The 57671-nt window shown below is 69.4% G+C and carries 52 protein-coding genes (1 of these 52 cut by a window edge); 38 read left to right on the top strand and 14 right to left on the bottom strand.

The features are described 5' to 3' along the window. Positions 1–125 precede the first annotated feature (125 nt). Positions 126–947, top strand: a complete 822-nt coding sequence (locus ACGFNP_RS19025; RefSeq protein ID WP_393320087.1) for a helix-turn-helix domain-containing protein — start codon at positions 126–128, stop codon at positions 945–947. After that, complete coding sequence (locus tag ACGFNP_RS19020) at positions 938–1150, top strand: DUF397 domain-containing protein (RefSeq protein WP_214639044.1); 213 nt, start codon at positions 938–940, stop codon at positions 1148–1150. Before ACGFNP_RS19025 ends, ACGFNP_RS19020 begins: the two co-directional genes overlap by 10 nt. Here ACGFNP_RS19020 and ACGFNP_RS19015 read toward each other — a convergent pair. Beyond that, entirely contained in the window at positions 1147–2082 is a 936-nt protein-coding gene (locus ACGFNP_RS19015; protein ID WP_393320084.1) for a zinc-binding dehydrogenase, read from the bottom strand. The genes ACGFNP_RS19020 and ACGFNP_RS19015 overlap by 4 nt on opposite strands. Positions 2083–2167: 85 nt before the next feature. On the opposite strand from ACGFNP_RS19015, the gene ACGFNP_RS19010 reads away from it, so the two are divergent. Next, positions 2168–2803: a TetR family transcriptional regulator gene (locus tag ACGFNP_RS19010; protein ID WP_358317052.1), complete on the top strand. Its 636-nt coding sequence runs from the start codon at positions 2168–2170 to the stop codon at positions 2801–2803. Positions 2804–2810: 7 nt separating this feature from the next. On the opposite strand, the gene ACGFNP_RS19005 is transcribed toward ACGFNP_RS19010, so the two are convergent. Continuing rightward, positions 2811–6152, bottom strand: coding sequence for a WD40 repeat domain-containing serine/threonine protein kinase (locus ACGFNP_RS19005; protein WP_393320080.1), 3342 nt, complete (start codon positions 6150–6152; stop codon positions 2811–2813). 116 nt (positions 6153–6268) lie between these two features. On the opposite strand from ACGFNP_RS19005, the gene ACGFNP_RS19000 reads away from it, so the two are divergent. Continuing rightward, on the top strand, positions 6269–6727 hold the full coding sequence (locus ACGFNP_RS19000) for a nitroreductase family deazaflavin-dependent oxidoreductase (protein WP_358317057.1): 459 nt from the start codon (positions 6269–6271) through the stop codon (positions 6725–6727). On the opposite strand, the gene ACGFNP_RS18995 is transcribed toward ACGFNP_RS19000, so the two are convergent. From ACGFNP_RS18995 to ACGFNP_RS18975, 5 genes are read right to left on the bottom strand one after another with little or no spacing between them, the layout of a single operon-like run. After that, on the bottom strand, positions 6702–7445 hold the full coding sequence (locus ACGFNP_RS18995; RefSeq protein ID WP_358317060.1) for a hypothetical protein: 744 nt from the start codon (positions 7443–7445) through the stop codon (positions 6702–6704). The genes ACGFNP_RS19000 and ACGFNP_RS18995 overlap by 26 nt on opposite strands. 57 nt (positions 7446–7502) lie before the next feature. Further along, positions 7503–9179, bottom strand: a complete 1677-nt coding sequence (locus ACGFNP_RS18990) for a glycosyltransferase (RefSeq protein WP_393320076.1) — start codon at positions 9177–9179, stop codon at positions 7503–7505. Next, positions 9176–11086, bottom strand: a complete 1911-nt coding sequence (locus tag ACGFNP_RS18985) for a glycosyltransferase (RefSeq protein WP_393320073.1) — start codon at positions 11084–11086, stop codon at positions 9176–9178. The genes ACGFNP_RS18990 and ACGFNP_RS18985 overlap by 4 nt, the downstream gene beginning before the upstream one ends. After that, on the bottom strand, positions 11083–12576 hold the full coding sequence (locus ACGFNP_RS18980; protein WP_393320070.1) for a glycosyltransferase: 1494 nt from the start codon (positions 12574–12576) through the stop codon (positions 11083–11085). The genes ACGFNP_RS18985 and ACGFNP_RS18980 overlap by 4 nt, the downstream gene beginning before the upstream one ends. Further along, positions 12573–13010 (bottom strand): hypothetical protein, encoded by a 438-nt coding sequence (locus tag ACGFNP_RS18975; protein ID WP_358317071.1) that lies wholly within the window; start codon positions 13008–13010, stop codon positions 12573–12575. Before ACGFNP_RS18975 ends, ACGFNP_RS18980 begins: the two co-directional genes overlap by 4 nt. Positions 13011–13247: 237 nt before the next feature. Between ACGFNP_RS18975 and ACGFNP_RS18970 the strand changes: the two genes are divergently transcribed. Together ACGFNP_RS18970 and ACGFNP_RS18965 are read left to right on the top strand one after the other, a co-directional pair. After that, entirely contained in the window at positions 13248–14357 is a 1110-nt protein-coding gene (locus ACGFNP_RS18970) for a glycosyltransferase (protein ID WP_358317074.1), read from the top strand. Then, the gene (locus ACGFNP_RS18965; protein ID WP_358317075.1) at positions 14354–15976 is read left to right on the top strand and encodes a glycosyltransferase; all 1623 of its coding nucleotides are present in this window, start codon (positions 14354–14356) and stop codon (positions 15974–15976) included. Before ACGFNP_RS18970 ends, ACGFNP_RS18965 begins: the two co-directional genes overlap by 4 nt. Here the strand turns inward: ACGFNP_RS18965 and ACGFNP_RS18960 are convergent. Continuing rightward, positions 15973–17490, bottom strand: a complete 1518-nt coding sequence (locus ACGFNP_RS18960; RefSeq protein WP_393320066.1) for a glycosyltransferase — start codon at positions 17488–17490, stop codon at positions 15973–15975. The genes ACGFNP_RS18965 and ACGFNP_RS18960 overlap by 4 nt on opposite strands. Before the next feature lie 147 nt (positions 17491–17637). On the opposite strand from ACGFNP_RS18960, the gene thrC reads away from it, so the two are divergent. From thrC to ACGFNP_RS18935, 5 genes are all read left to right on the top strand, one after another. Next, positions 17638–18696: a threonine synthase gene (gene thrC / locus ACGFNP_RS18955; RefSeq protein WP_358317079.1), complete on the top strand. Its 1059-nt coding sequence runs from the start codon at positions 17638–17640 to the stop codon at positions 18694–18696. 481 nt (positions 18697–19177) lie between these two features. Then, on the top strand, positions 19178–20224 hold the full coding sequence (locus ACGFNP_RS18950) for a homoserine kinase (RefSeq protein WP_393320063.1): 1047 nt from the start codon (positions 19178–19180) through the stop codon (positions 20222–20224). A gap of 457 nt (positions 20225–20681) precedes the next feature. Next, entirely contained in the window at positions 20682–22808 is a 2127-nt protein-coding gene (gene rho / locus ACGFNP_RS18945; protein ID WP_393320060.1) for a transcription termination factor Rho, read from the top strand. Between the two features lie 274 nt (positions 22809–23082). Continuing rightward, on the top strand, positions 23083–24324 hold the full coding sequence (locus ACGFNP_RS18940; protein ID WP_358317084.1) for a sensor domain-containing protein: 1242 nt from the start codon (positions 23083–23085) through the stop codon (positions 24322–24324). 9 nt (positions 24325–24333) lie between these two features. Continuing rightward, entirely contained in the window at positions 24334–24969 is a 636-nt protein-coding gene (locus tag ACGFNP_RS18935) for a response regulator transcription factor (RefSeq protein WP_358317086.1), read from the top strand. 17 nt (positions 24970–24986) lie between these two features. On the opposite strand, the gene ACGFNP_RS18930 is transcribed toward ACGFNP_RS18935, so the two are convergent. Then, positions 24987–26024 carry a hypothetical protein gene (locus tag ACGFNP_RS18930; protein ID WP_393320056.1) on the bottom strand — a complete coding sequence of 346 codons (1038 nt, stop codon included), beginning with the start codon at positions 26022–26024 and terminating at the stop codon, positions 24987–24989. A gap of 215 nt (positions 26025–26239) precedes the next feature. Between ACGFNP_RS18930 and rpmE the strand changes: the two genes are divergently transcribed. The 19 genes from rpmE (at position 26240) to ACGFNP_RS18835 (ending at position 43273) form a co-directional block, all read left to right on the top strand. Then, positions 26240–26461 carry a 50S ribosomal protein L31 gene (rpmE, locus tag ACGFNP_RS18925; protein WP_358033467.1) on the top strand — a complete coding sequence of 74 codons (222 nt, stop codon included), beginning with the start codon at positions 26240–26242 and terminating at the stop codon, positions 26459–26461. A gap of 89 nt (positions 26462–26550) precedes the next feature. Continuing rightward, entirely contained in the window at positions 26551–27603 is a 1053-nt protein-coding gene (gene prfA / locus ACGFNP_RS18920; RefSeq protein ID WP_358317090.1) for a peptide chain release factor 1, read from the top strand. Further along, complete coding sequence (gene prmC / locus ACGFNP_RS18915; protein ID WP_214641709.1) at positions 27600–28454, top strand: peptide chain release factor N(5)-glutamine methyltransferase; 855 nt, start codon at positions 27600–27602, stop codon at positions 28452–28454. Before prfA ends, prmC begins: the two co-directional genes overlap by 4 nt. Before the next feature lie 94 nt (positions 28455–28548). Further along, positions 28549–29196 (top strand): L-threonylcarbamoyladenylate synthase, encoded by a 648-nt coding sequence (locus tag ACGFNP_RS18910; protein WP_358317092.1) that lies wholly within the window; start codon positions 28549–28551, stop codon positions 29194–29196. A gap of 418 nt (positions 29197–29614) precedes the next feature. Then, positions 29615–31666: a hypothetical protein gene (locus ACGFNP_RS18905; protein ID WP_393320051.1), complete on the top strand. Its 2052-nt coding sequence runs from the start codon at positions 29615–29617 to the stop codon at positions 31664–31666. Beyond that, a complete protein-coding gene (locus tag ACGFNP_RS18900) occupies positions 31666–32043 on the top strand; it encodes a hypothetical protein (RefSeq protein WP_393320047.1) in 378 nt (125 codons plus the stop codon). The genes ACGFNP_RS18905 and ACGFNP_RS18900 overlap by 1 nt, the downstream gene beginning before the upstream one ends. 296 nt (positions 32044–32339) lie before the next feature. Then, the gene (gene glyA / locus ACGFNP_RS18895; RefSeq protein ID WP_393320044.1) at positions 32340–33605 is read left to right on the top strand and encodes a serine hydroxymethyltransferase; all 1266 of its coding nucleotides are present in this window, start codon (positions 32340–32342) and stop codon (positions 33603–33605) included. A 70-nt stretch (positions 33606–33675) separates the two neighbouring features. Further along, positions 33676–34953, top strand: coding sequence for an undecaprenyl/decaprenyl-phosphate alpha-N-acetylglucosaminyl 1-phosphate transferase (locus ACGFNP_RS18890; protein ID WP_358317100.1), 1278 nt, complete (start codon positions 33676–33678; stop codon positions 34951–34953). Between the two features lie 131 nt (positions 34954–35084). Beyond that, the gene (locus tag ACGFNP_RS18885) at positions 35085–35507 is read left to right on the top strand and encodes a hypothetical protein (RefSeq protein ID WP_358317102.1); all 423 of its coding nucleotides are present in this window, start codon (positions 35085–35087) and stop codon (positions 35505–35507) included. A 65-nt stretch (positions 35508–35572) separates the two neighbouring features. Then, the gene (locus ACGFNP_RS18880) at positions 35573–35788 is read left to right on the top strand and encodes an AtpZ/AtpI family protein (protein WP_214641702.1); all 216 of its coding nucleotides are present in this window, start codon (positions 35573–35575) and stop codon (positions 35786–35788) included. Between the two features lie 154 nt (positions 35789–35942). Further along, entirely contained in the window at positions 35943–36647 is a 705-nt protein-coding gene (gene atpB / locus ACGFNP_RS18875) for a F0F1 ATP synthase subunit A (RefSeq protein WP_358317104.1), read from the top strand. Between the two features lie 74 nt (positions 36648–36721). Next, entirely contained in the window at positions 36722–36952 is a 231-nt protein-coding gene (gene atpE, locus ACGFNP_RS18870) for an ATP synthase F0 subunit C (RefSeq protein WP_225290366.1), read from the top strand. Between the two features lie 34 nt (positions 36953–36986). After that, on the top strand, positions 36987–37538 hold the full coding sequence (locus tag ACGFNP_RS18865; protein WP_358317106.1) for a F0F1 ATP synthase subunit B: 552 nt from the start codon (positions 36987–36989) through the stop codon (positions 37536–37538). 8 nt (positions 37539–37546) lie between these two features. Further along, positions 37547–38356: a F0F1 ATP synthase subunit delta gene (locus ACGFNP_RS18860; protein WP_358317108.1), complete on the top strand. Its 810-nt coding sequence runs from the start codon at positions 37547–37549 to the stop codon at positions 38354–38356. A gap of 24 nt (positions 38357–38380) precedes the next feature. After that, positions 38381–40030, top strand: coding sequence for a F0F1 ATP synthase subunit alpha (atpA, locus tag ACGFNP_RS18855; RefSeq protein ID WP_358317110.1), 1650 nt, complete (start codon positions 38381–38383; stop codon positions 40028–40030). A 3-nt stretch (positions 40031–40033) separates the two neighbouring features. Beyond that, on the top strand, positions 40034–40936 hold the full coding sequence (locus tag ACGFNP_RS18850) for a F0F1 ATP synthase subunit gamma (protein ID WP_214641697.1): 903 nt from the start codon (positions 40034–40036) through the stop codon (positions 40934–40936). 1 nt (position 40937) lies between these two features. Further along, positions 40938–42383, top strand: a complete 1446-nt coding sequence (gene atpD, locus ACGFNP_RS18845; protein WP_214641696.1) for a F0F1 ATP synthase subunit beta — start codon at positions 40938–40940, stop codon at positions 42381–42383. A 60-nt stretch (positions 42384–42443) separates the two neighbouring features. After that, positions 42444–42845 carry a F0F1 ATP synthase subunit epsilon gene (locus tag ACGFNP_RS18840; protein ID WP_219526789.1) on the top strand — a complete coding sequence of 134 codons (402 nt, stop codon included), beginning with the start codon at positions 42444–42446 and terminating at the stop codon, positions 42843–42845. Between the two features lie 50 nt (positions 42846–42895). Then, complete coding sequence (locus ACGFNP_RS18835) at positions 42896–43273, top strand: DUF2550 domain-containing protein (protein ID WP_358317113.1); 378 nt, start codon at positions 42896–42898, stop codon at positions 43271–43273. Here the strand turns inward: ACGFNP_RS18835 and ACGFNP_RS18830 are convergent. Then, on the bottom strand, positions 43270–43860 hold the full coding sequence (locus ACGFNP_RS18830; protein ID WP_358317115.1) for a cob(I)yrinic acid a,c-diamide adenosyltransferase: 591 nt from the start codon (positions 43858–43860) through the stop codon (positions 43270–43272). The two genes, ACGFNP_RS18835 and ACGFNP_RS18830, sit on opposite strands and share 4 nt — an antisense overlap. Positions 43861–43986: 126 nt before the next feature. Between ACGFNP_RS18830 and ACGFNP_RS18825 the strand changes: the two genes are divergently transcribed. The 4 genes from ACGFNP_RS18825 to ACGFNP_RS18810 all read left to right on the top strand — a co-directional run bounded on the left by ACGFNP_RS18825 (position 43987) and on the right by ACGFNP_RS18810 (position 47567). Next, positions 43987–44883: an ATP-binding cassette domain-containing protein gene (locus tag ACGFNP_RS18825; RefSeq protein WP_358317117.1), complete on the top strand. Its 897-nt coding sequence runs from the start codon at positions 43987–43989 to the stop codon at positions 44881–44883. After that, positions 44880–46001, top strand: a complete 1122-nt coding sequence (locus tag ACGFNP_RS18820) for an ABC transporter permease (RefSeq protein ID WP_358317119.1) — start codon at positions 44880–44882, stop codon at positions 45999–46001. Before ACGFNP_RS18825 ends, ACGFNP_RS18820 begins: the two co-directional genes overlap by 4 nt. Further along, a complete protein-coding gene (locus ACGFNP_RS18815) occupies positions 46002–47159 on the top strand; it encodes a sensor histidine kinase (protein WP_393320033.1) in 1158 nt (385 codons plus the stop codon). It abuts the gene before it with no gap. 90 nt (positions 47160–47249) lie between these two features. Further along, a complete protein-coding gene (locus ACGFNP_RS18810) occupies positions 47250–47567 on the top strand; it encodes an STAS domain-containing protein (RefSeq protein WP_358317123.1) in 318 nt (105 codons plus the stop codon). Between the two features lie 198 nt (positions 47568–47765). On the opposite strand, the gene ACGFNP_RS18805 is transcribed toward ACGFNP_RS18810, so the two are convergent. From ACGFNP_RS18805 to nucS, 4 genes are all read right to left on the bottom strand, one after another. Continuing rightward, positions 47766–48308, bottom strand: a complete 543-nt coding sequence (locus tag ACGFNP_RS18805) for a TetR/AcrR family transcriptional regulator (protein ID WP_358317125.1) — start codon at positions 48306–48308, stop codon at positions 47766–47768. Positions 48309–48452: 144 nt separating this feature from the next. Continuing rightward, entirely contained in the window at positions 48453–49925 is a 1473-nt protein-coding gene (locus ACGFNP_RS18800) for an aldehyde dehydrogenase family protein (RefSeq protein ID WP_393320029.1), read from the bottom strand. A gap of 32 nt (positions 49926–49957) precedes the next feature. After that, positions 49958–51271 carry a carotenoid oxygenase family protein gene (locus ACGFNP_RS18795; protein WP_393320026.1) on the bottom strand — a complete coding sequence of 438 codons (1314 nt, stop codon included), beginning with the start codon at positions 51269–51271 and terminating at the stop codon, positions 49958–49960. A gap of 76 nt (positions 51272–51347) precedes the next feature. Further along, the gene (gene nucS / locus ACGFNP_RS18790) at positions 51348–52010 is read right to left on the bottom strand and encodes an endonuclease NucS (protein WP_358317131.1); all 663 of its coding nucleotides are present in this window, start codon (positions 52008–52010) and stop codon (positions 51348–51350) included. Positions 52011–52126: 116 nt separating this feature from the next. On the opposite strand from nucS, the gene ACGFNP_RS18785 reads away from it, so the two are divergent. The 4 genes from ACGFNP_RS18785 to ACGFNP_RS18770 all read left to right on the top strand — a co-directional run. Beyond that, entirely contained in the window at positions 52127–52417 is a 291-nt protein-coding gene (locus tag ACGFNP_RS18785; RefSeq protein ID WP_393320023.1) for an ATP/GTP-binding protein, read from the top strand. A gap of 91 nt (positions 52418–52508) precedes the next feature. After that, positions 52509–53213, top strand: coding sequence for an alpha/beta hydrolase (locus ACGFNP_RS18780; protein ID WP_393320020.1), 705 nt, complete (start codon positions 52509–52511; stop codon positions 53211–53213). A gap of 164 nt (positions 53214–53377) precedes the next feature. Beyond that, positions 53378–56689 carry a LamG-like jellyroll fold domain-containing protein gene (locus ACGFNP_RS18775; RefSeq protein WP_358317137.1) on the top strand — a complete coding sequence of 1104 codons (3312 nt, stop codon included), beginning with the start codon at positions 53378–53380 and terminating at the stop codon, positions 56687–56689. Positions 56690–56831: 142 nt separating this feature from the next. Next, positions 56832–57671: the beginning of an RHS repeat-associated core domain-containing protein gene (locus ACGFNP_RS18770; RefSeq protein ID WP_358317139.1), read on the top strand. The gene runs 5295 nt beyond the window's last position; 840 of the gene's 6135 nt are visible here — the first part of the coding sequence; the start codon lies at positions 56832–56834; the stop codon falls past the right edge of the window.

The following is a 57671-nucleotide window of genomic DNA, read 5'->3' as shown; positions in this document are numbered from 1 at the left end:
CTCACAGTGCCAGCGAACGACTACGTTAAGTGAGAGGTCCGCAGGACAATCGCCGCACAGATTAGGCACGTGTTGTGTGTGTCGGCGTGTGTGGTTCCGTGGCGACAGAACGGCGGAGGTGCTGAATGAGCGTCAAGGATTTGGACCCGGACGCTGGACCACTGGCTCGTTTCGGATGCGAGTTGCGGAAACTCCGTATCGACAAAGGGCTCACCCTCGAACAGCTCGCGGACAGAGTCGGTTTCAGTCCGAGCCTCGTCGGCAGCGTCGAGCGGGCCGCCAGAAACCCGAGCAAGGACTTCACCGAACGTTGCGAGGAGGCGCTGGGCCTATCCGGCGAGCTTCTCGCCCGGTGGCCGAGCATCAGCCGGGAGCGCAGCCCGAAGTGGTTCCGGCCCTGGCTGGAGATCGAGCAGAGCGCCACGGTCTTGCGGACGTGGCAACCGCTCATCGTCCCGGGACTGCTTCAAACCACCGACTATGCTCGCGCGATTTTCAACGGCAAGCCAGGTACGACAAAGGAGCAGGCGGAGGAGGCGCTGACGGCTCGGATGGAGAGGCAGGCCATCTTCGCCCGCTCGAACCCGCCGATGTTCTGGGCTGTTTTGGATGAAGGAATCCTGTACCGTCCGATTGGAGGCGAGGCCGTGACTCGTCATCAATTCGAACATCTTATCGCGTTGGCCGAAAGCACTCGAATCACCATCCAGGTGCTGTCCTACTCAGCCCTCTCCACTACCGGCCTCCTCGGCGGATTCGTCCTGGCACAAGCCAACGGAATGCCGGACGCTGCCTATCTGGAGTCGGCGGGGCAAGGCCAGGTGCGGGATGCGCCGGATGAGGTTGCCGACCTGAGTGTTAGATACGAGGCGATACGTGCGGAGGCCCTTCCCCAGCACGTATCGCTGAAGCTGATCAAAGAGAGGTTGATGGCGGCATGGAATTGAGTGAGGAACTGAGGACGGCGGCATGGCGTAAGTCGTCGTTCTCGGGCGATAACGGCGGAGACTGCATCGAGGTCGCCCCGTTGAGCGGTGGGCGGGTCGCGATGCGGGACACCGAGCGTCCCGAGATGGAGCCGTGGGTGGTCAGTGGTTCGGTCTGGGCCGCGTTCGGCAAGGGCTGGCGAAACGGCGAATTCGACTTCTAGCGGGCTTCGATCTCGAGTACCGCCTTGCCGTGCAGGCGGCGGCCAAGGAGGGCCGCGGTCGCCTGGGCGGCCTCCTGCCAGGAACCCCGCCACGAGATCTGCGGGTCCAACCGACCGGCGGCGAGGCGGCCGGCCAGCCAGGTCAGGTCAGGCGCCAATCCCTGGCAGCCGAGCAGGAAGAACGTGACGATCGAGCGATCGTGCCGTCCCTGGTCGCCGAAGAAGGCGCCGAAGGGGAAGTTCTCGCCGTTGTTCGCCGAGTGACCGACGGCGACCAGGATGCCGCCCTCGGCCAGCCGGTCGTATGCGGACACCAGTTGGTCACCGCCCACCAGGTCCACCACACCGTCCACGGGCTTGGTGATCTCGTGCGGCCCGGACACCACCTCGTCCGCGCCGAGCGCTCGCAGGCTTTCGTCGTGCGCGGCCGGGTCGCCGGTGGAGGCCACCACCTGGGCCCCGCCGAGGTGAGCCAGCTGTACGGCGTACCGCCCGACCCCGCCGGTGGCGCCCGTGACCAGCACGCGCCTGCCGAGGATCGGGCCGATCCGGTGGAGTGCACGGAGCGCGCTGGCGCCCGCGACCGGGACGGTGCTGATCGCACCGAGGTCGGCATCCTGTGGCACGGTGCCGATGAGGTCCGTGTCGACGGCGCGAAGCTCGGCCCAGGCGCCGTCGCCGGCGAGCGTGACCACTCGCGTGCCGGCGGCCGGGCCGGATCCGTCGGCGGCGGCGCGTTCCACGATCCCCGCCGCGTCCCAGCCGAGAACGGTCCCCTCTGGGGCGTTCTGGATGCCGAACGCGACCTCGCCGTAGTTGAGGGAGGCCGCCGTCACCCGTACCAGCGCCTGGTTCTGGGCGGGTACGGGATCGGGCGCTTCACCGAGCCTCAGGCCGCCGGGCGCGGAACGGTCGACGAGCAGAGCGCGCATGGGTTCTCACCTTCACTGAGAGGTTTATGCCACTGAGTGGCACAAGACTATAGGAGGCGTTCGCGCACGAGATACGCTAGGGGTGATGAGCACCGAGATCCTCAGCGGACTGCCGCTACGCGAGCGCAAGAAGCTCCGCACCCGCCTGGCGCTGATCGACACCGCGCTGGAGCAGTTCACCGAGCGGGGTTTCGACGGCACGACGCTCGATGAGCTCTGCACCGCCGTCGAGGTGTCCAAGCGCACCTTCTTCCGCTACTTCGACAGCAAAGAAGACGTCGCGATGGCGCCCACTCAGGATCTGTGGGCCGCCTTTCTGGACGATCTCCAGACCCGGCAGCCGACCGACGGCACGCTCCTGGTGCTGCTGCGGGACACGTTGCTCACGGCGCTGGACCGGATGCCCGCCGAGGGCTGGGCGGAGCGTGTTCAGCTCTCCCGCCGGCTGGCCGCCGAGACGCCGTCGATGAACGCGCACGGGCTGCAGTTCTGCGACCGCACCACCCGTACCGCGATCACGATCCTGCGGGAGCGCTTCGGTCCGGCCGACCCGCACGACCTGCGGCTCCGGCTGGCCCTCGACATGATGATCTCGGCTTTCCACTGTGCGCTGGAGGAGTGGACGTTTCAGTCCGGACCCGCGAGCCGTGACGACCTCTCCGCTCGCCTTCGCGATGCGTTCGCCGCGATCCCGGGCAGTGTCACGATGACGCTCTCCTGAACAAGTCCTAACACCCTTTCCGGAACGGCTGGCCTGGCAGATACCGGGTCCATTCGGCCTCGGTCAGTGCCCGGCCGGCCCGCGCGCACGCCGCCTTCACCAGCGGTTTGATCGCCAACGGAACCCTGGTCAGCCGCCCCATCCTCCCCATGGCCAGCAGCTCGGCGGAGTCGGCGGAGAAGGCGATCGACCGCGCGCTGTCCCAGAGCCGGATCGTGGGTCCGACCGGCCGGCCTTGCCGTACGTCCCAGACGATCAGCGACTTCTCCTGGGACGCGAACGCGAACAGCCGGTCGTCGGCCGAGAAGGCGGCGGTCCACGACACCCCGCCCACCCGCAGCCAGTCGCCGACCTGCGCGCCCGTGCTGGTGTCCCAGATGCCCACCTTGCCGGCGAAGTTCGCCGCGACCAGCTTCAGATCGGCACTGAACCAGACCTCCTCCGCGTTGCCGGAGAACGGCAGTCGCGGTCCGAACCGGCGCCCGGTCTCGAGGTCCACCAGGCGTAGCAGGCTCGCGTCCAGGCCGATGAGGCGCCCGTCCGCGGCGACCGTCCAGCCGAGCAGGCGCGGCCTGGTCACCTGCTTGAGCCGCTTGCCGCCGGGGACCTGCCAGAGCGTGAAGGTCTTCTGGTCGGTCGTCCAGAGTCCGGCCGGGGCCGGAAGCGCGCCGTCCGAGTCGGGAGTGGCCGGGACCTTGGCCAGTTCGTGCCAGGTGGCGGTGTCCCGGACGGTGACATCGTCGCTCCGTCTGATCGCCAGCCGCCTGCCGTCCCGGCTGAAGGAGAGCTCGCTGTCGTAGTCCTGGAGCGTCCCCGCCTCGAACGCCTTGCCGTTCAGCGTGATCTTGGTTGAGCCCAGGGCGTGCGTGGCGAGCAGCCGGCCGTCGGCGCTGAACTCCATCTCGTCCACGGTCTCGTCCGCGGCGACGTACGGCTGGAGCGTGATGACCGTGTCCTCGCTCAGGTAGCGCAGTCCGGTCGGGCCGAAGGCGACCGCGGACACCGGGTCCGCTATGGCGCGTTCGAGCATCAGCGGTTCGTCGGCGTTCAGCCGGTAGAGCCTGATCGTCGAGCCGATCCCCGCGAGGACCTTGCCGTCCGGACTGAACACCGGCGTCGCCATGGGTTCCCAGTCCGCGATCGTGGTGATCTCCTTGCGGGTACGGGCGTCGAAGACGACCAGGCCGCCGTTGTCGGAGATGGCCAGGAGCCGCCCGTCGCGGCTGAACGCCGAGACCGGGCTGCAGTCGCCGCAGATGCCGGGAAAACCGCGTTGTGCCTTGCCCGACGGCAGCGCCCAGCGCTCGCGTCCGGCCACGGCGTAGTCGCCGCCCGGATGGATCGCGGCCTTGACGAGCGTGGGCAGCGCGGTCGTCTTTCCGGTACGCGGGTTGTAGGCGCTTTTGCCCTGTCCGATGTCGACGATGAGCAGGCCGCCGCTGAAGCCGATGTTCAGGTCGAGCATCTCGGTGGCGGGCAGGCGCCGGCCCGTCCGCTTGCCGGTGGCCAGTTCCCAGAGGCCGACACCCTCGCTGTCGGCGACGGCCAGCAGCCGCCCGTCCTCGCTGACCGCGGCCTGGCGCAGGCGCCTGTCGGTCAGGCCGAGCCCGGTGAAGCCGCCCGTCCGCCTGCCGGTCGTCAGGTCCCATACCCTGACCTCGTCGGGACTGACGCTGATCAGCGAGCGGCCGTCGGCGCTGAGCGCGCGCACCACGTCGGGCCCGGTGTCGGGGTCGTGAAAGGCCGCGCCGCCCTGGTCGACGACCGAGGCCAACAGGCTCGACCTGGCCTCGGCCGTGGGGGACAGCCGCGCGGCCGCCGTGCTGAGCAGCATGCCCAGGACGGGGTCCTTGCCTCTCACCGTGTCGGCCACCCCGGCCAGCCGGGCGGACTCGGCCACGTCGCGTTGGTCGGCGAGCATGATGCTCTGCCGTACGGCCAGACCTCCCGCGACCAGGGCCAGCACCAGGAGCACGGCGAGCCCGACGGACAGGAGCCTGGTCCTGCGGGATCGGCGCCTGTTGAGCGCGGCGGCCGCGGACAGGAAGTCCCGCTCGCCGGGGGTGAGTGTGATGTTCCTGCGGTCGGCCGCGGCCCAGCTCAGCGCGTCGTCCAGCGAACTGCCGTGGAACAGGTCGGCGTCCTTCCGCCCGTGCTCCTCCCAGCGCTCCGCCGCCGTCCAGATCTGCCGGTGCACGACCAATCCGTCCCGGTTCGCGGCGATCCAGGCGCGCAGCCGGGGCCAGGCCAGCGGTAGGGCGGGGCGCAGCAGCCGTACCGGATCTCCCTTGGAGACCAGGTACGTGAACGCGTCCAGCACTCGCTCGATACCGTCGGGGAGCTCGGACCTGCGGAGTTCGCGCAGCGCCAGCTCGTCCTCGGCGTTCACCGTGAGCAGCCGCAGGAACAGCTCGGGGACCAGCTCCTTCTCGGCGGGGCCGAGAGCGGAGTAGGCGTCCTCGGCGATGACGCCGAGCGAGGGGTCGTCGGCGGTGATCCCGATCCGCTCGCCGTCGCCGGCGCCCTGCTCGAGCAGCCGCGCGGTGTCGAGCCTTCCGTCGCTGTTGACCAGCCCGAGCAGCAGCTCGCGCGCGGTCGGGCGGCGTGCTGGTTCCTTGGCCAGCGCCGCGCGCACCAGGCGGCGCAGCGGGTCGGGCAGCGCGGCCAGGTCGGGTTCGTGGGAGAGCACGCGGTGCATGACCGCGCCGAGCGCCTCCGCGGTGAACGGATCCTCGCCGGTGGCGGCGTACAGGATGATCGCGCCCCAGGCGAACACGTCCGCGGGCGGCCCGGCCCGCTCGCCCGAGAACACCTCCGGCGCCATGTAACTGGGCGTGCCCGCCACCTCTCCTGTGGCGGTGAGCGACATCTCCAGCGTGCGGGCCACGCCGAAGTCGATCACCCGGGGCCCGTCGGGGCCGAGCAGCACGTTGTCGGGCTTGAGGTCACGGTGCACGACGCCCGCGTCATGGATGGCGGTCAGCGCCGTGGCGATCGCCGTGGCCAGCCGGTGCAGGTCGTCGCCGCGGAACACCCGCCCAGCCGCGCGCAGGCTCGGGCCTTCGACGTACTCGCTGACGATGTACGGCCTGGACCCCTCCAGATGGACGCCGAGCACTCTGGCCGTACAGAACGAGGCCACCCGCTGCGCCGCGACCGCCTCCTTGGCCAGGCGATCGCGCAGCTCGGGCCGGCTGACCGGGTCGCCGCGGAGCACCTTGACCGCGACCCTGGCGCCCGCCGGGTCGTAGGCCTCGTACACGACGCCTTGCCCGCCCGCCCCGATCCGGCCGGCCAGCCAGTATTCCCCGAGCCGCTGCGGGTCGCCGTCGATGAGTGTGCTGCGCATGACGGATTGGACTATCGGCGCGACCAGATGGTTGCGTGGCGTTACTCCGTATCTCGCCCGCTTGACTTAAACCCCTGTTCATGTACGAGCCTGTTCGCGTCCCCAACGGAGGAACGATGACAGAACACAGCGAAGAAGTGCTGGACAGCCCGACGGACTGGGTGGCCGACCACATCCGCCGATACGTGGAGACGGACGGCCAGGACGGCCACCTCTACCAGGAATGGCCGACGTTGCTGCTCAGCACGCGCGGCCGGAAGTCCGGCAAGCTGCGCCGCACGGCCTTGATCTACGGCCAGGACGGTGACCGGTACCTTCTGGTGGCGTCCAACGGCGGGGCCGACAGCCATCCGGCCTGGTACCTCAACCTCGTCGAGCATCCGGAGGTGACGGTGCAGGTTCTGGCGGACGTGTTCAGCGCGCGAGCCCGTACCGCCACCGATGCGGAGAGAGAGCCGCTGTGGCGGAACATGGCGTCGGTCTTTCCTCTCTACGACGAGTACCAGCGCAAAGCCGAGCGGCAGATTCCGTTGGTGATTCTGGAGCGTGTCACTGCTGAGCAGGGACGAAGTTGACCCGCGCCAGGTGCGGCTCGTAGTCGGCGGGACCGGCAACGAGCTTCTCCTTGATCAGATCGAGGTCGGCGACGCCGGAGAAGCCGACGCGCTGGAAAGTAACGGTCTTGCCGCGCACCCGCTTCAAGATGACGTGCTCGTCGTCGTACCACCCGGCGAAGGCCTGGATGTCCCGGCCGCCGACCCGGTGAAGGATCTTCCCGGTCGACGCCTCGACGATGCCGATGTCACGCGCGTTGTCGTCCTTACGCACCAAGGTGGCGAAGAAGCGTCCCGAAGGTGAGGAGACCGTCCCGGCGCTCCATTCATCGAAGACGCCGACGCCCGTGTAGAACCTGCGCCGCTTTCCGTCCAGCCCATAGACGGCGATGCGGCTCTTGGCCGATGGGGGCTCGGCCGCCTCGTGCGTGGCCAGCACCCCGTCGGCCCGGCCGGCGAAGTAGAAGCGGAAGGCGCGCCCGATGGCCCAGTCGGTGACGCGATGGCGGGGTCCCGTTCTGACCAGGTGGGGAACGCGGTCGGTGACGTTCAGGGTGATGAAGCCGATGATGGTCAGGCGACCAGCGCCTCCTGGTAGGGCGTCTTGCCGAAGGTGCCGCCCGTGCGCAGGTAGCCGTAGTAGCCCTGGCCGGCGTCGAAGATGAGGGAGTACGAGGCCAGACGGACCGCTTCCCGCTGCTCGTTGAGCTCGCCCGACGTCCCGGCGAGCTTGATCCATTGTCGCGATGCGATGGACTGCGCGGAGTTTGGTTCGGCGCCGCGAGCGGCTGGCGGGTCAGGTGTCCGGGAAGGCCAGGTTGCGGACGCGGCGGACGGCGCGTTTGAGTACCGTGCGGTCCTGGTCGCGGGACAGGCGGACGGCCTCGCGGCGCCACGACTCGGCCTTCTCGCGCCACCGTTCCGAGTCCCTGCGGCCCTTGCCCGCCTCCCTGCGCAGCTGGGCGAGTTCGGCCTGCATCAGGGCGGTGCGCTTGCGGAGACGGGTGACCTCCTTCTCGTACTGGGCGGTGATCCGGTCCAGCTCGGGGACCGGGCGGCGGCGAGGCGGGTAGATCGGGGGGCGGCGGGTGAAGCCCCAGGTGTCGCCGTCCAGCCATTCCAGGCCGAAGACCTCGTCCAGGACGGTGTCCAGGTGCTCGCCGGGGCGGGACACCAGGGCCGCGCGGGACAGGGCGGCGGTGCGTTCGAGTCTGGCCACGGTGACGCCCTGGTCGGTCTCGTCGAGGGCGACGCACAGGGCGCCGCCGTCGTGCTCCTCCAGGTGGTTGACGAGGCGTTGCAGGGTGTCGCGCGCGGGAACCCAGCCAGGAGGCACGAGGAGACGGAACGGCGGCACGACCCCGGGGGATCCCGAGGTGTCGGCCAGCCGTACCCGGGGATCGTGTTCGAAGGTGGCGTGGATGAGGCGGAGGTCCAGGTCGGGGTCGCGGAGCGGGGAGCGGCGGCTGTTCCCCAGCGCGGACCAGGGGCCGGTGATGGTGATCGCGACGTCCGGCAGCGAGCTCGCCAGCAGGCCGTCGACCGTCGCGCGGACGTCCTCGTAGCCCGCCGCGGGGACGGTCGCGTCCACGTACGGGACGAGCCACTGCCGGCCCGGGTCCGTGCGCAGGTAGCGCCGGTACGGCACGCGGTCCGCCACGTAAGGGTCGTTGTACCGCTTCAACGAGAGAAAGTCGCGCATGGCGGTCGGCAGCCCGATGTGCCACGCGCGCGCGTCGGGGTCCGGTACGTACACGGCGCCCGCCTGGGTGAGCCGGTAGCCGAGTTCGGTGTCCTCCGCCAGCACCAGGGAGGTGTCGAGGCCGCCGATCGAGCGCAGCAGCGAGGCGGGGTAGGAGGCGGTGGCGCCCACGTGGATGCGGGTGGCCAGGGAGTTCGGGGCGGTACGCAGGCCCTCGTGGTCGAGGATGATCTTCTCGGCCCAGTCGTGGCGGTGCGGGGAGAGGGGGAACAGCTTGTCCTCGTGGCCGTCCTTAAGCGCCTGGCGCACCTCACGGGGGGTGGGCAGCACCTCGCCGGCGGTGAAGTCGATCCAGCCCAGCACGACCAGGTATGGAGCCAGGTGGTGCCAGCGGAGCTGGGCCTCGACGTGGCGGTGATGGGGGACCATGTCCGCGTCCAGCACGAAGATGATCTCACCGGTGGCGGCGTCGATGCCGGCCTGTACGGCCCAGGCACGGCCCCAGCCGCCGGGCGGGCTGGTGATGAGGCGGGTACGGGCCGGGGTGAGTTCGGGCAGGCGTACCGGCACCGCGCTGCCGTCGTCCACGACGATCACGTCGAGCAGCTCGGCCGGGTAGCTCTGCGCGGACAGGGCGGCCAGCGTGAGGTCCAGCGTCTCCTGGCGGTCGTGGGCCGGGACGACGACGGTGACGGTCAGCTCGGGCGTCCACTGGCCGAGGAGGGGCGGGGTGAGCACGCCGTAGTCGTTGCAGCGGATACGAGGGGTCACGGCTGCGCGCTCCCTTCGAGCTCCATGAGGAAACTGGGGCGGAAGCCGCGCCACTGGTTCCTGTTGCGCTGCAGGAACGTGCCGATCGGCTCCTGCCAGGTGTGGTTGGCGGCGGGGCCGCGGCGCAGGATGTACCCGAGGCCGTGCGTACGGTAGATCTGCCCGCCGGCCGCCTGCAGCGCCTCCTGGAACTGGGTGTCGACCGACCGGCGCAGCGGCCGGAAACCGCCCACCGCCTGGAACGCCGAGCGCTCCACGAGGATCGTGCCGCCCGCGACGAAGCTGGTGATCTGCTCGGTGATCTGCTTGCGGTGCACGGTGACGTCGATCGACGACAGGTAGACGAACTCCGGCACGGTGCCCACCACCTGGGCCCCCGAATAGGAATGCGCGAGCAGCAGGTCGGCCAGGAAGTCGGGGCCGTACCAGTCGTCGTCGTCCATCTTCAGCAGGAACGACCCCGAGGCCCGCGTCGCCGCCTCGTTGAGCACCTCACCGAACACCGCCCGGTGGTCGGCCTCCAGAACGGTCAGCGGGCCGTCGAAGGCGGCGATGGCCGCGGCCACGTCCGGATGGCCCGGGGGTACGCCGTGCAGGGCGAGGATCACTTCGAGCTGGACACCGCGCTGCCGGCCGACCTGGTCGAGCGCGAACCCGACCATGTCGGCCCGCCGCGTCGCCAGCAGGACCGAGGTCAGCGGGGGAGCGGGGGCGGGGGCGCCGAGCTGCTCCCAGCGGGCGGCGACGCCATGGGTGCGCAGCGCCTCGCGGCGTAGCCGGATGCTGTGCTCCTCGCGGCGGAGCTCGTCGGAGAGGTCAGGATCGCGGAGCAGCAGGCCGGCGAGCTCGTGGCCGAGGGCGCCGGCCCAGCGCGGCACCGTGTGCGCGATCAGCGGTACGCCGGCCGCGGCCAGGCCCGTCAGCACGCGGACGGCGGCGAGCGGGCCGCTGTGGGCGTGGTGCCAGTCGATCTCCACGCCGCGGATCTGCCGGAGCCGGCCAACGTCGGCGTCCGTCACGCCGCCCGACTCGGCGAACGCCGTCACCGCCTTCCCGTCGAGCACGACCGACCAGCGGCCGTCGCGCTCCACCAGGGACGCCAGGCCGCGTGAGGGGGTGGTGACGAAGCCCTGCGGGTTGACCAGCCGCTCGTCGACCGGCGGGATCATCGACGGCTCGCCGAGCACGTCGGGATCGACCAGCGACAGCCCGGCGCCGCCGGGCCGGCCGAGCCGCTCCCAGCTCGCGGACCGCGAGGTGGGCCGCTCGATCGGCGTCTGCGACCCGGACCAGTCGGCCGGGTCGTCAACGCCCTCCTCGCGGCCACTTTCAGCGGCGTCGAGCGTGCGGAGCACGACGTCGCTGCCCGGGGCGCCGACCCGTTCCGGCACCGGACCGGTCACCTCGGCGGGCGTCGCGTTCGGGTCGCCTGGACGCCAGGCCGCCGCGCCGACGCCGGCGATCGCCGCCGCGGGCGCCGTGATCACGTCGAGCCGGTGCCCGGCGAACGCCCGAGCCGTGGCGGCCACCGTACGGCCGGCCGGGGTGGGCGCCGAGAACCGCGCGTCCACCACCCACACCCGGTCCTTCGGCTGGTAGACCCGCAGATCCGTGAGCGAGCGCCAGCGGTGCGCGGGCGTCGGAGTGGGCACGGGCGCCGGATGGGAGGCGGGCGTGTCGAGCACGGCCACGACCACCCGCCGGGCGTCCGGCAGCAGCTTGTGCAGCGTGGCGGCCCGGCGCAGGTCGGCAGGGGTACGGGCGAGGATGAGCACCTCGTGCACCTTTTCCGGCTCCGTGAACGGTTCCAGCAGGTCCCGGTCCAGGTCCACGGCCTCGACGTCGTGCTCGACCCCGGCCAGGAAGATGCGGGCCTTGGGCAGCTCGGCCAGCAGTTCGCGGATCATCCGGCGCTCCGCAGGTGCCTGATGAGCGAGGTCAGCGGCCCGGCCGCGGCGTCGGGGACGGGATCGGCGGACAGCCGGTCCACCTCGGCCGTCAGCCGCGCGATCTCCGCCTTCAGCTCCTTCACCTCGTCCTGCCGCTTGCCCGCCAGCGCCCGCCACTTGGCCGGGTCTCCGGCCAGCGGCTCGGCCTGGTCCTCCGGGGCGAAGCCGTACTCGGCCCCGCTCACCCAGAGCGATCCGAACATCTCGTCCACCAGGTCGTCGGTTCCGCCGTGGAACAGGGCCGCGCGGGAGAAGGCCGCGGTGCGCTCCAGCCTGGCGGCCACGACTCCGGTCTCGCCCTCGTCGAGCACGGCGCAGACGAGTCCCAGCGTGTCCTGGTCGGCCAGTCGTACGAGCCGGGAGAGCGTGTCGGCGCCCAGCACCCAGCCGGACGGGAGCGTGAGCAGGAACGGGGCGGGGGTCGCGGAGTCGGGCGCGGACGTCACGAACGTGACGCGCGGTTCGTTCCGGTAGAGGTTGTGGATGAGGCGCAGGTCGAGCAGCGGGTCGTCGAGGCTGTCGCGGCGCTCGTCCGTCAGCTTGTCCCAGGGGCCGACGATCGCCACGGCCGTGTCGGTGATCGTCCCGGCGAGCGCGGAGTCGGCACTGGCGCGCGTCCGCTCGTAGCCGGTCGCCTCCACGACGACCTGGACGTACGGCACCAGCCAGCGGCGTCGCGGATGGCCGCGCAGCCAGCGCAGCTCGGGGAGCAGATCGCCGAGGAAGGACCAGTTGTGCCGGTGCACGTCCTTCTCACGGCGCATGACGGTGGACTCACCGACATGCCAGGCGCGAGCCTGCTCGTCGGGGATGAACACCGCCCCGGCCTGCGCCAGCCGGTAGCCGAGCTCGGTGTCCTCGGCCATGTTCAGGCTGGTGTCGACGCCGCCCGCCTCGCGCAGCAGGTCGGCGCGCACCGAGGTGGAGGCACCGGTATGCAGCAGGTACGCGCTCGAACCCGCGTCCTTGAGCATCCTGGTGGACTCCAGGGTCATGCGCGTGTACTCGGTCCGGGTGCCCTCCTCGCCCAGGGCCGCCACGAACCGGGTGTCGCTGATCACGACGGCGTGGTCGATGAGGTGGTGCCAGCGCATGTGCGCTTCCAGGTGATCCGGGGCCAGGACCATGTCCGAGTCGAGCCAATGGATCACGTCGCCGGTCGCGGCGAGCCGGCCGGTCTCCCTGGCCGCGCCGCGTCCCCAGCCCTCGCGTACCCGGACCACCCGGACGCCGGGCAGGTCGATGGGCGGTTCGCTGCCGTCGTCGGCGACGACGACCTCGACCAGCGCGGCGGGATAGGTCTGCTCCGCCAGCGCGGCCACGGTCCGGGCGAGCGCCGGTGCGCAGTTGTAGGCGGGAATCACCACCGAAACGGTCAGAGCGGGCTGCCAGGCGCCGATGGCCGGCGGCTTGAGCGTTCCCCAGTCGTTGTGCCTGACCCGCGTCATGCCGGGTCCTTGGCCAGCGCGCGGATCTCCTCGCGCAGCTCCTCCACCTCTCGCGCCCGCGTCATCGCGTTGACCCGGTCCTCGCCCAGCGAGGCCAGGATCGCGCTGAGATCATCCTCGCGCCGCGCGGCCGACCGCTCGACGGCCTCGGTCAGGCGGTCCAGCCGCGACTCGATGCGCTTGAGCGCGGTGGCGGTCTTGGCCAGCTCGGCCTCGTGCTTCTTGGCTCGCAGGTCGATGCGCTGGGCCTTGCCGTCGATGCGCCGTACGGTCAGCACGAGAACAGCGAGCCCGGCCAGCGTGAGGGCGAACGCCCCCGAAGCGGCGGCGGCGCCGAGCGTGAGCAGACCGGCGAGGACGAGCACCACGAGCACGGCTACGGCCAGAACTCCGAGGATTGCGGCGGTCGCTGCCAGTCGGCGGGGCGAGAACATCCGCGCATACCTTTCGTAGTCATGACATTTCAGGCGTCAATGAGGTATTGACACCTTAATAAACATGCGCCACTACCGTGCCACAGGTTCCTGGACAAAAACTGGGAGAATCCTGCTGGTTCGGCCTACGTTACCTCCACAGTGGCCATCCACCCCAAGGTGAACTCAACGTCTCAAGGGGTGTCAGACCGGCGTAAGGTGGGCGCCTGACTGAGTCCCCGTCGGTCGAGGAGCACCATGCCCGTCACCCCCTGTGGCTTCGCGCGTACGCCGGAGAAGGGGCTCGCCCGCCTGCACTGGAGCGATGGCCGCCCCGCCGAGCTGCCCGGCGCCTTCTCCGGGTGGGCGGTCGACGGCCATGAGCCCGACGTGTCCGCGCTGCGCCCGCTGCGCGGCCTGGAGATCGAGTGGCCCGAGCGCGAGGTGCCGCTGGCCGGGCTGGTCCGGCTCGCGGCGGCGGGCGTGCCGCTGACCGCGCACGACGCCCCCGCCTGGGTCCCCGCCGAGCTGGCGGCGCTGCTCACCGACCGCGACTGGCTCGGCCACACCGGGACCGGCCCCCGGTCGCTGGCCGACCTGCGCCGCGAGGAGCACAGCGTGCGGCTGCGCCGCCTGACCCACCGCCTGCCGCCTTCGCGTACGCCGCGGATCAGCGTGGTCATGTCCACCAGGCGCCCGGCGATGGTGGCCGGCGCGCTCGCCCAGATGGCCCGCCAGCGCGACACCGACATCGAGGTGCTGCTCGGCCTGCACGGCGTCCCCTTCGAGGAAGTACGGCAGGCGGTCGAGAGCTGCCCTCTGCCCGTGACCTGGGTCGAGGCCCGGGCCGAGACGGTGTTCGGCGAGGTGCTGAACGAGGCCGCGGCCCTGGCGTCCGGCGACTACGTGGCCAAGTGGGACGACGACGACTGGTACGGCCCCGACCACCTGGCCGACCTGGTCATGGCGGCGTCCTATTCGGGGGCCGACATCGTGGGCACCACGGCCGAATTCTTTTACCTTGAGCCGTTGCACGCCACGATCAGGCGCACGACATTCGCCAGTGGCGCCGCCTATCCGAGCGAGGTCTCCAGCGATCACGTAGCGGGCGGCACGATTCTCGCCACAAAAACGATATTTCAGGACGTGGGGGGATTTCCTGCTCAGCCGCGGGCGGTGGACCGGGACTTCCTCAAGGCCGCCCACGAGGCCGGGGCGAGCATCTACCGCACCCACGGCCTCGGGTACGTGCTCCGGCGCACGCTGAGCGACCAGCACACCTGGCAGCTTCCGCTCGCCCACTTCCTCAAGGTCGCCACCAACCAGTGGCGCGGCTTCCGCCCGAGCCTGCTTCTGGAATCGGCATGAGCAGGATCCGCGGCAACGACTACCGGATGCTCGAACCGCCGGAGACGTACCAGCCGACGTTGCGGGTCAGTGTGGTCGTGCCCGCGTACGGCGGCCAGGACAAGCTCGACCTGGTGCTGGCCGCGCTCGCCCGGCAGACCTACCCCGCAGGGTTGATCGAGGTCATCGTCGTCGACAACGGCAGCTCTCCGCCGCTGCGGCTGCCGGCGGAACGCCCGGAAGGCACCCGGCTGATCGTCTGCCCGGAGCCGGGCCGGGCCGGCGCCCGCAACGCCGGGCTCGCCGCGGCCACCGGCGACGTGATCCACTGGCTCGACTCCGACGTCTTGCTCACCCCCGGCTCGATCGAGGCGCACATGCGCTGGCATCACGCCGCCCCCTACCTGGCCGTGACCAGCTACATCAGGTTCACCGAGTCGCCGGTGCCCGCCGAGCTGCCCGACGACCTGGAGAAGGCCTTCGAACCCGCCGAGCCGCACGCCTGGATCGTCGACCTGATCGAGCGGACGAACGGCCTCACCGACAACACCCAGCGCCCCTTCAGCCTGCACGTCGGCGGCGCGACCTCGGTCAACGCCCGGCTGATCGCCGCCGCCGGGACGATGGACGACGACCTGATACTCGGCCAGGACACGGAGATGGGTTACCGGCTCTACCAGGCCGGGGCCGTGTTCGTGCCAGAGCCCAGGGCCCGCGCCTACCATCTCGGGCCGACCATGAGGATGCGCGACCAGCAGCCCATCGACCGCGTGAGCTACGCGTTCGTCGCCGACCGCATCCCCGCCTATCGGTGGCTCCGCTCGCATCCCTCCCGCCAGTGGAAGGTCCCGTACGTCGCGGTCGTCGTCGACGGCACCGCCGGTTACGAGCAGGTTCGCGCCACGGTCGACGCCCTGCTGGCGGGCACCATGCTGGACCTGTCCATCGTCGTGGTCGGCCCCTGGGACACCCTGGAGCGCGAGCGCCGGGCCCCGCTGAAGGACCCCGCCCTCGACCTGGTGCTGGTCCACGGCCACTACCTGCACGAAGGCCGGGTACGGCTGGCGGTCTCCGGCGAGGTCGACCCGGCCGCGCCGTACGTGCTGCGGCTGCCCGCCGGCTGGGTGCCGGGGGAGGACAGCCTGGCCAGGTTGCTCGACCTGGCCCGCGGCGAAGGGCTCGGGCTGGTGAACGTGCTGCTCCGCGAGTCGCCGGACGGCGTCGTGGCCGCGCGGCTGGAGCGCGCCTCCGCCTTCGGCCGGGCGAGGATCGTGGTACGCCCCGGCGAGGACCTCGACGACGCGGTGGACGACGTGTCCGGCGTCTCGTGGGTGGAGGGCGAGACGTACGGGTTCGCGACGGAGGCGGCGGAGCTGCTCGGCCGCCGCAGCGCCTACCGGGCCAGGCTCAAGGCGGAGGCGGACGCGGCACGGCTGACCAAGGAGGCCGAACGCCTGCGCGCGCAGGTGACCAAGTGGCGCGACGAGGCCGGGCGCTGGCGCAAGAGCGCCGTGGAGCTGCGGCGCGACGTCAGCACGCTGCGCCGCCAGCTGGCCGCCGCCAACCGCGCCCAGCAGAGCATGCGCGTGCTGCTGGCCACCACGGTCAAGCGCGCCCTGGGCAAGCGGCTGCGCGGCTAGTTGGGGCGGAGGGCTGACTTCAGGCGGCCCAGCAGGGTCCGTTCCTCGGCGGCCGAAGTGGGAATCGTGACGATCGGCTGCTTCGGCGCGGCGGGGCCGTCCAGGGGCTTTTGGACTGCGGGCTTCTGGACCGCGGGCTTGGGCGGTGTGGCCGGGGGCCAGTAGCGGTCCGGGGCCTCGTGGCGTACGCCGTGCGTGGTCTCGATGATCTTGTCGAGATCATCGCCCGGGGCGCTGAGCAGCAGGGCCCGGCCCATGGCGGAGGTGCGTTCGAGGCGGGCCGTGCGGCCGTCGGGCAGGTCCACGACGAGCACGCCCGTCAGGTCCTTCTGCACCGTCTCGATCATCCGCTCCAGCGTCGCCTTGTGCAGCGGCACGTCCACCGGTCCCCGATAGCGGAACGGCGTGGGCGCCGGCGTCGGGGCCGCCTCGTCGATCAGCCGGATCCGGTCGTCGTGCGCGAACAGGTCGCGCATCAGCCGCATCTCGAAGCTCGGGTCGCTGAGCACGGCCCGCCGCCCGTCGTGCAGCCGCGCCCACGGTCCCACCAGCGTCACCACGACGTCCTGCAGCTTGCCGTCGAGCGCCGCCGCCACCGCCTGCCGTACGACCGCTTCGGAGGTGTCCGTGACGTCCAGAACGATCTCGACATACGGTACGAGCCAGCGGCGCCCCTGGTCCTTGCGCAGGTCGCGGCGGAGCGGGATGCGGTGCGCGAGGTACGGTTCGACGGCCCGCACGGCGCGTTCCCGGTCACGGTGCTGCGCGGGCAGCCCGAGGTGCACCGCCTGCGCTTCCAGGTCCGGGATGAACACGACACCGTGCATGGCCAGCCGGTAGGCGAACTCGGTGTCCTCGCCGCGCACGACGTTCGGGTCGAGACCGCCCACGGCGTGGAAGACCTCCCGGGGAAGGGCGAAGGTCGGTCCTGTGCACACGTGATAGGGATTGCGGCTCTTGCGCAGCCCGTCGGTCTTGGCGATCGTCGCCTCGGTGGAACTCGACACACCCGACGCCAGGTCGAACACGTCTCCCAGGTGTCCCGCCCGGAAGACCTGCTCGGCGGTGAGCGCCGGCACCTCGACGAACTTCTTCATCCCGATCGTGACCAGATAGTCGGTCTCGTGGTGCCAGCGGGCCAGGGCCTCGATGTGCTCGCGGCAGGCCACCATGTCGGCGTCGAGCCGCTGGATGATCTCGCCGTCGGCGGCCTTGGCGCCGGTGTTGACGGCGTTCGAGATGCCCCAGCCGATCTTCACCGGGACGATCCGGGTGTTGACCGGCCGGATCTCCGGCAGCCGGATCGGCGGCTCGCTGCCGTCGTCCACGACCAGGACCTCCATGAGGTGGTCCGGGTACGTCTGAGCGGCCAGCGCGGCCAGCGTCAGCTCCAGGTGCGGCCCACCGTGCGCGGGTATCACCACGCTCACGGACAGGGCCGGTGACCAGGCGCCGAGCTCCGGCGGCGTCAGCGGAGAATAGTCGTTCTGCGTCATGGCAGGACGCGCGTTCATGGTGATGACCCCCCTGCCGGGGACCATACCGGGAGATGCTGAGAATTTCCCGAATTGTTGGTTGTTGCGGCCACCGGGACTCGGCTCGGCGCACACTGCCAGGACCCCGGTACACTCGGTGGCCAAGACCGCAGGTAGGGAGTCAATATGAGCAGGTCGTGGCGTGGCCTCATCGAGGAGTACCGAGAGCGCCTTCCGGTCACCACGAAGACGCCCGTCATCACACTGCTGGAGGGCGGCACGCCGCTGGTGCCCGCGCACCGTGTCTCCGCGCTGACCGGGTGTGACGTCTACCTCAAGGTGGAAGGCGCCAACCCGACGGGCAGCTTCAAGGACCGCGGCATGACGATGGCCATCAGCAAGGCCGTCGAAGAGGGGGCCAAGGCGGTCATCTGCGCCTCGACCGGCAACACCTCCGCCTCGGCCGCCGCCTACGCCGTACGGGCCGGGCTCACCTGCGCCGTGCTGGTGCCGCGCGGCAAGATCGCGATGGGCAAGCTGGCCCAGGCGCTCGTCCACGGCGCCACGCTGCTCCAGGTCGAGGGCTCGTTCGACGACTGCCTGGAGATGACCCGCAAGCTGTCGTCCAGCTACCCGATCGCGCTGGTCAACTCGGTCAACCCGTTCCGGCTGCAGGGCCAGAAGACGGCCGCCTTCGAGATCGTCGACACGCTGGGCGACGCGCCCGACATCCACTGCATCCCGGTGGGCAACGCGGGCAACATCTCGGCCTACTGGATGGGCTACCAGGAATACGCCGCGGACAAGATCGCCACCAAGGCGCCGCGGATGTTCGGCTTCCAGGCCAGCGGCGCGGCACCGATCGTCAACGGCGCGCCCGTCGCCCACCCGCACACGATCGCCACCGCCATCCGCATCGGCAACCCCGCCTCCTGGCAACTGGCCACGGCGGCCCGCGACGAGTCCGGTGGCGCCATCGAGTCGGTCACGGACCGGCAGATCGCGACCGCGTACAAGCTGCTGGCCCAGGAGGAGGGCGTCTTCGTCGAGCTCGCCTCGGCGGCCAGCGTCGCCGGCCTCCTGCAGGCACACGCGCAGGGGCTCATCGCACCCGGGCAGCGCATCGTCTGCACGGTCACGGGCAACGGCCTCAAGGACCCCGACTGGGCGATCGCCGGCGCCCCGGCTCCGGTCACCATCCCCATCGACGTCCACGCAGCCGCCGCCGCCCTCAACCTGGCCTAGGAACGCCACCCGCGCCCGTATGAGCGGGAGAGTGGGATTCGCCACAGACCCGGCCCCGCGGACCCTGTCTCGCGGACCGAGCCTCGCGGACCGTGTGGTGCGTGCGGGACCTTGTGGCCGGGACCGCAGATCCGGTCTCACGGACCCGGTCTCACGGACCTGGCCTCACGGGCTTGGCCTCGCTGGGCAGTCCGGCGCGCTGGACGGCCCGGTGCGTGCCAGGTCCTGCGGTGCGCGCCAGGTGGTGCCGGAACGGCCGGTGCGTGCGGTCGGGATGGTTCGGCGCTCTCTTGGAACCCGGCGCCGGGTCGGCGGGATGTGGTGAGCCGCGGAGCGGCGCCATGCGCACGGAGCCCGAACTGGGCCACGGCAGGCGGCCAAGCGGCACACGATCCGGCCGGCCCCGCCGTACGAGAAGACAGCCTTGCGGTCACGAGAAGAACAGCCTCGCCGGCACTGACGGCGGGAGAGAGACAGGCGAATGAGCACCGTTGACATCCGCGTGCCGGCCACCTCGGCGAACCTGGGCCCCGGCTTCGACTCCCTGGGCCTGGCGCTGGACCTGTACGACGAGGTCCGGGCCACGCTGACCGGCGAGCGGGGCGTCCACGTCACCGTCGAAGGAGAGGGCGCGGGCCAGGGCGAGCTCGATCTCGGCGAAGGACACCTGATCATCAAGGCCATGCGCAGGACGTTCGACCGCATGGGGGTCCCTCAGCCCGAAGGCATCCGGCTGCACTGCCGCAACCGCATCCCGCACGCCCGCGGCCTCGGCTCGTCCTCGGCCGCCGTATGCGCGGGCATTCTCGCCGCCCGCGCCCTGGCGGGTGCCGGGTCAGGTACCGAAACACATACCGAATCGCGAACGAAAACTGACTCGCGTCCGGAATCCGTACCAGGCACCTTCGGAGCACGCGCGAAATCGAGCGACGGCGGACCGCACGCGGGCGGATTCGCCGACGGCGTAGGACTTTCTGACGACGAGGTGTTCGCGCTGGCCACCGAGATGGAGGGGCATCCGGACAACGTGGCGCCGTGCCTGGCCGGAGGGCTGACGATTGCCTGGACTGACCACTCCGGATCACCGCGTATGGTGAAACTGCTCCCGGATGTGCGCATCCGGCCTGTCGTGTTCGTTCCGGCGACACGGTTGGCCACGGAGACCGCACGGGGGTTGCTGCCGAAAGACGTGCCCCACAAGGACGCCTCTTTCAACGCCGGCAGGGCTGCGTTGCTGATCGCGGCGCTGACCCAGCGGCCGGAGCGCGGGTTGCTGTTCGCCGCCACCGAAGACCGTCTTCACCAGGATTACCGTGCGCCTGCGATGCGGGCCAGTGCGGATCTGGTAGAACGTCTCCGTGCAGTGGGCGTGCCCGCGGTCGTTTCGGGAGCGGGTCCCACAGTTCTTGCGTTTTCTACACCGGATTCGCAGGATTTGATCGCGCCAGAAGTGGGTAATGACTGGCACATCCAGCTTATGGACGTCGACCCAGTTGGTGCGAACGTTCAGTTCCCCGAGACACGCTGATGCCTCTTTAGACCTTCAGGGAATAGCCGTGTGCGCTGGTGATGTTAGGCTGATAGCCGCACCAGATGCCCCCTTGGTGGGTGCGTGCTTGTCAGCCACACATCGCTGCATCATGCTGCACGTCGCGAGGCGTGTGCAGCGCGGCTGTCTCCCCGGAATCCGTTGCCTCCGGTTGGCCCACACCCGGTTGGCCCAACGTGAGGTGGCGACGACGGGGGTCTGCGCGTTCGAATCACCTCGACATCTGGCTGGCGACAGCAATCTGAGGGGTGTCATCCACGCGTCACTGTCCTGTGGTCGCTTGGACGCGCCTCTTTCAAGAGTGGCGGCCGTCCCCAGCGGCGGCCGAAGTTCGCAACGTGCACCCCGACCCGGTCTGTCCCGCCGGATCGCAAGCACCTCCGGGACGCCCGGCAGAACAAAAAACCGGCGCCCGACCCCTGGGAAGGACCTTTAGTTGAGCGACACCACCGAACTCCTCTCCGACGCACCAGGCTCACCTGCGCAGCCCGCGTCCGGCGACACCCCCACCCGCGCCGCGGCCAAGCCCCGTGCGCGTCGCTCCGGCACCGGCCTGTCCGCCAAGGTGCTGCCCGAGCTGCAGAAAATGGCCGCTGAGCTGGGCATCAGCGGCACCGGGCGCATGCGGAAGAGCCAGCTCATCGCGGCCATCCAGGAGAAGCAGGGTGGCGGCACCGGAGAAGCCGCGCCCGCTGCCGTAGCCGAGGCTCCGGTCGCCGCCGAGGTGGCGCCCGCCGCGGAGCGGCCCACCAGGACACGCCGGGAACGTTCCCGCCCCAAGACCGTTGAAGAGCCCGTCGCGCAGGCCCCCGAGCCGGTGGCCGTGGCCCCCGAGCCCGTGGTCGCCCCGGCCGAGCCGGTCGTGGAGCAGGCCCAGCCCGCCGAAGGCCAGCTCGACTCGCGTGCCGACCGTGGCGAGAGCCGCCGTGAGCGGCGCACCAGGGGCGAGCGCCGCGACCGCGGTGACCGTGGCGGCAGTGACCGTTCCGGCAGCGACCGCGGCGAGAGCAGCCGTGATGGCCGCGACAGCCGTGGCGAGAGCAGCCGTGACGTCCGTGACAGTCGTGGCGAGAGCAGCCGCGACATTCGTGACAGCCGTGACAGCCGTGACAGCCGTGACGGTCGCGACAACCGCGACAACGGTCGTGACAACCGTGACAACGGCCGTGACAGCGGCCGCGCCGACCAGCGTGAGCGTGTCGCCGACGGCGGCCGCGGCGGTGACCCGCGTGGCGGCAGCGACCAGCGCGGTGACCAGCGCAATGACCCCCGCAACGATCAGCGGGGCGACTCGCGCAACGATCCGCGCGGCGGCAGCGACGACGACGACCGCGGCGGTCGTGGCAGGCGGGGCCGGTTCCGCGAGCGCAACCGCGGCCGTGGCCGTGAGCGCTTCGAGAGCAACGAGCCCGTGATCGGCGACGACGACGTGCTCATCCCGATCGCCGGCATCCTCGACATCCTCGACAACTACGCGTTCGTCAGGACGAGCGGCTACCTGCCGGGCAGCAACGACGTCTACGTCTCGCTCGCCCAGATCCGCCGCAACGGCCTGCGCAAGGGCGACGTCATCACCGGTGCCGTCCGGCAGCCGCGCGACGGCGAGCGCCGCGAGAAGTTCAACGCCCTGGTCCGCCTCGACACCGTCAACGGCATGGACCCGGAGCAGGCCCGCAACCGGCCCGACTTCAACAAGCTCACGCCGCTCTACCCGCAGGACCGCCTGCGCCTCGAGACCGAGCCGAACATCCTCACCACGAGGATCATCGACCTCGTCTCGCCGATCGGCAAGGGCCAGCGTGGCCTCATCGTCTCGCCGCCCAAGGCCGGTAAGACGATGGTCCTCCAGGCGATCGCCAACGCGATCACCCGCAACAACACCGAGTGCCACCTGATGGTCGTACTCGTGGACGAGCGGCCTGAAGAGGTCACCGACATGCAGCGGTCGGTCAAGGGCGAGGTCATCCACTCGACCTTCGACCGTCCCGCCGAGGACCACACCACGGTTGCCGAGCTCGCCATCGAGCGGGCCAAGCGCCTGGTGGAGCTGGGCCACGACGTGGTCGTCCTGCTCGACTCGATCACCCGGCTCGGGCGCGCCTACAACCTCGCGGCTCCCGCGAGCGGGCGCATCCTGTCCGGTGGTGTCGACTCGACCGCGCTCTACCCGCCCAAGCGCTTCTTCGGCGCCGCCCGCAACATCGAGAACGGCGGCTCGCTGACGATCCTCGCCACGGCCCTGGTCGAGACCGGGTCCAAGATGGACGAGGTCATCTTCGAGGAGTTCAAGGGCACCGGCAACATGGAGCTCAAGCTCAGCCGTTCCCTGGCCGACAAGCGCATCTTCCCCGCGGTGGACGTCGACGCGTCCAGCACCCGTAAGGAAGAGATCCTCATGGCCAAGGACGAGCTCCAGATCGTCTGGAAGCTGCGTCGCGTGCTCCACGCGCTCGACATGCAGCAGGCGCTCGAACTCCTCCTGGAGAAGATGAAGGAGACCAAGTCCAACGCCGAGTTCCTCCTGCAGGTCCAGAAGACCACAGTGAGCAACGACCGCGACTAGGCGCCTTGATGAGGGGTGGTGGGGGTTTCTCCCTGCCGCCCCTTTTCGTTTTCCGGCTCTTGTACGGCACAGCCTGGCCTGTGCCAGACGCCGACCGGGGCTGAGGGCATCCAGGGACACGGCCGCTGAGCCCGCACGGGGCCGGCCGCCGTGACGTGACGGTGAGACCGGCTACGGGGGATAACCCCACCCCAGGACGGAAGTCCACCGCATTCTCCGTGGCCGGTGGACAGGGCACTCTGGTGGCATGGTTGCTGTGCCGTTGAGAGAGCGCGTGCCGTTGGGACCCCGGGGGCCTGTCGGCGTTGTCACCGATCCGGCCACCTGGCGGGCCGTGCCCTACATGCTGGTCAGTTTGGCCTTCGGGGTGGGCTGGTTCGTCGTGCTGGTCGTGGCGGTGCCGTTCTCCCTGATGCTGGTGATCTTCTGGGTGGGCATCCCGCTGGTGCTGCTGACCATGGTCGTGTGGCGTGGAGCGGCGATGCTGGAGCGGCGGGTGCTGCGAGCCGCGCTTGGCGTGCGGATCGCCGATCCCTACCGTGAGCGGCCTCAGCGAGGCATCGCAGCCCATATGGGCTGGTTGTTCAAGGACCCGGCCACCTGGAAGGACCTGGGCTATCTGTTATTGCTGTTCCCGTTGAGCCTGGTGGAGTTCGTCGTGTCCGTCGTGTCATGGGCGACGACTCTCATTCTGATCACCTCATCCTTCTGGTACGCGCAGGGTGAGGTGCTGCAGTTCGACGGTGTCCTGGTCATCGACAGTTGGCCGGGGGCCGTGCTCGGCACGATCTTCGGCTTCGGCATGCTGGCCGTGACCGCCTACGCCGTGCGCGGGATGGCCTGGCTGCACGGCACGCTGGCCGTGGTGCTGCTCAGTGGGAGCGAGGAGGAGCGGCTGCGGGCCAGCAGGGCCAGGGGCATCGACGCGGCCGAGGCGGAGCGGCGCAGGATCGAGCGCGACCTGCACGACGGCGCCCAGCAGCGGCTGCTGTCCGTCGCGGTGGACCTCGGGCGGGCGCAGGCCAAGCTCGACCACGCCCCGGAAGAGGCCAGGATGCTGATCGCCCAGGCACATTCCGGCACGAAGGCCGCGATCGCCGAGCTGCGCGACCTGGCCAGGGGCATCCATCCGGCGATCCTGAGCGACCGTGGGCTCGACGCGGCGCTGTCGGGGCTGGCCGCGAGGGCGCCGGTGCACGTGGACGTGTCGGTGGAGCTCGGCGCCACCCGGCCGCCCGCCGCGGTGGAGAGCATCGCCTACTTCATCGTGGCCGAGGCCCTGGCCAACATGGCCAAGCACTCGGCCGCCACCGAGGCGTCGGTACGCGTGGCCAGGGAGGACAGGCGGGTACTCGTCGACGTGTGGGACAACGGCATAGGCGGCGCCCTCGTCAACGCGGGAGGCGGCCTGTCCGGGCTGGCCGACCGGGCGGCCACGATAGACGGCGTGCTCATCCTGCACAGCCCGGTCGGCGGTCCCACGCTCGTGCGCGCGGAGTTGCCTTGCGAGTGGTAGTCATTGCACATGCGTGTCGTCATCGCCGAGGATTCCGTACTGCTCCGCGAGGGGCTGGCCCGGCTGCTCGCCGACGGAGGCATCGAGACCGTCGCGACGGTCTCCGACGGGCCCTCCCTGGTGGACGCGGTCACGGAGCACGTCCCCGACCTGGCGATCGTCGATGTCCGGATGCCGCCGAGCCACACCGACGAGGGCCTGCGCGCCGCGCTGAAGGTCCGGAAGGCCCGGCCGGACTTCCCGATCCTGGTGCTGTCGCAGTACGTCGAGGAACGCTACGCGGGCGAGCTCATCGGCCCGGCCGTCGGCTACCTGCTGAAGGAGCGGGTGGCCGACGTGGCGGATTTCCTGGAGGCCGTGCGCCAGGTGGCGGCGGGCGGCACTGTCATCGACCCTGAGGTGGTGATGCAGCTCCTCAGCAGGCAGCGGCGTGGCGCGCCGCTGGACACGCTCTCCCGCCGCGAGCGCGAGGTGCTCGCGCTGATGGCCGAGGGCCGCTCCAACACCGCCATCGCCGCCCGGCTGGTCGTCACCGAAGGGGCCGTGGAAAAGCACATCTCCGGCATCTTCGCCAAGCTGGCCCTCGGGCCGGCGCCCGAGGACCATCGGCGGGTGCTCGCCGTGCTCACCTATTTAGGACGTTGATTACCTGACACCGACGACTACCTGACGTCCACGAACTCCTGCGGCGACAGGGCGCTGCGGGTCTTGCTCGTGCCGGGCGCCTTGACGCGGAAGTAGCCGTCCTTCTTGATGGTGAAGGACTTGGCGTACTTGCCGGTCGAGTCCGTCTTGGCGAAGCGCAGGAGCTTGTACGTACTGGTGCCCTTGACCTTGAAGTAGACCTCTACCTTCTTCTTCGGATAGGCCTTGGAGCCTCTGTACACCTTGCCGGAGACCTTGACGGACGCGCCCTTCCGCACCTTGGCCGGGGCCTTGATCGTGACCCTGACCTTGGCCTTCTTCGAGGCGCCGCCGACCGGGGCGACGACCGTGAAGGAGCTGACGCCCTTGACCGTCTGGCCGCCGCGGTTGGCGTAGACCTCCAGCGTCCAGTCGCCGGGAGGCGTGTCGTCGCTGAAGAAGGTGCTGCCGCGGTAGTAGCCGTCGGAGCCGCGGTCCAGGTCGCCCAGATCGAAGGACTCGTTGGACTCCTCGCTGACGAGCTTGGCGGAAACCGAGTCCGCGTCGCTCACCGAGGCCTTCACCGAGACCTTGACGTCCTTGCCCTTGAGCAGGTGCACCGGGTTCGGCGTGACGCCGCCGCTGGTGATGCCCTGTTTGCCGGAGACCGGGAGCACGAAGTCGTTGCTCCCGGTGCCGCCGACGCGCGGGACCCTGACGTTCAGCCGCCAGTCGCCGGCGGGATCGTCCTTGCCGATGCTGAAGCTGCCGGTGATCACGGTCTCCGTGTCCTTGCTCGCCGAAGACGGCCTGAAGTCGAAGGACACGTCACGTCCCGCCCTGCCGGGCGGCGTGATGCTGCCGGTGATGGTCGCCGTGACGGCCGCCGGGTCCTTCAGCCTGAGGGTGACGCTGACGTCGATGTCCCTGTCGACCGGGATGAACGCGTCCGACGTGGCAGCCCCGTTGAAATCGCTGCCGGCACTGGCCGCATGCGCGGCCGAGAGGTTCACGCATCCGAGGAGAAGCGCGGCCCCCGTGGCGGTCGCGAGTAGCGACCGCAGCCTCTTCTTCATCTGATCGCAGTCCTTATGGTGATGAAAGTAATGGTTTGTGCGCCGGAGCCTAATGTGACCTGAGTGATGGCGCTATAAGGATCCGGGAATGCCTGGTGGCCTGGGACGGTTACAGCATCTGGCACACTGGTAGCTGACCCGCAGCGGTTCCGGCTCCCGCCCGCGTTTGATCGCGACTTCTGGCGACCCGGCGACCGCACCTCGAAAGGACAGCAATGAAGCCCGACATCCACCCCGCGTACAACGTGACCCAGGTGACCTGCACCTGTGGCAACACGTTCACCACCCGGAGCACTGCCAAGAACGGCAGCATCCACGCTGATGTGTGCTCGGCCTGTCACCCGTTCTACACGGGCAAGCAGAAGATCCTCGACACCGGCGGCCGGGTCGCGCGCTTCGAGAAGCGCTTCGGCAAGAAGTCCTCGGGCAACAACTAGCTTCACCGACGCCGACTCGGACGCACGCACGTGCGCCGGGTCGGCGTTCTTGGTGAAGAGACCGTTACACCCCAGAAGAAGGACGCACGGTGAATCTCGACGAGTTGCTCAAGGAGTATTCCGAGCTGGAGCTGCAGCTCGCCGACCCCGCCGTGCACGCAGACCAGAACAAGGCCCGTACGCTCGGCAGGCGCTACCGGCAGCTGACCCCGATCGTGGGCACCTACCGGGAGCTCGTGTCGGCTCGCGACGACCTGTCCGCCGCCAAGGAGCTGGCGAGCGAGGACGAGGCGTTCGCCGCGGAGGCGGCCGAGATCGAGGAGCGCATCCCGCGCCTCGAAGAGCGGCTGCAGCACCTGCTGATCCCGCGTGATCCCAACGATGACAAAGACATCATCATGGAGATCAAGGCGGGCGAGGGCGGCGAGGAGTCCGCGCTGTTCGCCGGCGACCTGCTCCGCATGTACCTGCGGTACGCCGAGCGGATCGGCTGGAAGACCGAGATCATCGACACCCAGCACTCCGACCTGGGCGGCTACAAGGACGTCACGGTCGCGATCAAGGCCAAGGGTGACGAGGGCGTGTGGTCCAGGCTCAAGTTCGAGGGCGGCGTACACCGTGTGCAGCGGGTGCCCGTCACCGAGTCGCAGGGCCGCATCCACACCAGCGCCGCGGGCGTGCTCATCTACCCCGAGGCGGAGGACGTCGAGGTCCAGATCGACCCCAACGACCTGCGCATCGACGTCTACCGCTCCAGCGGCCCCGGCGGCCAGAGCGTCAACACCACCGACTCCGCGGTCCGCATCACCCACCTGCCCACGGGCACCGTGGTCTCCTGCCAGAACGAGAAGAGCCAGCTCCAGAACAAGGAGTCGGCGCTGCGCATCCTGCGCGCCCGGCTGCTGGCCATCGCCCAGGAGCAGGCCGAGGCCGCCGCGCAGGCCGAACGCAAGTCGCAGGTCCGCACCGTCGACCGTTCCGAGCGGATCCGCACCTACAACTTCCCGGAAAACCGCATCTCGGATCACCGCGTAGGCTTCAAGGCGTATAACCTCGACCAAGTTCTCGACGGCGAGCTCACCGCCGTCACCCAGGCCCTCATTGACGCCGAGATGGCGGAGAAGCTCGCACAACACTCATGACATTTCTGCTGGACGAAATCGCCCTCGCCACCGCACGGCTGGCCGAGGCAGGTGTGCCCTCACCTCGTACGGACGCGGAGGAGATCGCGGCATTCGTCCACGCCGTGCGCAGGAGCGAGCTGCACACGGTCAAGGACGCCGACTTCGACGCCCTCTTCTGGGAGGGCGTCGCCAGGCGCGAGGCCCGCGAGCCGCTGCAGCACATCACCGGCCACGCCTACTTCCGCTACCTGGAGCTCGCGGTCGGGCCCGGCGTGTTCGTGCCACGCCCCGAGACCGAGGTCATGGCGGGCTGGGCCATCGAGACGCTGCGCGCGATGGATGTCACCGCGCCCCTGGTCGTCGATCTCGGCACCGGTTCCGGCGCGATCGCGCTGTCGATCGCCCAGGAGGTCGCGCTCTCCGAGGTGCACGCGGTCGAGGTCGACCCCGACGCGTACGGCTGGGCCAAGCGCAACATCTCCGAACACGGTCAGGGCCGCACCCACCTGCACCCCGACGACCTGGCCGAAGCCCTGCCCGAGCTCAACGGCAAGGTAGACCTGGTCATCTCCAACCCGCCCTACATCCCTCCCGGCGCGATCCCGCGCGACCCCGAGGTGCGCGACTACGACCCCACGCGGGCCCTCTACGGCACCGGAGACGATGGGCTCGGCGAGGTACGCGCGGTCGAACGTACCGCGCGCCGCCTGTTGCGCCCTGGTGGCTGGGTGTCCGTCGAACACGCCGACGAGCAGGGCAGGGCCGTCTACCTGACGTTCCCCGAAGACAACGGCTGGCGCGACGTACGCCTGCGGCAGGATCTGACGCGCAGGGACCGCTTTGTCACGGCCAGACTCGGCCAGGACTAGGATGCACGCGAGCGGCGCGGCCTTCTCCTGACCGAAGCATGGGGGAGGCCTCGAGAGCGGCGCTCGCCACCGAGCGGAGTGAGGCGATAAGACCGTGGGACGACGCTTTGACTGCACGGACCTGGAGCAGCGGGCCGAGGGTCTGACGGAGGCCGCCTCCGCCGTACGCCGCGGCGAGCTGGTGGTGCTGCCGACCGACACGGTGTACGGGATAGGCGCCGACGCCTTCACACCCGCGGCGATCACCGCCCTGCTCGAGGCCAAGGGCCGCGGCCGTGACATGCCGCCGCCGGTCCTGGTCGGCACCGTCCGAGCGGCCAACGCTCTGGTCGACGACCTGGGCCCGTACGGTCAGGACCTCATCGACGCGTTCTGGCCCGGGCCGCTCACGCTGGTCTGCAAGGCCAACCGGGCGCTGTCCTGGGACCTGGGCGACACCAAGGGCACGGTCGCGCTCCGCATGCCGCTCCACCCGGTCGCGCTCGACCTGCTGAAGGAGACGGGGCCGATGGCCGTCTCGAGCGCCAACCGCTCGGGCGCGCCGGCCGCCATGACGGCGGCGGAGGCCGAGGAGCAGCTCGGCGACTCGGTCGCGGTCTACCTCGACGGCGGCAAGACCACCGACAACACACCCTCCACGATCCTCGACCTGACCACGGCCGTGCCGCGGATGCTGAGGCGGGGGGCGATCCCGGTGCAGAAACTACGCGGCATCATCGGTTACGTCGCCACCGACGACTGACCGCCTGACCCGTCTGCTCGCCCGGCCTGGCTGACCGCCTGGGCTGGCTGACGTGTTTGCCCACCTGGCCCATCTTGGTCTGCCCGCTTGGTCTGGCTGGTCCACCCGCTCGATCCGACTGGCACTGTCGACCGGCTCTGTCCGCCCTGGCTGCCTGTCCGCCCGGTTCGTCTGTTTGGTCGGTCTGCCGACCGGCTCGCGCGGCTGGTCTGACTCGCGCCGTCCATCCGCCGGGTTTGTCCTGTCGGGCCTTCCCGCCCGCCCGGTCTGCCCGTACGGTCCGTGCATCCGGTCGTACGTCCGGTGTGTTCGGCCTGGGTGGAACGGATGACCAATACCGTCTGCTTATCCCGGCTGCGGCGACGCCGGCAGGCCCTTACGGTGAAGTCCGGAGCGGCGCGACGTCCGGGAGTGACCCATGGGCAAGTTCGACGGGATGGATCCCAAGCTGGTCCGTGACCTGCTGGCCGAGGTGAAGCACGCGGTCACGCAGATGCGGTCGGTTGAGGGGCGTGTCGGGCAGGTCATGAGCGGGGCCGGTCTGGCCACCCAGACCACCCACCGGCCGGTCCAGGTGGCCGATGCGGCTGAGGTCATGGTTCGCGACGTGACGGCCCGGCTCGGACTTCTGGAGAAGAAGGCCGACCATCCGCGGGTGGGGGATCAGAGCAAGGACGCCGCGCCTACGGTGGGCGGTGACGCGAAGGACGACGACCAGCCCAAGGAGGACCGCGGGGACGAGCGGTCCAAGTACGAGAACCCGCGGGCCGACGACGGCACCCCTTCCGACGACTCCAAGCCGGACGCCAAGACGGGTGAGGACAAGCCCGATGCGAAGACGGGCGACGATAAGCCGGACGCGAAGACGGGCGATAAGCCGGACGCCAAGACGGGCGATGATAAACCGGACGCGAAGACCGACGACAAGCCGGACGCGAAGACCGACGACAAGCCCGATGTGAAGACGGGTGACGACAAGCCGGACGCGAAGACCGACGACAAGCCCGATGCCAAGACTGGCGACGACAAGCCGGACGCCAAGAGCTGCGACGACGACAAACCGGACGCGAAGACCGGGGAAGACAAGCCCGACGCGAAGACGGGTGATGACAAGCCGGACGTCGAGAACATCACGCCTGGCACCGACAGCGGCGACGAGCCCAAGGACGACGACATCGCCAGTAGGCGCGATCGCGGGGCCGACTCCGACGGTGGGATCATCGACACTCCGGCCAAGGACCACCCCGACGACTCCGACCCGCACAAACCGCAGGTCGTCGTGGTTGACGGCGTCAAGGTGCTCCAGGTGCCCATCGATCCGCCCACGGCCGAGGCGTTGCGGGACCTGCTCGACAACCTCGACAAGGTCCAGCCCGCCGACATGCCCTCGCCGACTGACGCCGCGTCCACGAACGGTGCGGATGCCCCGTCCACGAACGGTACGGACGTCAACGCCTGGGCCAATGACGGCAGCGACGTGGTGTCCGTCGATGCCAAGCCGCTGAACCCGGACGCGCTGTCGACGGTGGTGGACCATGCGCGCGACATCAAGCCGATCGACATGCCGACCGTGGAGGTACCGGCGGGCGAGTACGACAAAGGCGAGTGGGCGGCCATGCACATCAGTCCCGACGGCCAGCCGGGAACGATCGACTCTGGCAGCATCTCCTCCGCCCACACCCCGTCCACCGGGGACTCCGCGACCGTCGCCCCGTCCGTACACGACATCTCAGGCTCGACAGCCGACACGGTCGCGACGGCGGACACGCCGTCGACCGTGACCGACACGCCGTCGGGCACGACCGAAACCGGGGATTGCCAGGCGACGGACACAGGGACGCGCTCAACCGGCGACGCGGCGGCGGTCAAGCCGACGGATCCGCCGGTACATCAGGTTCCGGATGATGGGACGGGTCGTGTGGCGCCGACAGACCCGCCTGGGCAGCAGGTCCCCGACAATGGGACGGGGCGTGTAGCGCCGACGGATCCGCCGATACAGCAGGTTCCCGACAACGGAACGGGTCACGTCACCCCGACCGAGCCATCTGGGCAGCGGGCTGCGGACGCCTCGGCGCCCACCGTGGGTGAGCCGGTGGTGGTGGGGCCCACTCAGCCGTCGGTGGACCAGAGTGGGGCGGTCACGCCGCCTGCCACCGATGCGGCGGCGCCCCCGGTTGCCGACACCTCCGCCCGGCCGACCCACGCTTCGACTGTCTACGCGGCGGCCGGGGTTGATGCCGCTGCGTGGGGCGGTGATGGTCGTGACGTCGTCTCCGTTGAGGCCAGGTCCATGGACTCCGACGCGCTCAGAGCCCTGGTCCAACACCACCGTGACGTTCAGCCGCTCGACATGCCGGGTGTGGAGGTCCCGCCGGGTGAGTACGGCGAGGGTCAATGGGCGCTCAGAGACATCCAGCCTGATGGGCCACCTGGCACGATCGAGCCGGGGGCCCGCGAGAGGAGCGTGTGATGTACGTGGACCCGCCCGCCCCTCAACCCCGTCAACCGGGCGAGAACCCGCCTCTCAACGGCAGCGGAAACCCCCTGGAAGCCCAGCCAAGGGCCTGGGAGTTCAATCCCGAGTACCAGCGCCTGGTCACCGCCTGGCAGACCGTCCTACCCCTGCTGGAGGGCCTCACAACGGCCCTTGACAAGGCGTACCAGCTGGCTAGGAGCCCCCAGACCTGGGACGCGCCTGTGGGGACGCGCTACGTCGAGGACATCGGGGCGTGGCGGTCCAGGCTCGCCCTGTACCGCCAGGCTGTGCTGACGTCGATCAGTGAGCAGGCCGCCGACACGCCGCGCTGGGTGCCCAGCGCGATCGGCGCCCCCCACGCGTTCTCCTGACGTCCGCCAGCGAGGGTGGCCAGGGACGGGCGCCAGCGTGTGACACCAGGGACGGACGCCAGAGACGGACGCCAGGGACGGGCCGCCAACGAGGGCGCCAGCGACGGACGCGAGCACGGGCCGCCAGCGAAGGGCGCCAGCGCGTGATGACAGCGAAGGATGGCAGGGACGGACGGCGGCGAACGGTGACGGAGCGTACGAGACGTACGGGTCTCCCGCCTCGCGGACGCGCGCCTGAAAGCTCGAGAGACCCGAGGAAGATGGGAAAAACGGACAAATAGCCGTACAGTGGAGCAATGGGTGTACCGCCCTACTATGGCCCCGACTTCGGCCAGCTCCAGCGGCAAGATCCCGAGCTGGCTCAAGTGCTGCTCGACGAGCTGGACCGGGTCCGCGGTGGTCTCCAGCTGATCGCGAGTGAGAACCTCGCCTCCCCAGCGGTTCTGGCCGCCCTGGGCTCCACCCTCACCAACAAGTACGCCGAAGGCTACCCGGGCAGTCGCTACTACGGCGGCTGCGAGGTCGTGGACCGGGCGGAGCGGCTGGCGATCGAGCGGGCGCGCCGGTTGTTCGGCGCCGATCACGCCAACGTGCAGCCCCACTCGGGGGCCTCGGCGAACCTGGCGGCGTACGCGGCGCTGCTGCAGCCCGGCGACACCATGCTGGCCATGGATCTCTTGCACGGCGGTCACCTCACTCACGGCTCGAAGGTGAACTTCTCCGGAAGATGGTTCGACGTCGTGTCGTACGGCGTGCGACGTGACACCGAACTCATCGACTACGACGAGGTCCGGGACCTGGCGGTGCGGCACCGGCCGAAGGTGATCGTCTGCGGGGCCACCTCCTACGCCCGGCTGATCGACTTCGCCGTCTTCCGCGGCATCTCGGACGAGGTGGGCGCCTGGCTGCTCGCCGACGTGGCGCACCCGATCGGGCTGATGGCGGGTGGCGCCATCCCGTCCGCCGTGCCGTACGCGGACGTGGTCACGTACACGACGCACAAGGCACTGCGCGGACCGCGCGGGGGCGGGATCCTGTGCACGGCGGAGCTCGCCGCGCGGATCGACCGGGCGGTGTACCCGTTCATCCAGAGCGGTCCGCTCATGCACGCCGTGGCCGCCAAGGCGGTGGCGTTCGGCGAGGCGCTGCGGCCCGAGTTCGGCGAGTACGCCAAGCAGGTGGTCGCCAACGCGCAAGCCCTGTGCGACTCGCTGGCGGCCGAGGGGATGCGGCCGGTGTCGGGCGGTACGGACACACATCTGATGCTCATTGACCTGCGCGAACTGGGTGTATCGGGCGCCGAGGCGGAGCGACGGTGCGCCGCGGCGGGGATCACGCTGAACCGCAACGTGATCCCGTATGATCCGGAGCCTCCGGCCGTGACGTCGGGGATACGCGTCGGCACCCCGTGCCTCACCACACAGGGCATGGGGCCCCAGGAATTGAAGGAAGTGGGGACCCTGGTCGTGCGGGCCGTGCGCCATCCGGGTGCCGCGGCCGAGGTCAGGGAGCGGGTGTCGGCTCTGTTGGCGGCCTTCCAACCGTATGACAGCGAATATTAAGAGCGAATATTAAGCTGGTGTGTGTCGATTTCCGGTCACAGTCGGTCGGAGCATCCAGGAAACTAGGTCCGTGCGCGAATACCTGTTCATGGCGCTCATTGCGGCAGCGGTGACGTATCTGCTCGTCCCGCTGGTGCGCCGCTTCGCCATCCGCATCGGGGCCGTGCCCGAGGTCCGCGACCGCGACGTGCACACCACGCCGACGCCGAGACTGGGCGGTCTGGCCATGTACGGCGGGCTGGTCGTCGGGCTGCTGGTGGCCAGCGAGCTGACCAACACCGGCAAGGTGCTGCACGACGCCGAAGGCAGTCCGGTGATGGCGTTGATCATCGCGGGCGGCCTCATCACGTTGACGGGGTTCCTCGACGACTGGTGGGGCATGGACGCCTTCATCAAGCTGGCCGGCCAGATCGCGGCCGCCGGCGTGCTCGTCTGGTTCGGCCTACGCCTCACCTACATCCCGCTGCCGAAGGACTGGGGTGGCTCCACCAGCCTCGACTACACGCTGAGCACCATCATCACGATCCTGGTCGTGGTGGTGGCCATCAACGCGGTCAACTTCGTCGACGGTCTCGACGGCCTGGCGGCGGGCATCGTCTGCATCGCGGGCATGGCCACGTGGGCCTACTCGATCTTCCTCAAGCAGAGCATCAGCGGCGAGCGCATCGCGACCACGGCGGCCATCGCCGCCATCCTCATCGGCTGCTGCCTGGGCTTCCTGCCGCACAACTTCCACCCCGCGAAGATCTTCATGGGTGACACCGGGGCGATGCTCATCGGGCTCGTGCTCGCCTCCTCGATCGTCACCGTGACGCCGGTCGACCCCTCGGTCATCGAGGGCATGAACCGGGTGCCGGTGCTGCTGCCGCTGCTCGTGCCCGCCGCGGTGCTGGTGCTCCCGCTCATCGACCTGATAACCGCCGTCGTGCGGCGCACCTCACACGGCATGTCACCGTTCGCGCCCGACCGCGGCCACCTGCACCACCGCCTGCTCGACATCGGCCACTCCCACCGCCGCACCGTGCTGATCATGTACGCGTGGACGTTCCTGTTCGCGTTCGGCATCGTCGCGTTGTCCACCATCGGCGTGCCCATCCTGCTGTTCCCGGTGGTCATCCTGCTCGCGCTGGGCGTGCTGGTGCTGATGGCCGCGCCGCGCTGGCGGGGCAGGGGCGGCCTCCACTCCCGCGGCAAGTCCGACGACGACGGCCCGCCCACCGGCCCCATGCCGCCGATCCTGCCGCAGACCGAGGTCGGGCGGCAGGTCCCGCCGCCTGCCGGCCCGTCGCAGGAACGCGCTAGCGCCGCAGGAAAACCGGTCATTCCTGCCGTTCCGGGTCGTTCATGATCGCGAACTAGAAACGGCAGGTAAAAGCGGTCTTCCGTGAGCTTGTGATATCTTTCACGAGCAGGGGCCCCCGATGCACCGGCTTTGGGGGTAGCAAACGCTCGCTTGATAACATGCTTACTGGAGCACCGATGCAGGCCAACGACGTGCGCGTACTCAAGAGTGCCGCGATCCCCACCCTTGTGGTTGGGGTGGTCGCCGTGGTCGTGGCCCTGCTCCTGGCGGGAGCGAAGGGCGCGCTGGGCGCGGCCATCGGCACTCTGCTCGTCGGTGTTTTCTTCAGTATCAGCGTGGTAGCGGTCTCCTATGCCGCCCGAATCTCCCCACAGCTCATGGCCATCGCCGCGATGGTGAGCTATCTCGTCAAAGTCGTCGTCATCATGGTGATGCTGGCGGCCTTCGGCGACACCACGGCGTGGAACTCCAAGGCTTTCGCCTGGTCCGTCGTGGTAGGGACGCTCGTCTGGACGGCCGCCGAGGTGCGGGCGTTCATGAAGACAAAAATGCTTTATGTCGACCCCGAAGCCAAGGTCCCCGGGAACGGTGGCGCATGAGGCTGGTAAAGGGATGGGGTCCGATATGACTAGTCCTCTACTGGCCTGCTATCGTCGGCCCCGCGATGAGCGAACAGGAACGCCGACCGGAAGACGACGGTCAGGACTTCGCCAACGCCGCTTGGTCGATCCCCAGCTACCTGCTCGCCGGGATGGCGATCTATGGCGGTGGCGGCTGGTTGCTGGACCGTTGGCTCGACACGTCCGCGTTCTTCCCTATAGGTGTCGTCCTGGGGATCGTGCTGTCCGTGTACCTGGTCTACCGCAAGTACGGTCGCTAGCCGCACGGCGCGACCACTTCGCTGAGGAAACCCTTGTGATCCGCTACGACGTTGAAGGGAACGCCGCGTGAGTGCGCTGACGGTCCTCGCCGACGATCAGTTCAAGGCTCCGTCGCCTGATGAACTGTTCAATTTTGCCCCCATTATTCCCGGGGTGGACTGGTTCACGAAGCCGGTTCTTCTCGCGCTCCTCACCTCGGTCGTCGTGATCGGGTTCTGCTGGGCGGCCTTCGCCAACCCGAAGATCGTGCCACGGGGAGTCCAGAACGTCGCCGAATACGGCTACATGTTCGTCCGCGACCAGGTCGCCCGGCCCTTCCTGGGCAAGGACGCCGACCGGTGGATGGGCCTGCTGCTGACGCTGTTCTTCGTGGTGTTCCTGTGGAACATCATGGGCGTCATCCCGTTGCTGCAGTTCCCGGTGGCCTCGCACATCGCCTTCCCGGCCGTGCTCGCGATCTCGATCTACGTGCTCAAGGTCTACCTGGGCGTCAAGCACCAGGGTCCGATCGGCTACTTCAAGAACATGATGTTCCCGCCGGGACTGCCCAAGGCGATCTACATCCTGCTGGCCCCGATCGAGTTCCTGTCGAACATGATCATCGCGCCGTTCACGCACGCGGTCCGACTGTTCGCCAACATGTTCGCCGGCCACATGCTGCTCGCGTTCTTCAGCATGGTGGGCTTCTGGTTCCTGTTCGAGAAGCTGACCCCGCTCGGCGCGTCCGTGGGCGTCATCGGCGTGGTCATGACCATCATCTTCACCGCCTTCGAGATGTTCATCCAGTTCCTGCAGGCGTTCCTGTTCGCCATGCTGGCGTCGATGTACATCGGCGGCGCGCTTCACGCAGAGCACTGAGAACCATCCCATACCGGAATATCCATGACCGGTGAAGACACGCTTCACCGGCCGTCCAGTAAAGGAATACAGCAATGAGCGTTCTCGCTGAGGTCTCCGGCAACGTCACCGCCATCGGTTACGGTCTCGCCGCCATCGGCCCCGGCATCGGCGTCGGCATCATCTTCGGTCAGGGCGTGCAGGCCATCGCGCGCCAGCCCGAGGCCTACGGCCTGATCCGCCAGAACATGCTCCTCGGCTTCGTCCTCACCGAGGCCCTCGCCCTGCTCGGTCTGGTCGCGCCGTTCATCTTCCAGAACATCTGACGGCCAGAAGAATCCCTGACGAAAGGCTGCATCCATGATCACGGCAGCTACGCTCATCGCCGCGGAGGAGGGGTCCAACCCCCTCATCCCGCACACATTCGAGCTCGTCGTCGGTATCTTCTCGTTCTTCGTCGTCCTCTTCTTCGTCGGTAAGCTGCTCGTCCCCCGGATCCAGAAGACGCTGGCCGAGCGGACTGACGCTATCGAAGGCGGCATAAAGAGAGCGGAAGAAGCTCAGGCCGAGGCACTGAACCTGCAGAAGCAGTACCGCGACCAACTGGCCGAGGCCAGGCACGAAGCGGCTCGTCTCCGTGAGGAAGCTCGCGAGCAGGCCGCGCAGATCAGGGCAGAGCTCCGCGAGGACGCGCAGGCCGAGGCCCGCCGGCTCGTCGAGGCGGCGCACGCGCAGATCGAGGCGGACCGGCAGGCGGCCTTCGCTCAGCTCCGTACCGAGATCGGCCGTCTGTCGACCGACCTGGCCAGCCGCATCGTCGGCGAGTCCCTGGAGGACGAGGCCCGGCAGAGTCGCGTTGTCGACCGGTTCCTCGACGAGTTGGAGAGCTCGGACGCGCAGGCGGTGCGGTGAGCGACCACATGAGAGGCCTCAGCAAGAACTCTCTCGCCGTGGTCGAGGAGCGGTTCAACGCTGCGGCGGGCTCGGCGGACCTGGGCCGGCTGGCCGAGGACCTCAACTCGATCGCCGATCTGCTGGACCGTGAGCACGGACTGCGCCGGGCCCTGTCGGACCCGGCCAGGCCCGCCGCTCAGAAGGCTCAGGTTGTCCGGGGTCTGCTCGACGGCAAGGTCGCCGAGGCCGCGATCGCCACCGCTGAGGCGGCGGTCGAGGCCAAGTGGTCGCGCGCCGGTGACCTGGCCGACGTGCTCGAACGGCTCGGCGTCATCGCCGCGGCCGCGGAGGCCGAGGCGCAGGGCAAGCTGGACGACGTGGAGGACGAGCTCTTCCGCTTCGGCCGGATCGTCGCCGCCAACCCCGAGCTCCGCCGCGCCCTGACCGACCAGAGCGCCGCCGAGGAGGGCAAGCGGCAACTGCTGCAGGACCTGCTCGGTAGCCGTGTCGCCCCCACCAGCCTGCGTCTCATCACGCAATTGGTCGTGCATCCTCGTGGGCGTAGCCTGGAGGCAGGTCTGGAGGAGCTCGGCCGGCTGGTGGCACAGCAGCGCCAGCGCCTCGTGGCGACGGTGCGCAGTGCGGTCGAGCTGACCGAGGAGCAGAAGCAGCGCATCACCACGTGGCTGCGCACCTCCTACGGTCGCGATGTGCACATCAACGTCGAAGTGGATCCCCGAGTGCTCGGTGGTTTCTCGGTCCGCATCGGCGACGAGATCATCGACACCACCATTGTGGGACGAATCGAAGAAGTCCGCCGCCGGTTGGCCGGCTAGGGCGATAGAGGAGACAGAGAAGAGATGGCGGAGCTTACGATCCGGCCGGACGAGATCCGGGACGCGCTTGAGCGCTTCGTCCAGGCGTACGAACCGGAAGGCGCCGCGCGCGAGGAGATCGGGACCGTCGTCGACTGTGGCGACGGCATCGCCCATGTCTCCGGCCTTCCCTCGGCGATGGCGAACGAGCTGCTCGAGTTCGAGGACGGCACGCGCGGCCTGGCACTCAACCTCGACACCCGCGAGATCGGTGTCGTGGTCCTGGGCGACTTCAGCAGCATCGAGGAGGGCCAGACGGTCCGCCGGACGGGCGAGGTCCTGTCCGTGCCCGTCGGCGACAACTTCCTCGGCCGCGTTGTCGACCCCCTCGGCAACCCGCTCGACGGCAAGGGCGCCATCGAGTCCGAGGGCCTGCGCGCCCTCGAGCTCCAGGCGCCGTCGGTCGTCCAGCGTCAGCCGGTGAAGCAGCCGCTGCAGACCGGCATCAAGGCGATCGACGCCATGACGCCGATCGGCCGTGGCCAGCGTCAGCTGATCATCGGTGACCGTGGCACCGGCAAGACCGCGATCGCCGTGGACACCATCATCAACCAGCGCGACAACTGGGCCTCCGGTGACCCGGAGAAGCAGGTGCGCTGCGTCTACGTCGCGGTCGGCCAGAAGGGCTCGACGATCGCCCAGGTGCGGGCTCGCCTTGAGGAGGCGGGCGCGCTCGAGTACACCACGATCGTCGCCGCTCCGGCGTCCGACCCCGCGGGCTACAAGTACATTTCGCCCTACACCGGTTCCGCCATCGGGCAGCACTGGATGTACCAGGGCAAGCACGTTCTCATCGTCTTCGACGACCTGACCAAGCAGGCCGACGCCTACCGCGCGGTCTCGCTGCTGCTGCGCCGCCCGCCGGGCCGTGAGGCCTTCCCGGGCGACGTCTTCTACCTTCACTCCCGCCTGCTGGAGCGCTGCGCCAAGCTCTCCGACGACATGGGCGCGGGGTCGATGACCGGCCTGCCGATCATCGAGACCAAGGGCAACGACGTCTCGGCGTTCATCCCGACCAACGTCATCTCCATCACCGACGGGCAGTGCTTCCTGGAGACCGACTACTTCAACGCCGGTATCCGCCCCGCCATCAACGTCGGTGTCTCGGTCTCGCGAGTCGGTGGCTCGGCGCAGATCAAGGCGATGCGGAAGGTCGCGGGCACGCTGCGGCTGTCGCTGTCGCAGTATCGCGACCTGGAGGCCTTCGCGGCCTTCGCGTCCGACCTCGACGCGGCGTCCAAGGCTCAGCTGGAGCGCGGTCAGCGACTGACCGAGCTGCTCAAGCAGGCCCAATACTCGCCGTTCTCGGTCGAGCGCGAGGTCGTGTCCGTCTGGGCGGGCACCACCGGCGAGCTCGACGAGGTGCCGGTCGAGGACATCCGGCGCTTCGAGACGGAGTTCCTCGACTACCTGCAGACCAGCCACAAGAGCGTCTTCGACAGCATCCGTGAGACCAAGGATCTGCTGGACGACACGGTGACCACCCTCAAGGACGCCGTCACGGAGTTCAAGAAGGGCTTCACCACCTTCTCCGGTGAGCTGCTGGTCAAGGATGAGCCGGTCGCGCCGCTCGAAGAGGGAGAGGTCGGCCAGGAGAAGATCCGCAAGGTCGTCCGCTCGGCGGAGAAGAAGTAGCCCATGGGTGCCCAGCTAAGGCTGCTGCGACGGCGGATCAAGTCGGTCAAGTCGACCGCCAAGATCACCCGTGCCCAGGAGCTCATCGCCTCTTCGCGGATCGTGAAGGCGCAGATGCGGATGCAGGCGGCGCTGCCGTACGAGCGTGAGATCACTCGCGCCGTCACCGGCGTCGTCAGCAACGCCTCGAGCGTCGACCATCCGCTGACCGTGGCGAAGGAGAACCCCACCAAGGCGGGCGTGCTCATCGTCACCAGCGACAGCGGGTTCTGTGGCGGCTTCAACGCCAACGTCCTGCGCGAGGCCGAGGCCCTGCGCGGACTGCTGAAGAGCCGCGGCCTGGACGCCATCCCGTTCGTCACCGGCCGTAAGGGTGTCACCTGGCACTCCTTCCGTAACCGGACGATGGGCGGGCAGTGGGTCGGCTTCTCCAGGAAGCCCGCTTACGGCGACGCCAAGGAGATCGCCGAGCTGCTGATCGAGTCGTTCAAGGACGAGAACGGGATCGACGAGATCCACATCGTCTCGACCGAGTTCGTCTCGATGCTCACCCAGAACGTCGTGGTCAAGCGCATCCTGCCGCTGGAGGTCGAGGAGACCGAGGCGAGCGAGAGCGATGTGATCCCTCCTTACTTCGAGTTCGAGCCCACCGCGGCCGACGTGCTCGAGTCGCTGTTGCCGCGCTACGTGGAGTCCCGCATCTTCACGGCGCTGCTGGAGTCGGCGGCTTCAGAGGAGGCCGCGCGTCGCCGCGCGATGAAGTCCGCCACGGACAACGCCAACGAGCTGATCCGCGTGTTCACCATGCAGATGAACCAGGCTCGTCAGGCCGAGATCACCCAGGAAATCAGCGAGATCGTCGGTGGCGCCAACGCGCTCGCTGACGCCGCAGCGGGGAAAGAGTGAAATGACTGCAGAGGCTGTTGAGACCGTAGAGACCCCCGCGGCCGGTGTCGGCCGCGTGGCTCGGGTCACAGGGCCCGTCGTCGACGTGGAGTTCCCCGTCGAGGCGATGCCCGACATCTACAACGCGCTTAACCTCGAGGTGACCCTCGGGGAGGACACCAAGCTGCTGACCCTCGAGGTCGCCCAGCACCTCGGTGACAACATCGTCCGGGCCATCTCCATGCAGCCCACCGACGGTGTGGTCCGCGGTGCGGCCGTCACCGACACCGGCGTGCCGATCTCGGTGCCCGTCGGCGACGTCGTCAAGGGTCACGTGTGGAACACGCTCGGCGAGGCGCTGGACGTGCCGACCGCTTCTCTCAAGATCAACGAGAAGTGGGGCATCCACCGGCCGTCGCCGGCGTTCGACCAGCTCGAGTCGCGCACTGAGATGCTCGTCACGGGCATCAAGGTCATCGACCTGCTCATGCCGTACGTGCAGGGTGGGAAGATCGGCCTGTTCGGCGGCGCGGGTGTGGGCAAGACCGTCCTCATCCAGGAGATGATCCGCCGGGTCGCCCGCAACTTCGGTGGCACCTCGGTGTTCGCCGGTGTCGGCGAGCGCACCCGTGAGGGCAACGACCTCTGGCTGGAGATGGAGGAGGCGGACGTCCTCAAGGACACCGCGCTCGTCTTCGGCCAGATGGACGAGCCGCCGGGCACCCGTCTGCGGGTCGCCCTGTCGGCTCTGACGATGGCGGAGTATTTCCGCGACGTGCAGAAGCAGGACGTGCTGCTCTTCATCGACAACATCTTCCGCTTCACGCAGGCCGGTTCCGAGGTGTCCACGCTCCTCGGCCGCATGCCGTCGGCGGTGGGTTACCAGCCCACGCTGGCCGACGAGATGGGTGTGCTCCAGGAGCGCATCACCTCGACGCGCGGTCACTCGATCACCTCGATGCAGGCGATCTACGTGCCCGCCGACGACATCACCGACCCGGCGCCGCACAACGCGTTCGCGCACCTCGACGCGCAGACCGTGCTCTCCCGGCCGATCTCGGAGAAGGGCATCTACCCCGCGGTGGACCCGCTCGACTCCAGCTCCCGCATCCTCGACCCGCAGATCGTGGGCGAGGAGCACTACGCGGTGGCCCAGGAGACCAAGCGGATCCTGCAGAAGTACCGCGAGCTCCAGGACATCATCGCCATCCTCGGCATCGACGAGCTGTCGGAAGAGGACAAGGTCATCGTTCAGCGGGCCCGCCGTATCGAGCGGTTCCTGTCGCACCCGATGTACGCCGCCGAGGCGTTCACCGGTCAGCCCGGCGAGAACGTGCCGCTGGACGAGACCATCGCCTCCTTCAAGGGCCTCTGCGCGGGTGAGTACGACCACCTGCCCGAGCAGGCGTTCTTCATGGTCGGCGGCATCGACCAGGCCATCGCCAAGGCCAAGGAACTCGAGCGCTGACGCCCGTAGTGGGGGCATGGCGCGAGCCGTGCCCCCACTCCTGTCCGGAAAGGAGCCTACGTGGCCAAGCTACGAGTAGGCGTTGTCTCGCCCGAGCGTGAGATCTGGTCGGGCGAGGCCGACATGGTGATTGCCAAGACCGTGGACGGCGAGATCGGTATTATGCCGCAACACGCACCTGTGCTCGGCGTCCTCGTCGAGGGCGGCGTGCTGCGCGTGAAGCGGGAGGGTAAGGGCGACCTGGTCGCGGCGGTGCACGGTGGGTTCATCTCCGTGGCCGACGACGAGGTGTCCGTGCTCGCCGAGGTGGCCGAGCTCGGTTCCGAGGTCGACGTCGCGGCTGCCCGTGACGCTCTCGAACGGGCACAGGCCGCGATCGAGGCCAGTCAGGAAGACGCCGACGCGGCCATCGAGGCCAAGCGCGCCAAGGCCCGGCTGCGTGCGGCCGGCGAAGAGGTGTAGTTCTTGAGGTCTAGTTCTTTGATGTGGGTTTAGGGCAAGGGGGCGGCTTGGTGGCGACGGTTCTCATCTGTGTGCTACTGGTCGCCGTCCTGGTGGCGTTGCGCGGACTCGTGCTGGCGCGCTCCCGGGGGAGCGTGCCCTGCCGCCTGCGAGTAGGCGACCAGGGCTGGCAGCGCGGGGTAGCCCGCTACGCCGACGGAGAGCTCCATTGGATCCCGCTCATAGGTGTACGCCTCAGGCCCCGCCACGCGATCGCGAGGCGGGGCCTCGTCGTTTCCTCCCGGCGCGAGCTGGACAGCGGTTTCTACGCGGTGGACTGTTCCGGCACCACGCGCGACATGTCGCTGGCCATGAGCGCCGACGCCCTGACCGGCTTCCTCGCCTGGCTCGAGTCGGCGCCGCCGAGCGCGTATCTGGACGTCGCCTAGCGGGTGCCGCCCGGCTTCCAGAGGATCTCGCCACCCGCGTGCGCGACCCTGCACAGGATGAACAGCAGGTCTGACAGGCGGTTGAGGTATTGGGCCGTCAGCGGGTTCATGTCCTGGTGCGCGTGCAGAGCCGCCCACGTCGTACGTTCGGCGCGCCGGACCGTGACCCTCGCCACGTGCAGTCCGGCTATGGCCGGGTCGCCGCCGGGGAGGATGAAGCTGCGGAGCGGCTTGAGCTGCTCATTGAACTCATCGCACCTCGCCTCCAGCCACTCGATGTAGGACGGTTCGACCCTGAGCGGCGGGAACTCCGGATTGTCGGTGACCGGCGTCGCCAGGTCGGCGCCCACGTCGAAGAGCTCGTTCTGGATGCGGATCAGCACCGCCGTCAGCTCCACCGGCAGCGTGCCGTGCGACATGGCCAGGCCCAGGTGCGCGTTCGCCTCCTCCACGTCCGCGTAGGCCGCCAGGCGCGGGTCGGTCTTGGCGGCGCGGCTCATGTCGCTCAGGGCGGTGGTGCCGTCGTCCCCGGTGCGGGTGTAGATGCGGGAGAGGACGACCGGCTTGTCCTTGTCGGCGCGCGTCATGGGGCCAGCGTAATGACAAAAGTCACCCGGAACGGACGCGGGGCGCATACCGCGCCGGTGATTTCCTCGACTACCAGCGCCGATCGCTACCCGCGACGATGGATCCATGATGAAGGAGAGGATCTGATGCTCGAGATCAGCGAACTGCGCAAGCGCTTCGCCGGTGGGCCGGACGCACCGGAGGGCAAGGTGGCCCTCGACGGGATCAGCTTCGTCGTACGGCCGGGCGAGATGTTCGGATTCGTCGGCGCGAACGGCGCCGGCAAGACGACCACCATGCGGATCGTCATGGGCGTGCTGCAGCCCGACGCGGGCTCGGTGAGCTGGCAGAGCAGACCGCTGGCGTACACCGACCGGCGGCGGTTCGGCTACATGCCCGAGGAACGTGGGCTGTACCAGAAGATGCGCGTCGCCGAGCAGGTGGAGTACTTCGGCCGGCTGCACGGGATGGACGCCGCGGCGGCCAGGGCGGCGGCCGGCGACCTGCTGGAGCGGCTGGGGCTGACCGAGCGCAGGGGCGACGCGGTCGAGGCGCTGTCGCTGGGCAACCAGCAGCGTGTGCAGCTCGCCGTGGCGCTGGTGCACGACCCCGAGGTGCTGGTGCTCGACGAGCCGTTCTCCGGGCTCGACCCGATCGCGGTCGACGCGCTGGCCACGGTGCTGCAGGAGCGCTGCCGCGGAGGCGTACCGGTGATCTTCTCCAGCCATCAGCTGGAGCTGGTGGAGCGGCTGTGCGACTCGGTCGGCATCGTGTCGGCCGGCCGGATGGTGGCCAGCGGCACGGTCAGCGACCTGCGGGCGGTGGAGAGCGGTACGCTCCGCGTCGTGGTGCGCGACCCGGCGCCCGGATGGGCCGACGGCCTGCCCGGCACCGTCACCGTCACGGGCGACCGGCACGTGCTGCTCACCACCGACGGTGACGACCAGGAGATCCTGCGCCGCGCCATGAAGGCCGGGCAGGTCGAGCACTTCGGCACCGACCGGCCGACCCTTACCGAGATCTTCAAGGAGGCCGTGGCATGAACGGCGGCATGAGCAGTGTGATGCTGGTGGCGCGGCGTGAGGTCGCCACCCATATCCGGACGAAGGCCTTTGTGATCGGGCTGCTCATCACCGCCGTGCTGGTGGGCGGGGTGGCGTTCGCGCCGAAGGTCCTGGACACCCCCGACTCGTACAAGATCGGCGCCGTGCACTCCCAGGAGCTGCCGCTGAAGGCGGCGGCGCCGGACGCGGAGTTCGAGTGGCGGACGTTCCCCGACGAGGCGGCGGCCAAGAAGGCGGTGCTCGCCGGCGACGTGGACGCGGCGCTGATCGACAACAAGAAGGTCCTCACCGACGGCGAGATCGGCACCGAGCTCGGCGTGCTGCTGCAGAGCACCAACCGGGAGTTCAAGCTGGGCGCGGCGGGCGTGTCGATCCCGCCGCTCCAGATGGTCTCCGTGGGCGCCGACACCCGTTACCAGGCCGCCAGGACCGGGATCGCCGTGGTGCTCGTCCTCGTGCTCTTCATGCTGATCATCGGACAGGTCATGATGGTCGCCATGGGCGTGGTGGAGGAGAAGGGCAGCCGGATCGTGGAGATCCTGCTCACCTCGGTGCGGCCGTGGCAACTGCTCGCCGGTAAGATCATCGGTCTGGGCGCGCTCGGTCTGATCAACCTGGGCACGATCCTCGTGGTCGGCATCTCGGCCTCGCTCGTCTCGGGCATCGCGGTGGACTTCCCGCCCGGCCTGCCGGGCATCGTGGCGGGGGTGCTGGTCTGGTTCGTGCTCGGCTACGCCTTCTTCGCCACGCTCGCGGCCGCGCTCAGCTCCCTGGTCTCGCGGCAGGAAGAGGTGGGCAACGTGATGACCCCGCTGACCATGCTGATCATGGTGACCTACTTCGGGGCCTTCTACGTCACCACCGACCCCACCGGCACGCTGGCCAGGGTGGCCTCGCTCGTGCCGCCGTTCTCCTCGATGGTCATGCCCGTGCGGATGGCCGCCGCCGACGTGCCGTTCTGGGAGGTCGGGCTGTCCATGGTGCTGATGATGCTGGCCGTGGTCGGCGTACTGTCCTTCGGCGCGAAAGTGTACGAGCGGGCCGTGCTGCGTACCGGGGCCAGGGTCAAGCTCGGCGATGTGTTGCGTGTGAAATAGATGGACGCGATCAAGCGGGCACGGCGGATCTCTCTGTGCGTGCTGAACGCGGCAGTCGTGATGATGTGGTTCGCCATCGCCATGACGGTCGTCGGCGGTACGGCCTCGTGGCTGCGCGTCGTGCCCGCGCTGATCGCCAGCATCGGCTTCACCTGGTTCTTCCTGCGCATCACCCGCGCCGTCCTCGAGCGTCGCTATCCCACAAAAGAGGTCGCGGCGGCCGGCGCTCTCGCCTTGTTCGCCGCCGCTCTGGGCGGAGGAGACCCGTTCGGGTGGGGCTTCGCCCTGCTCGCGTGGGCGTCCGTGGCGACGATCGGGGTCCGCGCGTGGACGGCCGTGGGCATGGCGGTGGGGACGTTCGTGGCCGGCGCCGGACTGGGTGCCATCGCGGTCCTTTCCGGACAGAACATGCTGTCGGTCCCGGTCCCGTACGACCGGGGGGCGATCACCTTCATGGGAATCCTCTACGCGGTGATGTGCGCCCTGCTGCCGCCGAGCAACCGGTTCTGGGCGTGGATCTACACGCTCGCCGTACAAGCTCATGAAGGCAGGGAGGCGCACACCCAGCTGGCGATCGCGGAGGAGCGGCTGCGCTTCGCCAGGGACCTGCACGATCTCGTGGGGCACCAGCTCTCGGCCATCGCGGTCAAGACCGAGCTGGCCGTACGGCTGTCGGAGGCCGACACCGTCGCCGCGAAGGCGGAGATGACCGAGGTGAACGCGCTGACCAGGACGGCGCTGCGGGAGCTGCGCCAGGCCGTGCGCGGCTACCGCGAGCTCGACCTGAACGCCGAGCTGGACAGCGTGAAAGGCGTGCTCGAAGCGGCCGGCATCCGCTGCGAGCTGCAGTTGCCCTACCGTGAGCCGCCGGACGGCGTGGCGCCCGCGTTCGCCTACGCCGTCCGCGAGGCGGCCACGAACGTGCTCAAGCACAGCACGGCGTCGTTCTGCGAGATCACGCTCCGCTTCACCGACGAGGAGGCGGAGCTGCGGGTGCGCAACGACGGAGTGGTCCGCCGTCAGGTCTCCGACCTGGGCAGCGGCCTGATGGGCATGGGGGAGCGGCTGGCGAGCGTCGGTGGCAAGGTCACGGCGCGTCCCACGGGCGATGGAGAGTTCCTGCTGCGGGCGGTTGTGTCACTCCCGATCTGTGGGTAGTGGACAAGTGCCGGGTCCACCCCGGCAAGCGCCCTGCGAAAGGGTACGACTACGCCGCGTGAGACATGTGGCGTGACTTGAGGAGGTGGCATGCGCGTCCGGGGCGATCCAAGGGCCCAGGTGGTGCGGATCGGGACGAGACTCGACGCCGGGACGTCGGCGCGGGTGCGGACGCGTCTGCACGACGCGGTCGACTCCGGCGAGGGAGACCTGATCCTCGACCTCTCCAAGCTGGAGATGATCGACGCCACCGGTCTTGGAGTGCTCGTGGGCACGCATCGGCGCGCGATCAGCGTGCAACGCCGCCTCGTTCTTCGGGGGGTGCCGCCGCGGATCATGCGGATCCTGGCGGTGACCCGGCTGAATCGGGTGCTGCCTGTGGAGGCTTCAGAGGTCGCGGTGGCCTGAAGCGGTGGCCGGCGGTGCACGGGAGTACGCCGGATGTCGCGATATATAGGGCGAGCAGCGATCAGCCGCTGCTCGCCGCTTTTCGTGGCCCATACTCCCACAGGCGGTAGTAGTTCTAAGAACGGCAGATATGCTGATTAGCGCGGCGATTATTCGCCATACCACATTGCCAAATAAACACGATCCGTAATCAGGGCCTCACGACGTACCGAGGGTTCTGCCGAAGATGTGTACGGCGACGCCGACCAGTTCGTCGATGGGCGGCGGCTCCTCCGCCAGCAGCCATTCGATGAGCAGCTCTTGTAGCGCTCCAATAGCTCCGAGCGCCACCAGCCGTCGATTCGGCTGGCCCGACTGCGGGAATTCCGCCGCCGCGTCTTCGACAAGACGGGCGAAGGAGTCGACGGCACGCTGGCGAGAAGCCGTCAGAACGTCGCCCGACCTGCGCACCTCCAGGTGCATGATGCGAGCGCGACGCCAGTCGGCGGTGGCGAACTCGATATACGCGCGAATCCCCGCCCGCACCCTGTCCTCCAGGGTCGCGGGCGCCTCTTGTAACGCCTTGGCAACAACTGCGAGGCTTTCCTCCACGCATCGCTCGTGCAGCGCCTGAAGAAGTTCCTCTCGGCCACCGAAACATTCGTAGAAGGCGCGGTTCGAGATCCGGGCCTCCGAGCACAGTCTTTCGATCGTCGTCGCCGCGAAACCTGGCTTCGCGTATAGCGTGTAGGCGGCTGTCATCAGCCGCTCGCGTCTGTCTGCCAGCCTTTGCTCAGCCGACATTCCCCGGTAAGACCGGTTCACATTCCACCCGTCCAACATGATCGTGGCCCCCAGAGCACACAATTATGGACGGATGATCCGTTTTGGGAAAGAGCATATACTTTATCTCTTACGTCGCCCGTGCAAGAACGTGACAAGCCTGATCAGCCGCTCAAGCTCCGCGGGCCCTCTGCTGAACGAGGTCAGGTTCATGCCGGGCATGGCGAACCGCTGTCGGCTGATCGCTTTGGGCCTGGCGAACTCCCGCAACCCGTCGGCTCCGTGGATGCGCCCGAAGCCCGAATCGCCGATCCCGCCGAACGGCAGCGCGGGCACTCCGGCGAATGAAATGACCGAGTTGACGGCCGTCATCCCGGTGCGCATCAGCCGGGCCAGTTCCATGGCCCGGCGCGCGTTGCCGGAGAATACGGTGCCTGCCAGCCCGTACGCCGAGGCGTTGGCCAGCTCCAGCGCCTGCTGCGCGTCGCGGGTGCGCCGTACGGTGATGGTCGGGCCGAACGTCTCCTCGCGCACCGCGGGGGAGTCCTCCGGGACGTCCTCGACGATCACCGGGTCCACGTACGGCGCGCGCACCGAGTCTGGGCCACCTGTCACGACTTTTCCGGACTTGGTGGCGTCGTCGATGTGGCGCCGGATGATGTCCAGTTGGCCCGGCATGGTGATCGGGCCGTAGTCCTCGCCCGCCTTGACCGTGGCGACCCGGGCCGACAGCTCGCGCATGAAAGTTTCATAGACGGCGTCCACGACGTACACCCGCTCGACACCCACGCACGTCTGCCCGGCGTTGGACATCGCTCCCCACAGACAGGCGTCGGCGGCGGCCTTCAGATCGGCGTCGGCGTCGACGATGAACGCGTCCTTGCCGCCGCACTCGGCCACGATCGGCGTCAGGTTCTCGGCGCAGGCCGCCATGACCCGCTTGGCCGTGGCCGTCGAGCCGGTGAACGCCACCTTCTTGACCCGCGGGTCCTTCGCCAGCAGCGCGCCCGTCTCCCCGAGCCCGGTCACGGTCTGGAACACCGGCTGCTCCGGCACCGACTCGGCGAACAGCTCCGCCAGCCGCACCCCGACGCCGGGGGTGAGCTCGCTGGGCTTGAACACGACCGCGTTGCCGGCCGCGAGCGCGTACGCGATCGAGCCCATCGGCGTGAAGACCGGGTAGTTCCACGGACCGATCACGCCGACCACGCCCAGCGGCAGGTATTCGAGCGTGGCGGCCAGGTTGAGACCGATCATCCCGGTCGAGACGCGGCGCCGCCCCAGGACCTTGACCGCGTTGCGGGCCGCCCAGTCGAGGTGCGTGATCGCCAGCACGATCTCCAGCGTGGCGTCGCCGACCGGCTTGCCCGTCTCGTCGTGCACGAGCCCGGCCAGCTCCTTGAGGTGCTGGGTGAGCACGGCCTTGTAGTCGAGCAGGCGGCGTCGGCGCTCGGCGGGGGCCAGCCCGGCCCACCAGGTCGCGGCCTGCTCGGCCCGGCCGACGGCCTCGCGCACGGCGTCGGCGGACTGCTTGGGGTGACTCCCGACGACCTCGCCGGTCGCCGGGTTCAGTGAGTCGAACGTCAGCGTGGTCATGGCGTCACCATAGACCGGTAAGCCATCGCTTACTAGCGTGGGACGTCCGCCAGCCACGTCCCGTGGAAGCCGGCCGGAACCCGCTGGGGCAGCCGGACCGACGCCACGTCCGACAGGTCGGTGGCGTCGAGTACGAGCAGCTCGGAGCTCTCGCCCGTGGTGACCACCGACAGCAGCCAGCCCTCGTCCTCGGCCCGCGCCCCCTCGGCCGCCACGAACACCGCCTCACCCGTGTCGTCGCCGGTCTCCCTCGCCTGGGCCGCGCCGGTCCGGTGGTCGTACTTGACGATGGAGCGGGAGTTCTCGCCCACCGTGTAGAGGTAGCGACTGGCCCGGCCGAGCAGGGCGTCGTTGAACGTGGGGAACTCGATGCCCCGATCGTCCTGCGCCTCCTCCTTGACCGAGCCGGACGCCGGGTCGAGCGTCCACCGGTGCAGCGTCGCGGTGGCGATCGTGGCCGCGTGCCTGGCCGGGTCCCCGGTGTTGCCGATGCGCGCCCACAGTCCGGTGAAGTCGGCTTGCGCGTAGCGGGCGGCGTTGAGCACGATCCGGCCGTCCGCGTCCTCCCAGGCGTTGCCGACATGGAAGACGTAGCACGGGTCGACGTCGAACCAGCGGGTCGGGCCGCCCTGCCGGGGCGTCACGCCGATCCGCGCGCCGTATCCGTCGTCCCAGGCGTACGGCATGCCCGTGCGCCCGGCCTCGAACACGAAGGGCAGGTCGAGCCAGATCAGGTAGTGCTCGGTGACGGCGAAGTCATGCATCATCGTCGACTTCGGCACCTCGATCTCCCGGCTCTCCACCAGCTCGCCGTCCGCCGACAGGCGGTGGTAGGTGACGAACGGCGGGAAGTATCCGTAACCGAAGAAGTGCAGCTCCCCGGTGACCGGGTCCTCCTTGGGATGCGCGGTCATCGCCGTGGCCAGCCGCCCGCCGAAGTCGTACGGGCCGACCGTGGCCAGCTCCGGCGTCAGCTCGTGCGGCAGGCCGTTCTCGACGAGCGCGAAGATGCGGTCGGCGTGCCTGATCACGGAGGTGTTGGCCGAGACGGCGGCCCTGTCGAGGCCGCTCTCGCCGATGAAGGGCGCGTTGTCGGTGAACTTCTTGGTGCGTACCCACCGGTTGCGGTACCACTCGGCCCGCCCCCGGTCGAGCCGTACGCCGTGCAGCATCCCGTGGCCGGCGAACCAGTGGCCGGGATCCTCGCCCGGCCTCGGGTTGGGGCCGTTGCGGAAGTATCGCCCGGTCAGCTCGGCGGGCAGGGCGCCGGAGACGGGCAGGTCGTACGCCTCGGTCTCGTCGGAGACGGGGGCGAGGTTGCCGCTCAGGTAGAAAGGCGTCGTCATATCACGCTCCAATCTTGATATGTCAAAACTAGAATGTCTAGCTGTGACATGTCAACACAGGAACGTCGTCCGCGTATCAGAAGAGCGTGGGGTTCTCCGGTTCGATTCCGCGCAGCGTGTCGTAGTCGAGGGTGACGCAGTGAATGCCCCGGTCGGCGGCCAGCACGCGGGCCTGGGGCTTGATCTCCTGGGCGGCGAAGACGCCGCGGACCGGGGTCAGCAGCGGGTCGCGGTTGAGCAGGTCCAGGTAGCGGGTCAGCTGCTCGACGCCGTCGATCTCGCCGCGGCGCTTGATCTCGACCGCCACCGTCGCGCCGAGCGCGTCACGGCAGAGGATGTCGACCGGGCCGATCGCCGTCATGTACTCGCGGCGGATCAGCGAATAGCCGGGGCCCAGTGTCGTGATGTGCTCGGCGAGCAGCTCCTGCAGGTGCGCCTCGACGCCGTCCTTGATCAGGCCGGGGTCGACGCCGAGCTCGTGGCTGAAGTCGTGGAGGATCTCCTCCATCGTCAGGACCAGCTTCTCGCCGGACTTGCCGTGGGTGACGGTCCAGGTCTCGCCGTCTTCCTTGAGCTTGCACGGCGGGTTCATCCAGTTGAGCGGCTTGAAGGCGCGATCGTCGGCGTGGATGGACACGCTGCCGTCCGCCTTGATGAGAATGAGCCTTGGCGCCATCGGCAGGTGAGCCGTGAGCCGTCCGATGTAATCCACGCTGCATCGCGCGATGACCAGCCGCATGACGGCCAACCCTACCGGCTCTGGAAAACTGGACGCATGGCGTTCGAGATGGTGGGAGTGGCCGGCTTCGGCATGACGGGGGCGGGAGGCGCGGAGAGGCCGGCGCGGGCCGAGCCGTGAGCCCGCGCCGCGCCCGCCGCAGGGAGTCCTCCCGTCCGCTGGGCTTTCCCGGGGGCGTGGACCGGGTCGAGGAATGGCCGGACGGGGAGTGGAAGGTACGCATGCTCACCGGCTCCACCTCGACCAAGATCTACCGTTGCCCCGGCTGCGACCAGGAGATCCGCGCCGGGCAGCCGCACCTGGTGTCCTGGCCGGCCTGGAGCGGCGGTGACGACGAGCGCCGCCACTGGCACCCGGCGTGCTGGCGCAAGAGACTGGATCGCGGCCCCGGCCGCACCCGCTACTGAAACCGTCGCGGCAAGCCCCCCGCCGCAAGCCTCCCCGCGACACGCCCCCGAACATGACCCCCGTGATTTGACCACTCTGAAGGGACCGACGTTGGAGATTCGCGCGGCGACCGTGCTGCCCGCCCGGCGAGAGCCGATCGAGCTGCACACGGCCGACGGCCAGATCCTGGTCGGAGAGCTGGCCCTGCCCCTCGACCGGCCACCCGTGGCGACGCTGGTCACCTTCCACCCGCTGCCGACGCACGGCGGGTTCATGGACAGCCACGTCTTCAAGAAGGCCGCCAACCGCCTGCCCGCCCTGGCCGACCTGGCCGTGCTCCGCTTCAACACGCGCGGCACCACCTCCGATCGCGGTACCTCCTCCGGCACCTTCGACGGCGGGGAAGGGGAGCGGTTCGACGTGGCGGCGGCGCTGGAGTACGCCGAATACCACGATCTGCCGCACGTGTGGGTGGTCGGCTGGTCGTTCGGCACCGAGCTGACGTTGAAGTGGGCCCGCGACCCGCTCGTCGAGGGCGCCATCCTCCTCTCGCCGCCGCTGCACCGTGCCACGGACGAGGACCTGGACGCGTGGGCCGGGTTCGGCCGGCCGCTGGTGGCACTGGTGCCGGAGTTCGACGACTACCTGCGGCCCGAGGAGGCCAAGCGGCGGTTCGCGCGGGTGCCGCAGGCCGAGGTCATCGGGGTCGACGGGGCCAAGCACCTGTGGGTGGGCGAGCCGTACGTACGCATCGTCCTGGACGAGATCGTCCGCCGGGTGAACCCGTCCGCCGCTCCGCTGCCCGTCAACGTCTGACCTGGCGATTTTTTTCAGACATAGCGCAATATTTGACGAAATTCGGCAGAGATCTAGACGAACCGCTTCTCCCGGGTGACAATCCGATCGTCAATTGAAGATCGTGGAGACGCCGGGCGAGCTCGACCTGCGCGGTGTCCCCAGCTCGGTACCGGCGAGGGTGAATGCGCGTAGTTCGTGGGCTGGTCGTGGTGATGTTGGCAGGGGCGGTAGCGGCAGCGCCCCTTGATCATCTGGACGCCGTCGCCAGTGCGCGGCAGAAGAGTACGGACGCCGGCCTTCGACAACAGAGCAAGAACGCGGCACCGGGGGAGGAGCCCGCGCTCGCTCTCGCCCGCCGGACCGGCAAGCCGGTCGAGGTGGAGGCGATGCGCACCGAGACCCGCCAGGTCTTCGCCAAGCCGGACGGCACTTTCACCCTGGAGCAGTACACCCGGCCGGTGCGGGTCCGCCGGGCGGGCGCATGGGTGGCCGCGGACGCCACGCTCCGGTTACAGCCCGACGGGTCGCTCGCACCGGTCGCCACAGCGGTGGGACTCAGCTTCTCGGGCGGTGGGACCGCACCGCTCGCCCGGATGAACCGCGGCGGCAAGACACTGGAGCTCGCCTGGCCCGGGCAACTGCCGAAGCCGGCGCTGAGCGGTGACACCGCGACCTACCCCGAGGTCCTGCCCGGCGTGGATCTCCAGGTGAAGGCGGACGTCGACGGCTTCTCACATCTCCTCGTGGTCAAGTCGCGGGCGGCGGCCGAGAACCCGGCCCTGGCCGAGCTGAGCTTCCCGATCAAGACCAGCGGGCTGTCGATGAAGTCCACCCAGGGCGGCAACCTCGAAGCGAACGACGCGAACGGCGGCACGATCTTCACCGCCTCGCCGCCGATGATGTGGGACTCCTCCGGATCCTCGGCCGCGCACACGCTCGCCGCCGGGGAAGGCTCGCCCGCGGACGCCCGGCACGAGGTGATGGGCCTCAAGCTGGTCGGCAAGAAGCTGGTGCTCAAGCCGCACCGGGGCATGATCGAGGACCCGGCGACCCGCTATCCGATCTACCTCGACCCGTTCTTCTCGGCGGCTCGCGGCGCGTGGACGTCCGTCTGGAGCAACAACCCCACCTCCAACTTCCTGAACGCCAACGACGTCGCCAGGGCGGGACACGTCTCCGGGCAGACCAACCGGTCCTTCTTCCAGATGGCCACCGGCACGACCATCCACGGCAAGCAGATCATCAAGGCGACGCTGCGTACGTACGAGACCTGGTCCTACTCGTGCACCAAGCGGCAGGTCGAAGCCTGGTCCACCGGCGCGATCAGCAAGACCACCACCTGGAAGGTCCAACCGGCCTGGAACAGGATCCTGTCCACGGTGAACGTGGCGAAGGGCTGGGGATCGGCCTGCCTGCCCGGCGGCGTGGAGTTCGACGTCACGTCCATGGCGGTCGAGGCGGCCGCCAAGAAGTGGTCCACGATGACGATCGGGATCCGGGCGACGAGCGAGACGGACAGCTACGGCTGGAAGAAGTTCAAGAACAACCCCAGCCTGGTGATCGAGTACAACTCGCTGCCGTCCGCGCCCGTCGCCGCCGACGCGTGGTCGGACCCGGGAGGCGGCTGCCTGTCCGGTGACGCGCGGCCGGTCATCAGCGGTGCGGCGCCGAAGCTGTGGGCCAAGCTGCGTGACGTCGACAACTCGGTCAGAGGCCGGTTCGAGTGGTGGAACGCGGCCGGCGTCAAGGTGGGCGAGTACGTCACCGGGCTGGCGAGCACGGGTAGCGCCTTCTACGCGCAGATCCCCGCGGGCGCCTACGCCGACGGCTCGCTGATCCGCTGGCGGGTCCGCGCCGAGGACGGCAAGGCCGACAGCGCGTGGGGCCCCTGGTGCGAGGCCACGGTCGACGCCTCCGCGCCCGGCAAGGAACCGGTTGTGACGTCCCCGCAGTACCCCGAGGGCGGCTGGAACGACGGCGTCGGCCGGGCCGGCTCCTTCACCTTCACCGCCAACGGCGTCTCCGACGTCGTCACCTACGTCTACGGCCTCGACACCACGCCGAAGACGGAGGTCGCGGCCGACCAGTCGGGCGGGACGGCGACGATCCAGCTCACTCCACGTCATGACGGCCCCAACGTGCTGTCGGTACGCAGCAAGGACCGCGCGGGACAGCAGGGCCCGATCCGCACCTACCTGTTCAACGTCAACGCGGGCACCGGCCCCGACGGCCACTGGACCCTGGACGAGGGCCAGGGCACCGTCGCCGCCGACGGCACGGGCGCCCACCACGCCACCCTGTCCGGCCAGGCCACCTGGACCACGGGCCGGACCGGGCTGGGGCTGCGCCTCGACGGGACAGGCGCGCACGCGCTGACCAACGGCCCCGCCGTGTCCACCCAGCGCAACTTCACCGTCACCGCCTGGGCGCGGCTGACCAGCACGAACGCCACCGCGACCGTGGTCAGCCAGGACGGCGCGCGGGCCGGCGGCTTCGCGCTGCAGTACTCCAAGGCCGACGACCGCTGGGCCCTGAGCCGTACGGTCGCGGACGCCGACGGGGCGCAGAGCGTGCGCGCGCTGTCGGCGGCGGCGCCGCGGCTCGGTGAGTGGACCCACCTCACCGGCGTCTACGACTCGGCCGCCAAGGAGCTGTCGCTGTACGTCAACGGCAGGCTGGAGTCGACGGCCCCCTTCACCCAGCCGTGGGACGCGACCGGGTCACTGGCGATCGGCCGGGGGAAGGTCAACGGGGCCGGGGCGGAGTTCTGGCCCGGTGACCTCGACGAGGTCCGCGTCTACGGCCGGGCGATGTTCGCCGACGAGGTCGCCGACCTGGTGAACAGCGCCGCGACGCTGGTCGGGCACTGGAAGCTCGACGAGGAGTCCGGCACGCTCGCCGCCGACTCCTCGGGCCGGGCCACCGCCGCGACGCTGGCCGGCGCCGCCACCTGGGGCGAAGGCTGGCTGGACGGCGCGCTCGCGCTCGACGGCGTCAACGGCCACGCACAGGCCGGCGCGCCCGCCGTCAACACCAAGGCCGGGTTCACCGTCGCCATGTGGACCCAGCTCGACTACCTGCCCACCCGCGACGCCGCCGCCGTCTCCCAGTCCGGGACCAGGGCCAGCGGTTTCCAGCTCGGTTTCGACAAGGAGCAGGGGCGCTGGGTCCTCGGCATGGCCGCCGCCGACACCGACACCGCCGCGCTGGTGCGTACGCGGTCCGACGCCGTACCCGCGCCGCTGGAGTGGACCCACGTGGCCGGGGTCTACGACCCGCTCGCGGGTGAGCTGCGTGTCTACGTCAACGGCCGCCTGTCCGACAGCACCATCACCGACCACGTGAGCGCGTGGAACGCCACCGGCCCGCTGCAGCTCGGCCGGGCCAAGACCGCGGGCGTCTTCGCCGGCTACTGGCCGGGGACCGTGGACGACGTCCGCACCTACGACGGTGTGCTGAACGCCGAGCAAATCTCCCAACTAGCCGCCCAATAACCCCCCAAAAGACCGGGAGAGGTCGGAAAAAATGGATCAGCCGAGTGGGTTAGACCTGCCGGATTCGTACTGGAATCGTTTACAGCAACCACTGAAACGGTCGTCATGGCCCCGGCGGCTGGCAGCCACCCTGTCCGTCGTCATGGTCAGCACGCTGGTGTCGGCGATGCCCGCGCAGGCCGCGGGCCGCTCCGCCCCGACCGTGCAGAAGGAGACCCCGGTACGCGGGCAGAAGGTCCCGGTGCTGCCCGCCCAGGCTGATCCGGCCCAGAAACAGGCGTGGAAGGCGCCACCAGGCATCACCTGGCCGAAAGCGCAGACGGTCGAGCTGACCGTGACCGGCGACGCGCAGGCCAAGACGCTGGGCGCCACCACCTTCCCGATCCGCCTGGCCGCGCCCAAGGCGGGGACGAAGACGGCCAAGGCGGCCACCCCCGACCCGGCCCGCGTCGAGCTGCTGGACCCCGCTCAGACGCAGAAGGCCGGACTGCTCGGCCTAGCCCTGCGGGTCTCACCTGGGCAGGGACTGACGGCCAAGAGCGGGAAGACCCGCCTGGCGATCGACTACTCCGGCTTCCGCTACGCCTACGGCGGCGACTACGGCGCCCGGCTGCGGCTCGTCCGGCTGGACGAATGCGTCCTGACCGCCACCGCGACCGGCTGCCCGCGGCCGGAGCCGGTGCCCGGCGACAACGACACGAAGGCGGGCACCCTGACCGCCGACGTGGACATGCCCGCGCTGTACGCGCTGGCGGCGGCGCCTTCCGGGTCGTCCGGCGACCATGGAGCCACCTCGCTCGCCCCCTCGGCCCAGTGGAGCGTCGGCGCCCAGTCGGGTGACTTCAGCTGGGGATACGAGCTGCGAGCGCCGCCCGCGCTGGGCGGTGACGAGCCGGACCTGTCGATCGACTACTCCTCCCAGAGCGTGGACGGCCGCACCGCCTCCACCAACAACCAGCCGTCCTGGGCGGGTGAGGGCTTC

The organism is Nonomuraea sp. NPDC049269 (genome assembly GCF_043197155.1).
GTDB lineage: Bacteria > Actinomycetota > Actinomycetes > Streptosporangiales > Streptosporangiaceae > Nonomuraea.
This window is presented reverse-complemented; position numbering and strand designations above follow the sequence as displayed.

Coding starts and splice junctions, on each gene's coding strand:
- ACGFNP_RS18860 (WP_358317108.1), top strand. CDS start 37,547: ATGAGAGGCCTCAGCAAGAACTCTCTCGCCGTGGTCGAGGAGCGGTTC.
- ACGFNP_RS18985 (WP_393320073.1), bottom strand. CDS start 11,086: ATGATCCGCGAACTGCTGGCCGAGCTGCCCAAGGCCCGCATCTTCCTG.
- ACGFNP_RS18810 (WP_358317123.1), top strand. CDS start 47,250: ATGCGCGTCCGGGGCGATCCAAGGGCCCAGGTGGTGCGGATCGGGACG.
- atpE (WP_225290366.1), top strand. CDS start 36,722: ATGAGCGTTCTCGCTGAGGTCTCCGGCAACGTCACCGCCATCGGTTAC.
- ACGFNP_RS18995 (WP_358317060.1), bottom strand. CDS start 7,445: ATGGATCAAGCTCGCCGGGACGTCGGGCGAGCTCAACGAGCAGCGGGA.
- ACGFNP_RS19005 (WP_393320080.1), bottom strand. CDS start 6,152: ATGCGCAGCACACTCATCGACGGCGACCCGCAGCGGCTCGGGGAATAC.
- ACGFNP_RS18850 (WP_214641697.1), top strand. CDS start 40,034: ATGGGTGCCCAGCTAAGGCTGCTGCGACGGCGGATCAAGTCGGTCAAG.
- ACGFNP_RS18885 (WP_358317102.1), top strand. CDS start 35,085: ATGCAGGCCAACGACGTGCGCGTACTCAAGAGTGCCGCGATCCCCACC.
- glyA (WP_393320044.1), top strand. CDS start 32,340: ATGGGTGTACCGCCCTACTATGGCCCCGACTTCGGCCAGCTCCAGCGG.
- rpmE (WP_358033467.1), top strand. CDS start 26,240: ATGAAGCCCGACATCCACCCCGCGTACAACGTGACCCAGGTGACCTGC.
- ACGFNP_RS18800 (WP_393320029.1), bottom strand. CDS start 49,925: ATGACCACGCTGACGTTCGACTCACTGAACCCGGCGACCGGCGAGGTC.
- ACGFNP_RS18820 (WP_358317119.1), top strand. CDS start 44,880: ATGAACGGCGGCATGAGCAGTGTGATGCTGGTGGCGCGGCGTGAGGTC.
- ACGFNP_RS18960 (WP_393320066.1), bottom strand. CDS start 17,490: ATGAACGCGCGTCCTGCCATGACGCAGAACGACTATTCTCCGCTGACG.
- prmC (WP_214641709.1), top strand. CDS start 27,600: ATGACATTTCTGCTGGACGAAATCGCCCTCGCCACCGCACGGCTGGCC.
- atpA (WP_358317110.1), top strand. CDS start 38,381: ATGGCGGAGCTTACGATCCGGCCGGACGAGATCCGGGACGCGCTTGAG.
- ACGFNP_RS18930 (WP_393320056.1), bottom strand. CDS start 26,024: ATGAAGAAGAGGCTGCGGTCGCTACTCGCGACCGCCACGGGGGCCGCG.
- ACGFNP_RS19000 (WP_358317057.1), top strand. CDS start 6,269: ATGACAGAACACAGCGAAGAAGTGCTGGACAGCCCGACGGACTGGGTG.
- ACGFNP_RS18950 (WP_393320063.1), top strand. CDS start 19,178: ATGAGCACCGTTGACATCCGCGTGCCGGCCACCTCGGCGAACCTGGGC.
- ACGFNP_RS18830 (WP_358317115.1), bottom strand. CDS start 43,860: ATGACGCGCGCCGACAAGGACAAGCCGGTCGTCCTCTCCCGCATCTAC.
- ACGFNP_RS19025 (WP_393320087.1), top strand. CDS start 126: ATGAGCGTCAAGGATTTGGACCCGGACGCTGGACCACTGGCTCGTTTC.
- ACGFNP_RS18975 (WP_358317071.1), bottom strand. CDS start 13,010: ATGTTCTCGCCCCGCCGACTGGCAGCGACCGCCGCAATCCTCGGAGTT.
- ACGFNP_RS18905 (WP_393320051.1), top strand. CDS start 29,615: ATGGGCAAGTTCGACGGGATGGATCCCAAGCTGGTCCGTGACCTGCTG.
- ACGFNP_RS18935 (WP_358317086.1), top strand. CDS start 24,334: ATGCGTGTCGTCATCGCCGAGGATTCCGTACTGCTCCGCGAGGGGCTG.
- ACGFNP_RS18970 (WP_358317074.1), top strand. CDS start 13,248: ATGCCCGTCACCCCCTGTGGCTTCGCGCGTACGCCGGAGAAGGGGCTC.
- ACGFNP_RS18900 (WP_393320047.1), top strand. CDS start 31,666: ATGTACGTGGACCCGCCCGCCCCTCAACCCCGTCAACCGGGCGAGAAC.
- ACGFNP_RS18815 (WP_393320033.1), top strand. CDS start 46,002: ATGGACGCGATCAAGCGGGCACGGCGGATCTCTCTGTGCGTGCTGAAC.
- ACGFNP_RS19020 (WP_214639044.1), top strand. CDS start 938: ATGGAATTGAGTGAGGAACTGAGGACGGCGGCATGGCGTAAGTCGTCG.
- ACGFNP_RS18965 (WP_358317075.1), top strand. CDS start 14,354: ATGAGCAGGATCCGCGGCAACGACTACCGGATGCTCGAACCGCCGGAG.
- ACGFNP_RS18880 (WP_214641702.1), top strand. CDS start 35,573: ATGAGCGAACAGGAACGCCGACCGGAAGACGACGGTCAGGACTTCGCC.
- ACGFNP_RS19010 (WP_358317052.1), top strand. CDS start 2,168: ATGAGCACCGAGATCCTCAGCGGACTGCCGCTACGCGAGCGCAAGAAG.
- ACGFNP_RS18825 (WP_358317117.1), top strand. CDS start 43,987: ATGCTCGAGATCAGCGAACTGCGCAAGCGCTTCGCCGGTGGGCCGGAC.
- nucS (WP_358317131.1), bottom strand. CDS start 52,010: ATGCGGCTGGTCATCGCGCGATGCAGCGTGGATTACATCGGACGGCTC.
- ACGFNP_RS18980 (WP_393320070.1), bottom strand. CDS start 12,576: ATGACGCGGGTCAGGCACAACGACTGGGGAACGCTCAAGCCGCCGGCC.
- ACGFNP_RS18795 (WP_393320026.1), bottom strand. CDS start 51,271: ATGACGACGCCTTTCTACCTGAGCGGCAACCTCGCCCCCGTCTCCGAC.
- ACGFNP_RS19015 (WP_393320084.1), bottom strand. CDS start 2,082: ATGCGCGCTCTGCTCGTCGACCGTTCCGCGCCCGGCGGCCTGAGGCTC.
- ACGFNP_RS18775 (WP_358317137.1), top strand. CDS start 53,378: ATGCGCGTAGTTCGTGGGCTGGTCGTGGTGATGTTGGCAGGGGCGGTA.
- atpD (WP_214641696.1), top strand. CDS start 40,938: ATGACTGCAGAGGCTGTTGAGACCGTAGAGACCCCCGCGGCCGGTGTC.
- ACGFNP_RS18865 (WP_358317106.1), top strand. CDS start 36,987: ATGATCACGGCAGCTACGCTCATCGCCGCGGAGGAGGGGTCCAACCCC.
- thrC (WP_358317079.1), top strand. CDS start 17,638: ATGAGCAGGTCGTGGCGTGGCCTCATCGAGGAGTACCGAGAGCGCCTT.
- ACGFNP_RS18805 (WP_358317125.1), bottom strand. CDS start 48,308: ATGACAGCCGCCTACACGCTATACGCGAAGCCAGGTTTCGCGGCGACG.